This is a genomic window from Paenibacillus sp. J31P190 (genome assembly GCF_059692075.1).
The window spans coordinates 1-57,671 of record NZ_JCAUAS010000013.1 but is presented as its reverse complement, the minus strand read 5'-3'; the positions used below and the strand labels follow the sequence as shown (position 1 = coordinate 57,671).

Below are 57,671 nucleotides of genomic sequence, written 5' to 3'. Positions count from 1 at the left end.
CAATCGGAGCTCCCCATCGAAAGCCTGCGAACGGCTGAGAATGGCGTTGTCGCGCTGCAGCGGATTCAAGAGGAACGACCTGACTTCCTGTTCACCGATATTCGGATGCCTAAGATGGATGGACTGGAGCTATGCGCTCGTGTTGCAGAAATGGATGCAGACATCCAAGTTGTGGTCATTTCCGGCTATGGGGATTTCGAATATGCGCAGAAATGTGTGTCTTACGGGGTGAAAGAGTACTTACTGAAACCCGTCAACATTAAGGGATTTCAGCATGTGTTAGAGAAGCTAATTCGTAACCAAAGTAAAGTAAGCTCCGAATCCTTCGTTGCTGTAACGAAGCTGGAACAGTGGGCAGGGCGAATGGAGCAAGCCGTGTGGATGCTGCAGCAGGCGGAATTAAATTGCGTCATAGAGGAAATTCAGGCGGAGTTGAAGGCCAATAAGCTGAAGCTCAACCGGGTTAGTGATATTTTGCAAGAGATCCACACCCTCCTGCACCAAAGGTTAAATGTGAGGGATGTATATTTCATGCAGGGTGAGCTTGATTTGACCGGTGCTGTGAGCGAGGAGGAAGCGTGGCTTCGTTTCACGACTGCGATCAGCGGGTATCTGGATGAGCTTCGAATCAAACGCAAAGGCAAGCTTAAGGACCCTGTTGAGGAAGCCAAGCACTATATAGAGACGCATCTCGCTGAAGAAGTATCTTTAGAAGAGGTGGCTGACTTTATCGGGCTTAATCCTTCTTATTTCAGCCAATTGTTTAAGCAAAGTACGGCGGAAACGTTCGTGCAGTACCGCACGCGCAGACGCATGGAGAAGGCGAAGAAGCTGCTTCAACAGCCGCAGTGGCGAATTACCGATATCTCGGGTGAGGTCGGTTACGCCGATCATCCCCATTTTACAAAAACATTTAAGAAATACGAGGGCTGCCTTCCTTCTGAATATCGACAACAAATGGGTATCCGTTCATGAAAAGAAAGACGTTATCAGGTCAAATTTATACGTACTTTCTCATTGTGATCGTGCTGTCCCTTTTGTCCGTAGGCGCTGTATCCTATTGGCAATCATCGCGGGCGTTAGACGACCAAGTAAAGCAGTATATGGAGCAAATGGTTGATAGTGCGAACTATCAGACGGATAGTTATTTGCAGGCTTACGAGCTGCTTAGCAATGCTTTTTCATCCAACTCTGATGTCAGGAATTTTATGGAAATAAAGCCTGACGACGCATATGAATATTATGTGTATTCGGATAAAATCAAGAAATTTTCGGAATCGTCCGTTCAATCCGTTGTCACCTTGTACAAACAGTTGAACATGATTTATGTCGTCGGTAAGCATGGGCGTTCCTTCATTTATGAGAATCAGAATCTACTGAACCTCGATCCCGTACTCGTACAAGAACAATTCGATAACCTGATGAAGATTGCGGGTGACGGCAAAATTGCGCTGCTGAATATGAGCATTCGTCCTGTTGATCAAGGATCAGTCGTAACGATGGCCCGTAAAGTAAGAGGACCTTCTTACGGCGACGAGAATCGTGGGGTAGTTGCCATTGAGATCAAGCTAGATGAACTGGCAAAGACCTGGGATCGTGTAAGTTTGGGGAAAAAGGGCTTTTTCTTCATCGTGGATGATGCCGGTAACTACATCTATCCTCGTTCGATGAGCGAGCGGAAGCCTCAAGACGAACTGTCGTCGCTCGTTTTGGCGAGTGGCAATCAAACATTCCTTCATAAATACAACGGGGAGGAACGTATGTTTGTATCGAGGAAATCCGGTTATTCCGATTGGAACCTTGTCGCATCGATGCCAGTTGAGGAGCTGCGCCGACCAGCTAATACCATTCGAACGACAACAATCATTGTTGGTCTGGTTACACTGGCTATCGCATTATGGCTAGCATACCGTTTCGGTCGGTCTATAATTGCCCCCATACGAGGGTTGAAAGATGGCATGCGGGAAACGGAAAAAGGAAACTGGCAGTACATCGACGAGATTGGCCGAACGGACGAGATCGGCGGACTTATTCACAGCTACAATCTAATGGTGACGCGTCTTTCCGATATGATCAAACGGGTGTATGAGGCCGAGCTGGAGCAGCAGAAGAACCAGCTTGAGCTAGGTGAGACGAAGCTTGAACGGCAGCGGGCAGAATTTCAGTCCTTGCAGCTGCAAATCAATCCGCATTTTTTATATAACACGTTGGAAACGATCAATTGTTATGCAATAGTTCAGGATTCCAGTGAAATTACAGAGATGGTAGAAGCAATGGCTTTCATGCTCCGCTACTCGGTGCAGACGAATTTAGAAGAAATTACGGTAGCGAATGAACTGAATCATGTACGCAATTATATGATTGTTTTGCAGCACCGGACGGGAAAAGAGTTTGAAATTGATGTCGCGATCCCGCCAAGTTTGCTATTGGAAAAGATGGTTCGGCTGACCTTGCAGCCGCTCATCGAAAATATTTTCCAACATGCATTCCCAGATGGTGTGGAACCGCATCATTTCATACGCATCGATGCTCGCAAAGAAGGCGGATTGTTCCAGGTGTTCATCCAGGACAATGGCACAGGCATCAAGCCGGAGCGGCTCGCCGAGCTGCGCACGAAGCTGGAGGAAAACCGCTTGGCGGAGCCGGAAGAGACAGGCGAATCGCAAGGTGGCGGCATTGGACTAATGAACGTCCACCGACGGATTCAGATGGTGTTCGGCGAGGCCTACGGGCTGTCTATAGACAGTGAGTGGGGACGAGGGACCTGTTTAACGATGACCATGCCGGAGACGGTGAGGCCTCGGTTGCGTGGGTGAGCTTGAGCGGAACTCAGGGACAGCCATTGGACTCCAGTGCCAAGTGGGGAATAGCAGTCTCTAAAGGCTCTTATCTGAGCAATATTAGCTGAGGAGTGGAAAATAGAAGCTGCTAGAGACTCTTATCTCTCTGTAATTTCTTGGAATTACTTGTTAACGAACGAATAGCAGTCTCTAAAGACTCTTATCTAAGCAATATTGGCCGATGAGTGGAGAATAGAAGTCGCTAGAGACTCTTATTCCTCTATAGATTCGCTAAATTGCCTAATTCACAGTGAGTTTTTGCAAAGATAGCTAGTTTTAATTAGGAACATGGAGAAACGGTAAACCACACATACAAATGGGAGGAATTCAAATGAACATCGATTTGACGGGGAAAATTGCACTGGTGACAGGATCTAATGCGGGGATTGGACGTGCAATTGCATTAGCTCTGGCTAGCAATGGGGCGAAGGTTGGCGTGAACTGCTTGAATAATGTTGCACAAGGGCAGGAAGTTGTAGCAGCCATTCAAGCGGCAGGCGGCGAGGCTGTATTGGTACAGGCGGATGTGACGAATTTGGAGCAGATCGACAGACTCGTGAGTGTTGTTGAGCAAGCATTGGGGGGAACGATTGATATTCTCGTGAACAATGCAGGCCATCTCGTTCAGCGTGTTGCGAATTCTGAAATGCTCGAAGAGATGTACAACCGAATCATGGATGTAAATTTAAAGAGTGCCGTGTTCATGTCCCAAAGAGTGCTTGCCGGCATGAAAGCGAAGGGCTACGGCCGTATCGTCAATATGACATCGGTTGCTGCGCATAACGGCGGCGGACCAGGTTCCAGCATATATGCAGCTAGTAAAGCAGCTGTACAAACATTCTCCAAGGGATTAGCCAAGGAAGTGGCGGCAAGTGGAATTACCGTCAACAACGTCTCCCCTGGCTTTATCGGCAATACCATGTTCCACGCGACATTCACGACAGACACAGCACGCCAAGCAACTGTGAGTGGCATTCCGCTGCAGCGTGAGGGAACACCAGATGATGTAGCAGGTGCTGTGCTTTACCTTGTTTCCGATCTAGCTGCCTATGTAACGGGTGAAACGATAGAAATCAACGGCGGGATGATGATGCGATGAGTACCGCGCTGAGACTCGGCGAAAAGCTGGAAAAACTGACTTGGGCAGGCCGTACAGCACACATATTGAAAGAGGAAATTGATGGGCTGCAGCAAGTAGGCAGCCTTTCCATTCCTATGGAACCTGGGGGTTGGTGGCACCAGTATGTCTGTCCACACCATCATACCGAACTGATGTTCGATCCGATGCAAGTGGATGCGTCCGAATTTCTATGTCCGCACGGCTGCAAAATCGAGGGAGAAGCTTACCGAGGCGCTTGGCTCGTGTTCAAGCACCAATCACTTGCGCGGGTGGCTTTGCAGTCAGCGGCCGTTTATGCATTGTTGGGCGAAAAGTCGTACGCGCAGATTAGTAAAAGGCTGCTCGTAGAGTACGCAGAGCAGTTTCCGCTCTATCCCGTGCATCCGGAAGCTCAGAGCTGGATGCTGAAGGGGCGTGCTTTTCACCAGGCGCTGACGGAGGCGATCTGGTCCACGACCTTGATTCGCGCTTACTTATTACTGCGCGATGAGGGTGTTGTTTTCGAGGCGAAGGAGCAGGCGGCGATTGACGCCTTCCTGGGTTTGCTCGCTGGTAGTATGGAAGAATACCGGCACATCCTGATACATGAGCGGAACAATGCGGAGAACAACTACACCGCTTGGTTGAACGCGTCATTATCTTGTGTCTATGCCGCTCGCGGAGAGCACGCGGCTTTGGAAGCACTTATTGAAGGCCAAGGCGGCTTCAAGCATCACTTATCGATCGGCGTGAAGGCCGATCAGCTGGAGTTCGAGGGAAGCACGTACTACCACGTATTCGTGCTTCGGGCGTACTTAATCTCTGCAGAGATGGCGCAGCGATTCGGTATCGATCTCTACGCCACGACAGGCGCAGGCGGCCAATCCATGCGCGGCATGCTCGAGGCGCTGGCCGATCTGGCCGACGACCAGGGCGCGCTGCCCGCCCTGCATGACGGGCCGCTGGCGCGGGAGCCTTACGCCCGCGAGATCGCCGAGATCGCTGAGCAGGGGCTCGCGATCTACGGCATCGCCGGGCTAGCGCCGGTCCTGCGCGAAGCGTACCGGCAGCTAGGCGCTGCCGGCGGCGAGCAGCTCGAGGCGCTGCTCTACGGCGCTGGCGAGGCCGCTGACCGCGCGCCTGCCCTAGAGCCGCGCGGGTCGCGGCTCTGGCCGGACGCCGGCTTAGTCATCGGCCGCGCAGTCGGGAACCCGCTGTCGTTCCTCGCCGATTTCGGCGAGCATGGCGGGTCCCACGGCCATTACGACAAGCTGCATCTGACGTTGATGCACACGGAGCAAACCCTGACGCCCGATTTCGGGATGGTGCCTTACGGCTCGCCCATGCGGAAATCGTGGTTTGCCGAAACCGCCAGCCATAACACCGTGTCGCTGGATGGCCGATCTCAAGCGCCGCATGAAGGGCGCTGCGTCCGCTATGAGGCTAACGATTCGACCGTGTACGTTTGGCTTCAGTCAACAGAAGCCTACGAAGGGTGCACGTTGAATCGCCATTTGCTGCTCACCGGCGAGTGGCTGCTCGATTGGTTCCAAGTCGAGCTTGCGGGCGAAGAGCCGAAGAGCATCGAGTGGTGGATGCATCCTGCTGTTCAAACGCATTCGGGGCAGCTGCATAGCCGAGATGAAGTTTACAAGCTTCTCATTGAACAGAAGGATGCTGCTTCCGGTACCGTCGCCGACTCCGTGCAAGATCTGCCGATCATCGGCCACTTCGTGCCTAGCGATTTCGTCGACGCAAGCGGTTCGGCTCAATTGCACGTATCCTATGCCCTTGGCTCTGATCTTAACGGCTCCACCGCGATCGTGTTCCACACAGCGCTTGTTCAACCTGGCGATGAGATCCTCGCTGTACGGACACCGGGCGACTCCGTTGATCCGAGTCAGTCGCTTACAGCGATGCTTCACCGTCGCAATGATCGTAAAGCTGACTTTATTCATGTGTATCGTGCAGGCAGCCGTGCTGAACTAACTCGCTTTTCCGCACAGGAAATTGCCATTTCAGTTCCGGGACAAACGAATAGCTCCAGACGCATTCAATTAACAGCAGATAAAGGCTTGCTTTTTATATAATATAATTTCCAATAGAGAACCCACCCGGGAGGAGAATGGATATGACTTCATTGTCACCATTATACGAACCGCAGAGCGGCGTTTTAACTGTACAATACGAACCGAATGAGCAGACCGTACTGCTGGAAAACCCACCTCGTTTCACGTGGATTCCTGCACAATTGGAGCATGATCGCTATGTATTGCAAATCTCGCATTCTGAGGCCTTCTCTCAGGCTGACACACAAACGATAAAGCCGGTTCCATATAACTTATATACACCGGATGATGCCCTAACCCCAGGCACATATTTCTGGCGGTACGCCCTTCTCCAGGAAGATGGCTCCCAAACCGTCTGGAGCCTCGTTCGACGCTTCGAGGTGACAGCCGATTTACCGGAAACTCCGCTACCTAGCAGAGAACGCCGATATGCGGAAGCATCTTCCCAGCATCCCAGATTATGGCTTCAGTCTGTTGAGCTCGATGCCTTCCGCAGTGGGCTAGCTGCAGATCAGGCCTATTGCGGATTTGATGTCTTCTACGAGAAATCTGTTAAGCCTTGGATCGAGCGTGAGCTGATTGCAGAGCCGCTGCCGTACCCTGGAAATAAGCGCGTAGCTAAGCTATGGCGCCAAATGTACATGGATACCCAAGAAGCTCTCTATGCGGTTCGCCATCTCGTGGTGGCCGGTACGATTTTGAATGACGAAACGCTGTTAGATCGCGCGAAAACGTGGCTGCTCCATCTGTGCAGCTGGGACGTGAACGGTACAACAAGCCGCGATTATAACGACGAATCCTCCTTCCGTATGGCTGGAGCTATTGCATGGGGTTATGACTGGCTTTATGCTCGGTTAACAGAGGATGAACGTAAGCAGGTGCGGCAAGTTCTGCTCGCCCGTACACGTCAAATCGCCCAGCATGTTATTGAGCATTCCAAGATCCATCATGTGCCGTTCGACAGTCATGCAGTGCGTTCGCTATCCAGTGTATTGGTGCCGTGCTGCATCGCGCTCTTGAATGAGGAGCCGGAAGTTCGCGAATGGCTCGATTATACCCTCGAATACTATGCGTGCTTATATTCGCCTTGGGGCGGGCCGGACGGAGGTTGGGCGGAAGGTCCGATGTATTGGACGACCGGGATGGCTTTTGTTACGGAAGCGATGAATTTGCTGAAGAAATATACAGGCATTAACTTCTATAAAAGACCGTTTTTCACGAAAACTGGCGATTTTCCTCTTTACGCATTTAGCCCGGATACCCTTCGCGCAAGCTTCGGTGATCAATCGACCCTTGGCGACCCGGTCAGCTTGAAAACTGGCTTTAACATCCGTCAGTTTGCCGGTGTGACTGGTAACGGTCTGTACCAGTGGTATTTTGAGCGGGTACGTGAAACGGATACCGATTCGGAAATGAAATTTTACAACTATGGTTGGTGGGATTTCCGTTTCGACGAAATGGTCTACCGTCATGATTATCCGCAAGTGGAAGCTATCGCTCCAACCGACGCGAGTATCGAGCCGGTCAAATGGTTCCGCGACATCGGCTGGGTAGCGTTTCACTCGCAAATGGCCGATCCGGAGCGCCATATCATGCTGCTGACGAAGAGCAGCAAATACGGCTCCGTCAGCCATAGTCACGGCGACCAGAATGGCTTCCTGCTGCATGCTTATGGGGAACCGCTTGCCATCGAAAGCGGTTATTACGTGGCATTCAGCAGCACGATGCACATGAACTGGCGCAGACAGACGCGCTCGACGAACAATATTTTGATTGACGGTTTGGGTCAATATGCCGAGAAGAATAAAGTGCTGAACATGGCGGCTAATGGGTTCGTTGAAGTTGCCGAGCAGCGCAAAGGCTACGGTTATTCCCGTAGTAACGCAACCGCAGCATACAAGGAGTACGTTCCTTATTTGGAGCGTTATGTACGCGAGCTTTACTTCTTCGGAACGTACGTTGTTGTCGTCGACCATATCGACCTGTCGCAGGCAGGCTCTATTGACTGGCTGTTCCAGACACTATATGAAATGAAGCTGAACGGGCAGACTTTCAAAGTCCAGGGCCGCAAGGCGGATATGGACGGGCGTTTCGTCTATTGCTCCTCCGGTGAGCTGGAGCTGACGCAGCATCAAGGCTTTACGGATGTGGATCCGTCTGAAATTGAGGGATTGCCGCTGCATTGGCATCTGAAGGCAACAACCAAGTCGGCGCGCAGCCACCGCATTGCAACACTCCTTGTGCCGATCAAGCACGGCGAGCCGAAATACGTGTCCTATTTCATGGATGATCAAGGTTTCGACACGCATATTTATTTCACCGAAGACGGTGTCACGCATAGAGTCGAGGTTCCGAAGGCTTACTAGTCTTTACAAGCTGCACTCATCATTTATCTTTAAAGATCGACCTCTTATTCGCTGAACTAGCGAGAGGGGTTGATCTTTTTTGCTGTACTAGGCAGCTATTTATTTAAATAGAAAACTGATTGTTATTGTATGGGTAGCTAAAGGTTCTAGGAGTGTGATCCCGAATGAATTAATCGAGGGTTCGAAATAGCAACTGAATGCTTTGGTATTAGAAGAATTAGATCATTTTTTATCGAAATAAAGGAGCTAATAGTAGAAGCTGATCTCTGAAAGTTGTACAGCGTACAACATTTTCCTGGGTATTATCTCTTTTTACTAGAAATGTTGTACTTTGTACAACAACTTTGCCGTATTTCACCCAAAATGGGGTCTTTAAAGTATTTTCTGCAACATTCGCCTCTGACACGCGATTTATCCTGATTATTGTTGTATAAAATACAACTTGGGTCACTCCCGCTTGCAGACTCCACTCCATCAGTCCAACCTGACGCCTCCATTCCAGCACTCCACCAGCAATCTCATTAGTCTTTCTCTCCTGTCGCCACCACACAAGCAATCTCATTTTAGTCACTCCTACTTGCCACCACCGCACCAGCAATCCCATTAGTCACTCCCTCCAGCGATCCCCCCAGCCACCAACCTGCCGTCACCACACCGGCAATCCCACTAGTCACTCCACCAGTACTCCCACCCTCAATCCCCCACTTCCAACATAAACCTATAAAAATCAAACATCATACCTATAGTTCCCACATTGTAAGGGTTACCATATTCGAGCGATAATAAGAACATCAAGAACAACCAACAAACGAGGGGGATTCACATTGGTAACTAAATATAAAGCACTAAGCGTCGTTGCAGCTAGCTTGCTAACTATCAGCTTAACAGCTTGCGGTGCAGGTGGAAGCACTACCGGCAGCACAACTGATACGAAAACAAGTGAGGCGCCGACTGCGACAGCACAAGCTAAAAAGCAGGAGAACATCACGATCACGTTCCAAAATATATATCCGGATCCAACCGATCCCAAGAACGGCATGTTGAAGAAAATCGTCAACGATTACCAAACGAAAAATCCGAACATCAAAGTCGAGCTTGACTCCCTGAACACAGATCAACAAAAGCTGAAGCTCAAAACACAAGCCGCTTCCAAAGAGGTTCCCGACATCACGATCGTGAATCCGGCAGCGCAAATGAAGCCTTTCGTCGATGCTGGCCTGTTCGCGCCACTGAACGACATGGTGGATCAAAACGGATTAAAAGGGACGTTCCAAGAAGGTATTCTGAACTGGTACACGTTCAACAACAACATCTATGCACTGCCTGACGGTAATAACATTGCTGTCGTTTATTACAATAAAGATCTATTCAAACAAGCTGGCGTTGAAGTGCCGAAGACGTTCGAAGAAATGGTTGCAACGGTAAAAACACTCAAAGGCAAAGGCATTCAGCCAATGGCGATCGGTGAAAAAGATTCCTGGACAGGTTCCTTCTTGTTCATGAACGTACTGCTTCGCACAAATGGCGGTCCTGGCTTCCTACAATCTGTCGTTGATGGCAAAAAGACGTTTGCTGATCCGGCATTCACAGAGGCTGTAAGCAGCTTCCAAGACCTGGTTCAAGCTGGCGCATTCCAAGAGGGCGCAACATCTTTTGACTACAACGCAGGCGAAAACTTGTTCAAAACCGGCAAAGCCGCTATGTACTTCATGGGCAGCTGGGCAACGGGCGGAATCGAAACATCTTCCGTTAATGGTAAAGTTGGCGTGTTCAAATTCCCTACGGTTAAAGGTAAAGGGAACCCAGACGAGTTCATGCTTGCGCCAGGAAGCGCGTTCGCTATTTCTGCAAACAGCAAACATTTGAAAGAAACCAAAGATTTCTTGAACTACTTCATGCTGAACTTCCCTAAAGAAGCTTTCGCTGTTAAAGGTGCTGTAGGTATCGCACAAAAAGTAGATGGCGACTTCAAAGCCGCTGGTTACTCCGATATGGCGATGGAAGTGCTTGGCTTGTTCAAACAAGTGAAAGGCGGCGATCTTGCGTTCGACAATACGATGAACCCAGGAACAGCGCAAGGACACTTAACAAGCATCCAAAACCTTTTCGTACAGAAGAAAGATCCTGCTGAAGTGGGCAAAGAACACCAAACCGCTTACGAAACGAATAAAAAATAAGATGAATTAGCAGCCGAATCGGAATTTATCTTGAGCGCCGCAATGGGCTGAAGGTAAATTCCGATTGGTATATGCCAGGAAGGAGGCGAGCCAAGTGAATGTGTTAAGAGTCTCCAAGTGGACAATTGCCATGTTTGTATTACCGTGTTTGCTGATCTATGTTAGTCTCGTTTTCGTTCCGATTCTCGTGTCTCTTTACAGTGGACTGCTGGATTGGAATGGAATTGGCGAGTCGACATTCGTTGGTCTCAAAAATTTTCAAACACTGCTTTTCTCAGACCCTGTGTTCTGGCCGTCTGTTCGCCGTACATTGATGTTTGCTGTATTTTCCATGGCCGAAATTCCGGTCGCTTTGGGTGTAGCTATTCTCCTGAACCGATTTATCAAAAAACCGAATTTTCTCGTTTCGAGTTACTTTTTACCCGTTATTCTATCCGTTGTTATCATCGGTCAATTGTGGAAAACCATTTATAACCCCGCCGCAATGGGGGGCATGCTCAATCAAGTGCTCGATATGTTGAATTTGCATGGTTGGACGAGATCGTGGCTGACAGATCCTAAGATCGCGATGTATTCTCTCTATTTTGTAGCCCTATGGCAGTACTTGGGTTACCATACGCTGATCCAGTTTACCGGTATTCAGAACATCCCTGCTGATATTTATGAGGCAGCCCGGATTGACGGAGCCGAGGGGCTTAAAGCCGACTGGCATATTACTTTCCCTATGAATATTCCGATTTTTAAAATATCGATCGTCCTCGCCTTTATCGGCTCGCTGCAAGCGTTCGACATGGTCATGGTCATGACCGCAGGGGGACCGGCACACGCGACAGACGTCATTTCCACGCATATGTACAACATGTCCTTCCTCTCCATGAAATATGGGTACGGAAGCGCGATTGCGGCTTTCTTGGTCGGCATGTGCTTAATTGCAACGGTTATTATTAATGCGGTATTCAACCGACTAGAGAGAAGATTTTCATGAAGGAGGGGAGTGTTACCATGCAGACCGCACGGGAAATAGCTTCGGCTAAGCCTGCAACCATTCGGAGACGCAAACGCCTCTCTATCGTCAAAATCATCGTGATCGCCTTTCTATCCCTACTCGTGGTTACGCAAGTATATCCGCTGCTCTGGCTGGCTATTTACTCATTAAAAAGCAATGAAGAAATCCTGTCAGGCCAATTTTTCGCTCTTCCTCATTCGCTTCAATGGAAGAATTTCACGGATGCGATCAAGGCCGGACACTATTTTCAATATTTGAAAAATAGCCTATTCGTCACTTCGGTTACGATGGTGAGCGTCCTGCTGCTCAGTTCTCTTACCTCGTTTGCCATCGCCCGATTCCGTTGGAAATACGGTCAGGTCGTGATGGTCATCTTCCTCATCGGAATGATGGTACCGCTGCAGGCAACGCTGTTGCCGCTCATGATTATTTTCAAAAATCTACACGCACTGAACACGCATATTTCGATCATTCTTCCTTATATAGCGTTCCAGACGCCGATTGCGGTCTTTATCCTCAGTGGATTTATGAAATCCATTCCGAGTGAGATTGAGGAATCCGCTGTTATGGATGGCGCGGGGGTTTTCCGGATCTTCCGCAGTATCATCTTACCGATTTCCATCCCTCCAATGATGACCGTCTGTATTTTAACTTTCATTAGTATTTGGAACGAATACATTCTCGCGGCGACTTTCATTTCGTCCGAGCGGCTGAAAACGCTGCCTTTCGGGGTGAACAGCTTCGTCAGTCAATATTCGGTCAATTACGGAGCAATCGGTGCCTTCCTTGTACTGGGTGCGCTGCCGGTCATTCTCATCTATTTCTTGTTAGCAGATAAAATTACAAAAGGTATGGTAGCGGGAGCGGTGAAGGGTTAATTTCACCCCTCTCTTTTTGCTGTTTCTTGGGATGCCTATGATAAAATAGGAAGTAGCGTATAACGAAAGGGGAACGACAACCAAGTGACACGAGGCTTACACTCCATTCATAACCGGCTATTTCTTCTCTTTATCTCCTGTATGTTAGTCCTCGTTCTTTTGGGAAGCGTCCTCTATTATAAGAAGACGACGGATATCATCCATAGTAAAATTAGTGATTTGGCGGAGAAAAATATTTCTCAAACGGTAGGTTTATTTGATTTGCTGCTGCAAGGCTATGACAGTATTACGAAGTCTCTGAACAGCAATTTTGAGCTGCTCAGATTAATCCAAGATCGCGACACCAATAAGGATGAAGCTATTAGCATTATTAATGAGCGCACGATTACCAATATCTTAGGGGCTATCTATTACTCGCGCGATGATATTGTTGGCATTCATGTGATTACGAATGCCGGCAAAAACTATAATTACGAACGAGGATTCCATAGTGTTATGGACACGAATTATCCATCCTCGGAGTGGTACCGGAAGCTGCAGGACTCCTCTGGAGAAATGGTATGGCTTGGCCTTTTCCAAGGCTCTGTCATCAATCAGTTTCAGAAGGATCCGTTATTCATATTCGGGCGCAAACTGTACGATTTAACAGACCACCGGGTGATTGGCGTTATGCTCATTGAAACGAATCCGCAGCCGATTCTTGCCGCTCTTTCGAACGTCACCATCAGTCCAAACAGTCAGGTGTACATTGTTGACCGGGAAGACCGGATGATCGCTTCTACTGCGGCAGAGAAGGTCATTCCGCCTTCTTTCAGCGGGCTTCCGCGTCCTCAAACGAATGAGATCATCGTTGATGATCGAACGGATCATCTCCTCGTTGCCGCGAAAGCGAAGATGTCAGATTGGACCGTGCTTGGTTTGACTCCAAAAGGTGATATCAACGCCGAGGTCGTGAAGACAAGAGAATATTTGTACGTGGTTATTGTTGTACTCGTTATTTTGTCAACCGCTTTGGCAAGTCTCATATCCCGCAACATCGCATCACCGCTCAAGCTCCTCATCCGCGAGATGAAGCAAGTCGAGATGGGGAATTTTAAAGGATCGGTGACGGTGAAGTCGTTTGAGGAAATTAATTCGTTGGTTTCATCGTTTAACCGAATGGTGAATCGGATGGATGAGCTTATCGAGCGCATTACACTCTCTTCCATGAGTGAGAAGAATGCGGAGCTGCAGGCGCTTCAATCGCAGGTTAACCCTCATTTCCTCTATAACACCTTGGATATGATTTACTGGATGCTGGATGAGCGTGAGAACGATCGATTGGGCAAGGTGATCCTAGCCCTGTCTCATATGTTTCGATACAGCAGCGACTGGCAGGAAGCGTCTAAGACGACACTGCGGCAGGAGCTGGACCAAATGCGGCATTACATCACGATTATCGAAAGCCGTTTAGAGGGCAGGGTTAGTACAAACATACAAATAGACCCAGATGTTCTTGATGTCAATCTCCCGAAAATGACCCTGCAGCCAATCATCGAGAACGCCGTTAAATATGGGCTGGAGCCTTCCCGTGAGCCGGGCAATCTCCGTGTATTTACGGAGGTCCAAGAGCAAGAGCTTCATATCATTATTAAGGATAATGGGGTCGGCATCCCGGAGAGCACCTTAGAGGAAATGCAGGAAATGCTGCGCGCGGATACAACGGAGGGAAGTGGCATGGTGGCTTCGATGAAAATGGAGCAGCCTATAGTGCAAAGCTACGTCCAAGCGGCAAGTCCTTCTGTGAGAACTAGGCGGGGTATTGGACTCACCAATGTTCACCGCCGCATAAAGTTAATGTTCGGAGATGCCTACGGGCTCCGTATTCATAGTAAACAAGGAGAAGGAACAACGGTCATCATCGCGATGCCGCTTCCTCGGAAAGGAATGTAAACCATGGACATTCTCATCGTAGATGATGAAACAGTCATACGAGAGGGCATTCAGCGTACGCTGCAGAACCGCTTCCCCGAGCATCGGGTTCATCTGGCTGCGAATGCGGAGCAAGCCATCACGCTGCTGCGGAGCCATCCGATTCACATCGTTCTGACAGACATTCTGATGCCGGGTATGACCGGTCTAGAGCTTATGAATATGTCTCGAAGCCGGCACCCCCATGTGAAATGGGTTGTCATTTCGGCCTATTCGGAGTTTGCCTACGCCCAGGAGGCAGTGAGGCTAGGGGCGAAGGACTATTTGCTTAAGCCGATCGGCAAAGAGGTTTTGATTGAAATGATCGGCAAGCTTAGCGAAGAAGTTACGCGTGACACGGAGCTGATCGAAGAGGCTGAGCTGCTGAAGGCTAACCGCAAATACTTGCAGGAAGCCGTCTTCCAGCGCTTTGCGCAGGGTTTGGACACAGGTCGCATCGATATGGGACCCTTCATGGAGCAGCATCCTTATTTTCATCTCATCATGGTTAAAATGGAGACCGATAAGCCCGTCTTCCTCGAAAATTTCATTATCGAGAACGTCCTGCTCGAGCTTATCGAGCGCTATGGTAAGGGCTTCGTGACGGTGCACGACAGCAAAAGCCTACTAGGGCTAGTCACGCTGCCGGAAGGCGGCAGCCTGACCCTGCTGGTGGATGAGCTGCGCAGCCATCTCGTGAAATATTTGAAGGTGCCCTTCCAGATGATGAGCTCCGAGCTGATCGACTGCTTCCAGGCGGTGCCGGCAGAAGTACAGCGCATGAGGCAAGCGTCTACGACGCAGGTCTACGAGCACCATGCCAGCGGCAGCGATCGCTCCATAGAAGTTGCCCTGCAATATATCCGCACGCACTACCATGCCGATCTATCGCTAGAGAAGGTCGCTTCGATCGTCTACCTGAATTCTGTCTACTTTAGCCAGCTTTTTAAGCAAAAGACGGGTCAAGGCTTCAAGGAGTACGTTATTCACCTGCGTTTGGAGCAGGCGAAGCAGCTGCTGATGAATCCCAAGCTCAAGCTTGCAGACGTGGCTGAACGTATCGGGTACCATGATTTTCGCCACTTTTCGCAAGTTTTCCGCAAAAAGTACGGCGTAACCCCTTCGGAATATCGCCAGGAGAGCACGGGTGATAAACCGGATAAATAGGTGTCAAGGGAATGATTTTCATCAAATTCTCATGGAATTCTAAGAATGGCGGTTTTTGCTAGGCGTGGCGCGTATTTCTCCCTCTTCAGGTAAATGTTGGATGATCGTAGTGTGGTAAGGTGGAATCAGGGTCAAACAAGCCCGTCACAACACGATCCATGAAGGAGGAAGTCCAATCATGCTATTAGTGAAAAACAACCGCCTTAGCAAATCGTTAGTGGGGATAAGCTTAAGCCTTTCCTTGTTAACTTCAGGAACGATGTTCCTTAGTCCGGAGTCCGCTCATGCAGCAACAGACGCCGCGTCAACAGCAACATACAGCGCAAGCGCAACGAGTACCAGCAAAGATGACAGTATCATACGTACGGCGAAATCCTATATAGGTAAAGTTCGCTACGGATTTGGCGTAAGAGATACGAATCGTTTAATCTTAGACTGCTCTGCTTTTACGCAAATGGTATTTAAGAAGAACGGCATCACGATCCCTTGGGGCTCTAGCGCGCAAGCGAAAGTAGGGACTCCTGTGAGGAGTAAATCGAAACTACAAAAAGGTGATCTAGTCCTGTTTAGTGTTAGCAAACCGGGACGCATTAATCATGTTGGCATCTATATAGGAAATGGTAAGTTTATTAGCAACACGACCAGCTCCGGTGTAGTAATTCGTGATATGAATACGGGTTACTGGAAAGATAGATTCATTTCAGGCCGTCATTTGTAAAATTGGACAGGCTGCGCGCGCGAAATCCGCGCTTAGCGGAGCGCTTCCGCAGGAATAAGCGCTTTATCCGCGCTTAAGCCTAATCTACCTCCTTAAGCCCTCACTCGATCTCCCATCATGGTGAAGCTCTTACCGCCATGAATAGAAGTATCGAGGTTAGGGCTTTTTGTTGACCGAGGGCACTTTTAAATGGTATATAAAAGAAAACCGTTTGTAAGGGAGCAGAAGAAACGAAATGACCTTAAAAAAAGCATTTGATGATGTTAAAAAGTTTCATGAGACGTTTGAGCATCCCGTAGGCACATCCCCACAGCGCCTTTCCGAAAGCCGCAAAGCGGCTCGTTTAGCTTGGATGGAAGAGGAACTTCAGGAGTTCAAAGAAGCAGCTACACTGGAAGATGAAGTTGATGCGATGATCGATGAGTTATATTTTGTCCTTGGTACTTTAGTTGAAATGGGTGTGGAGCCTGGACCGATTTTTGATATTGTTCAGCATGCAAATATGTCCAAGGTATGGCCTGATGGACAAGTTCATAAAAATGAGACCGGCAAGACCCTTAAGCCCCCCCATTGGCAGGACCCATTCGACAAAATTAAGGCTGAAATTCGCAGACAGCAAGGCAACCAAAATGGCTGAGGAGGGCGCAACAGTGGCGTTTCACACGAAATTAAAAGAGCTCAGACAGCAGCAAAATCTAACTCTCCGAAAGCTCGGGGAGAAGGCTGGAATCAGCTATTCCATCCTTAATTCTATCGAAAATGGTCGAATCGAGCCGTCGAAAGATGTCGCATTAGCACTAGCAATTGCCTTGAAAATAGAGGACAGGGAAGAGTTCTTATCTTTAGCAAGAAATCCCTCCTAGGGATAATTGCATTACATGATATTGTGTGGTAAAGTAATGTTAAGTCTTAAAGATTCACCCTGAATTGCGTATTGCAAAGGGTTATCATTAAGTAAATGAAACCTTTTCCAATGTGTAATTTTTTTGTTCGAAACAAGAAAAAAGACATGTTAATAAAACTTTGGAGGTATTACCCATGGCAGTAGGAACAGTAAAATGGTTTAACGCAGAAAAAGGATTTGGCTTTATCGAAGTTGAAGGCGGCAACGATGTATTCGTACATTTCTCCGCAATCACTGGCGAAGGTTTCAAATCTTTGGACGAAGGCCAACGCGTTGAGTTCAACGTAGTTCAAGGCAACCGCGGACCACAAGCTGAGAACGTTGTAAAACTGTAAGCTTAGCTTGCACAAATAGCATTCTCGAAGAACGGCCTCTTAACATTACGTTGAGGGTCGTTCTTTTTTGCGTTCTGCTCCAAAGGCAGCAAAACCAAAAATAAAGAACCTCTTTAGAGGCTCTCCATTCACGTTATTATTGATAATCTTTTGCTTTTTTCACAAGCTCTTCATAAGCAGCTTCTGGCGTTATTTTGCCGAACATTACTTTTTCGCCGATGCTCTTATAATCTTTAGCTGTATAGTTACTCCAGCCTTTAGCCCCGGCATTGAAAGGTTGAGCGTCAGGAGCAACCGTTTTAATGAGTTCAATTTGCAATTTGTCTGCGGGAGTTAACTTAGGTGTCAGGAAATCAAGCATTTTCTTGGAAACCGGCACGCCTCTTGTCGTCGTTAAAATGTCTGCGGCTTCGCTATCATTCACGAACCAGTCGATGAATTTCTTGGATTCTTCCGCATACTTGGAATCAGCACTTACCGACCAGAACATAGAAGGTTTCAGCCAACCACTGGACTTTGTTCCTTTAGGCTGAGAAACAAGTGAGTAAGCACCTGGTTTTACACCCTCGTAACCAGGGAATAGCGCGGCGAAAGTACGTTTCATCAATACGCTGTCATTGTTCATTAAATCGAGTTTCGCGTCAGATTCTTTGTCTGTGCTAGCGATTTCTGCGGGGGGAATAACTCCGGCTGTTCGCAGCTCCGCATATTTCTTAACAAAGGTCAGCCACGTATCTTTATCGAAGTTGAATTTGCCGTCCTCGGTGATTGGGTAGCCTTTACCCTGACTAATTTGATAGGCGGAATACGTGGTATAATCGGATGTCGCATCCATTAACACATATTTGTCTTTATCAAGCTTGGCTTTAGCATCTTTACCGAATTGGAAGTATTCATCCCATGTCCAACCGTTTTTGGGAGGAGTAACCCCTAGTTTATCAACGGCATTCTTATTGTAGATCATGCCAGTAGCATTATTGCCTAGCGCGATGGCATAAAGCTTATCTTTAAATTTCCCTGAATCCACGAGCGATTTGTCGATATCTTCGGTACGAATGCCTTTGGATAAGTCAGCCAGCTGGTTTCTGCCTGCATACTCGGCGAGCCATGCCGGATCCATTTGGATAATATCTGGAGCATTTTTGGCAGCAGCTTGGGTAGCCAGCTTATCCGCGTAGCCATCAAACCCAGAAAATTCTGGCTCAAAGGTCACATTTGGGTGTTTCTTTGTATACGCATCTAGTGCTTTTAATGTGGCATCGTGCCTTGCCTGTGAACCCCACCATACAATGCGAAGCTTAACGGGCTGGGAGGTTGTAGCCGCGGGTGCTGCCGTTGCAGCAGGACTGCTTCCTGTAGCACTTGGTGTATTTCCGGAACCACATGCACTTAGGGACAGCGCTATCATGGCAGTCATCGAGAGCATGCTCCATTTTCTCATCTGCACTTTCATTGAAAATCCCCTTTCACTACCTCATTATCTTTACAAGTTAATTATAGGACAACTGAAAAGAAGAAAAAGGAGAGTAATGAACACACTTCTTTCACTATTGATCACAATATTGCGCTGAATACGTACATTCTCGGTTATAACCCGCTCTTACTTACTTCACTTGGGCTAATGCCATTATATTTTTTGAAAATAGAGCTAAAATAAGGGACGTTTTTATAGCCAACTTTTTCGGATATCTCATAAATCAAATATTTGCCTTCGGCTAAAAGGGCCTGTGCCTTCTTCATCCGCACTTGGATGACGTAGTTCGTGAAGGTTTCACCGGTCGCTTTCTTGAATATTTGATTCAAATAATTGCGAGACAAGTAAAGCTGCTTCGACATATCTTCCAAGCTGATCTCTTCGGCATAGTGATCATGTGCATATTGAATCATGAAATCAACCGCTTCTTTATGTTTGGAATTCTCGTTCCAATGGCGGCTGGTTGCAATGATATGAATTTTACCCTGCAGCCATTGCTGCAATTGTTCAGGTGTTTGAATTTGAGTTATTTCCGACTGCAGCTTCATTCCTGGAAACAGTTCATCAAGCACAATACCTACGCTGTATAAGGAGTAAGCAAATATGGTCCAAAGCTCTGCACATAAGTACTGCAAGTAAGCCGGGGTAATGGTTGACATAGTTTGCAGACGGTGGATATAAGCTTCCACAATCTGTGCAGCCGTTTCTTCTTTGGAATAAACAATCGCTTCCGCAAGCTCCTGATAAAACTTAATTGGACGAATAGCAAGTTCCTTCTCTGATGGAACAGTCGACGGATGCTCTCGTGCAAGCGGCGGGATGATGGTTATCTGTAATAAATCTAGAAAGGCTTCTTCGGTGGAATCCGATATTTCCTGCCATGATTCCTTCATCTGGCCTAACCCTAGACGGATCGTTAAACGCAGATAAGTAAGGACACAATCCGTGATACGCTCGCCAATCAATTGAATTCTATGCATAACGTCATCGTTTACACTCGAACGCTCAATATGAAACATTATCGCGGCATGATGGCTGTGAAGCTCAATGAAGTCGGACTCAGGCCAATCTTCGGCCAAGATTTCTCTAATAATATTGGCTAATGCAAAACGAAACAAATTCCAATCGATTAGCGATAGGTTAGCTGTGCGAACAGTGCTCATCAGCTCTATACCCATCACGAGGTGATTCCTTTGCAGCCAATAGGCTTGTTCAGATAGCAGAATGCTTTCCGCGGCAATCGTTTCATTAAAGGTGCCGGTAATGACAGACTTCAACCATTCTTGCTGCACAAAAGGCTCATACATCATCAGCCTTCTTTTGACTTCTTCTTGCTCTATTTTTTTCAGTTCTTTTGTTTCGAGTTCTTTAATGACTTTGGCTAGCACAGCCCCCAGTTCTTCAATGGTTACGGGCTTGGACAAATAGTCACTCACCTGCAGCCGCAGAGCCTGCCGTGCATACTGGAAATCGGCGTAACCGCTTAGGATGATCAATTCACCGGGAAAGTTAGTCTCTCGGAGCTTCTCGATCATTTCCAGGCCGTTCATTACAGGCATGTAAATATCCGTAATCACGATATCCGGCTGAGTTTGTCGGACCATTGCAAGACCTTCGGCGCCATCACTGGCTTCACCTACTAATTCGGCGTCAATAGACTCCCAAGGAATCGCCTTCTTCATACCTTCCAACACTTGAAAGTCGTCATCAATAATGAGTATTTTCCACATGATACTTCTCCTCGACTTCTTCTTTATTTTGGATTTGCGGCAATAGAATGGTGACTTCGGTGCCCCTGCCTTCCGTACTTGTAATATGGACCCCATAAGGAGGCCCGAAATAAGCCTCAATTCGTTCTTTCACATTTCGCAATCCGTAACCGCCTGTTTTCCTTGCCTTGGGTTGATCCCAATCGGGTCGCAGCCCAACACCATCATCCCAAATTTGAAATTGGATATCTTGCCCTAGCAGCTGCACATTCACTCGGATTTCGCCTTTCTTTCGCCCGTGAAAACCATGGATGATCGCATTTTCAATAAAAGGCTGCAGGGTAAGTCTCGGTACATAGAGTTCTTTGGCTGATTCGTCGACAGAGATGGTGAATGTCAAGCGATCGCCCCATCGAATTTGCTGAATTTGCAAATAACATTCGACATGCGTCATCTCGTCCGCAATGGGGATCAAAGTTTCACCATTAGAGAGGCCGATGCGAAACATTTTACCCATTAAGGAAAGGATCTTGCTGATTTTCGTTTGACCGGAATCAATAGCTAACCAGTTTAATTGATCCAATGTGTTGTATAGAAAATGGGGATTGATCATAGCCTGCAGTGCCTTAATTTCGGCTTCGCGTTGGCGCTTGTGCTGAGCTTTCAATGAGGTTAAAAGTTCCTCAATTCGTTCCATTTGTTTACGATAGCCGTTAAATAAATTTCCGAATTCATTGGTGTAATCCGTAGGCAAGTCCGAAACAAGACCCCGATCGGGAAGCTTGCTCATAAAAGCAACCAAAAGTCTAATTGGATTGGTAAATTGTCTGGATATAAAGAAAGTGAAAAAGGATGCAATAAAAATGGCGGATAAGCCGACAGTTAAGAGAATTAGTGCTAATCGAATACTGCCATGGATAATGCTCTTCCATGGTGTCACCTCAACGAGTGTCCAGTTCGAGGGGGATTTACTCCAAACGAGTAAGGCTTCACTTTGCTCTTTGGCTTTTAAATGAACACTTCCGGACTTCTCCTGAATCAACCTAATCTTCTCCAGCTCACTCTCTTGTAAGTTGGGATCGCCTATGGCAGCAATTGTTCTGCCGCCAGCGTCAACTAACAATCTGCTTCTTCCCTCTGTTTCACCTCGAATCAAATTCTGGATTTCGGATGATTTCACATTAAGCAAGAGCAAGCCGTAATAGATACCTGAGTTATTGTAAAGCTTTCTTGCAAAGCTAGTAACCGATAGCGAGCCTTTATTGGTTGGAATAGTACGTTCTTTTATCCAAGCAAAATCATTATTTTGGATGTCCGAAAACCATTCCTCGTCCTTCACCCTCTTTAAGTCATAAACGCGAATTGGCCCCTGAGCATCTGTCACGAACGGGCGTTCGATATATAAATAAATGGATTGCACCATTGTCGTGCTGTAGGTAATGCTGGCTAGTAGGGCCTCCAAATCTGCCTTGCGTTTTTTTAGCTCAAATAAGTCACTCTCCAGAGGATCATACCCAATAATATCGATATTTCTGGAGGCTGCGTTAGACATCTGCTCAATAGAGTTCAACTGAGTGACCAAGCGCTTATTCAACTCATTTAACAGATCCTGCTGATAATTAGCGGTATTGTCAGCTAACTCGCGTGAAGTTAGACTGTAGCTGATCCAGGAGGAAATGAGCAGCAGCACGGCAATGAATACGGCGAAGCTTCCAAAGAACAGGCGACCGATTCGAACGCGCTTGAATACGTTAAACACAGCAGCTCCTCCTCATTAACTTCCATAAAAGTGGAAAAAAGGCTGCGGTAGCGCAACCTTTTTCTTATTCTATTATTTTATCCTTTCACTGCACCTGAAGCAATGCCATCGACAAAATGGCGCTGCGCCATAAAAAAGAGAATCAGTGACGGAATAATAGAAACGAGCGACATGGCAAGTAATTGTCCCCACGGAAGAGCTGATTGGCTGTCGACGAACAGCTTCAAAGCAAGACCGACGGTGTATTTGCTCACAGAATTGATATACAGCAAGTGTCCGAAGAAATCGTCCCAATTCCAAAGGAAACAATAAATGGCGACCGTTACGAGTGCGGGCTTCGTTAAGGGCAGCACAATGCGTAAGTAAATGCCGAACCAGCTGCAGCCGTCCATTTTGGCCGATTCGTCCAGCTCGCGCGGAATTCCGCGAATAAACTGCACCAACAGGAAGATAAAGAAGGGTCCTCCGATCCCGCCTGCTAGGGCATGTGGAACATAGAAAGGCAGATACGTATTGACCCAACCCCAAGTATTAAACATGATGTACTGGGGAACCAGTGTCACTTGACTTGGCAGCATCAGGGTAACCATTAGAATGGAAAACCAGAAATTTTTCAGCGGAAAATCCAATCGAGCGAAACCAAAAGCAACCAAGCTGCAGGAAATGATAGACGTTACAAGAACTCCAGCAATCAGTTCAAAAGTATTCAGATAAAAATGAGTAAAGGTGAACTTAGGAATGGCGACCCACCCTTGGCTGAAGTTACTCCATAACCACTCCGTAGGAAAGAAGCTGGGCGAGCTCATCTCCGCGTTCGATTTAAAAGCAGCTCCCACCCACCACAACATGGGATATATCATGATGAGACTAAACAGTGCCAATAAGAAATGTGTTCGAAAAGTGCGTGTTCCAATCAGCTGGTTTCTCATTTTCTTCTCCCTCCTTCTGTTTCATAGAATACCCAGTAACGGGATGAGGCGAAAATTAATGCCGTTACGATCGCAATCACCACAAGGAGTATCCATGCCAGAGCGGAAGCATAACCCATCTCATATCTAGAAAAAGCACGATCATATAGGTATAAAGCATACATATACGTGGAGTTAATGGGTCCGCCTTTCGTTATGATGAAGGCTTGCGTAAACATTTGAAAGGAACCGATTGTCTGCAGTACGAGATTAAACAACAGTACAGGCGACAGCATAGGTAAGGTAATACTGAAAAACTGTCTGACTTTAGATGCCCCATCCACGGAAGAGGCTTCGTATAACTCGGCTGGTATTTGTTTTAATCCGGCTAGGAAAATAACCATCGAAGAACCAAACTGCCAAGCAACCAGAATAATTAAGGTGCCTAGTGCCGTATTGGGATTGCTAATCCAACTGATTCCCTCGATACCGAAATAACTTAAAAATCGATTGATAAAACCGTTAATGCCGAAAATATTTTGCCAAAGAATAGCTACAGCAATGCTGCTCCCTATTAATGAAGGTAAATAGATGAACGTTCGATACACAGAAATCCCTTTTATTTTCTTATTGAGCACCATTGCAACCATTAAGGCGCTGAAGAGTTTGATGGGCACGGATAATACGACAAAAAGAATCGTTATTTTCAAAGATTGACGAAACATCTCATCGTCTGCAAAAATGCGCTCATAGTTTCTTAAGCCGATCCACTCTGGCGCATCTAACAACGTATATTTTGTGAAAGAGTAATACATCGATTGAACCATCGGCCATAAGGTTAACAGCAGAAATCCAAGTAACCACGGGGAAATGAATAGATACCCAGCTATGGGCGATTCCCAGCGTCCTTTCAGGGTGAATGCCGTTGATATTTTGCGTGAAGAAAGCTTTTGGGGAGCCAATCTAGTTTCAGGCTTCATCGGGATTAACCGCCTTTCATTTCAATAACACCTTTATGTTTAGTATAAAAGGTATTGCCCACCCGAAAAATGAGAGTAATGAACACAATTCATTCACAATCGAACAAATTGTTCTGCGAAAATAAAGTTGTTAAACAAAAACCCAGTCAAAACACCAAAATTAAGTGTTAGACTGGGTTTTTATTTACTACTGCTCTGCCAAGCAAGGTTCACGTCTCGTTTGCGGACAGGCCGGGCCTGGTTCCTATTACGACTGTAGCGTCCAGTTCGTCTAATCTAGCTACCTGCGGGATCAGCCCATTGCTAGCGAAAATTTTGATTGTCTGCGGCGCCTGCCGCTGGCTAGTCTCAATCAGAAGATGGCCACCCGGTGCCAGCCAGATTGGCGCCGCAGCCGCCACACGGCGCTGGACGTCATGCCCATCTGCGCCCCCGTCGAGCGCCACAAGAGATTCGTGAATCCGGGCCTCTGGAGGCAGCAGCCTGATCGCCTCGGTGGGGACGTAAGGTGCGTTGGCGACCAAGATGTCGACGCGACCTTGCAATTTGGCGGGAAGCGGCTCGTAGAGGTCGCCTTCATATACGTGACCACTGACGTTGCGGCGGGCACAGCGAACTGCGGCTGGGTCGATGTCGGTGGCGTACAACTCGATCCGTTCTAAGACGGCAGCCAGTGCTGTGCCCACTGCGCCCGAGCCGCAGCATAGGTCGACCACTATGGCTCCTGACTGTGCGAGTGCTGCGGCCTGGCGAACGAGAAATTCTGTGCGGTGGCGAGGTACGAAGACTCCTTGATCCAAGGCTATCTTTAGACCGCAAAATTCCGCCCATCCGATTACATGTTCGAGAGGCAAACCGGCGACTCGACGATCCACCATGGTGATGAGATCGTCCGACGTCCGAGCTGCTGAGATGAGTAACCGGGCCTCATCTTCGGCGAAAACACAACCAGCGGCTCGAAGCCTGCTGACAAAGATTGTTTCATTTATAATTTATCTTCACTCTCTTTCGAATAAATCGATCATGTCTCATAATGAACATGATAACAAAACATTTAAGGACATTGTGGAGAAAGAATCGCTATAGTCATTCTGTCCGTAAGTTCGTCTTGCTGTTGGCAATTCTATGCATCCCCTACTGGAATTAGGTTGACGTAGCCCCCCAAACCGCCTATACTGACCATGATTCTCATTCTCACATAAAACTAGTTTGAGGTACCCTTAACTAAAAGAAGGTCACAACAAATATGCCAACAAAGAAACAAATTGTTCGTTTCCTGGCAATCCTTTTGATCGTTTGTTCTATTTTTCTGACATGGCAATGGTTCGATTCGAAGGAATGGCTCCGGGACGTAGAGCTTCTTTTCCATCAACCTGAGTGGTTGGTCTTCATGTTCGTCATCTACCTGCTCTCCTTCCTCTTAAAGGCCGCAGCTTGGCGAATTTATACAGGGTCTGAGGTGCGATTCAGCATTTATTTACATGCTATTAGCTATAGCTTGCTCGTCAATCATGTACTTCCGGTGAAAGCGGGAGATGGCGTTCGTGCTGGCTTATATATGAAGCATGGCGGGAAATCGTGGGAGGAAGCGTTCCATTCCGTTGCGGTCATGCGATTGCTTGATATGCTCGTGCTTGCTGGAATTGGGGGAATTGGCATCATTCGGTTAGGTCTGCCCTCTTCATGGATCTGGGTGACGGTGTTGGCTGGGGGAACCGTGATTCTCGCAACAGCGCATTACCTGCCCGTGATTCGCAAAATTCCGTTCATAGCGAAGCATTCGGCTTATTTTCATCTTAAAATGCTCTCTGGCAAAGGGCTCGTTATTGTAGGCTTGATTGCTTTAAGCTGGATCCTAGAAGCTGGTGTTATCTTTGCTGTTGCTCGCATGATCGGCTTGCAGCTTGGGACAATCTCGCTCGTTTGGGCGAATAGCATGACGATTTCTGGACAAATATTCCATATAACTCCAGGTGGGATAGGTACCTATGAAAGTACAATGAGCGGGTCCCTTGTCTTGCTCGGTGTTGATGGTAAGGATGCTTATAGGGCGGCACTTGTGTCGCATACTTTTAAATTTCTTTTTGCCTACACGTTAGGGGCGTATTCACTTGTGCGAATGCCTTTAGGTTGGCACGAGATGAAAACCTGGATTGCACGGCTTAAAGGTCACAAAAAACCATCATTGAATGGTAACGCACGGAAGGATGATTAATATGAAAAAAGCTTCATCGTTTGAAATCGTCGCAGCTCGCTGCTGGAACTTGCTAAATGAGGGAAAACCGTTTACCCCGATTTTCGTTGTGGGCGTCTTTCTGCTCTATCATATCGGCGTATGGTCCGATCCTAGTTTTTGGAGTGCCGCTGGTTTGGGGCTGCTCGTGACCCTCCCTCTTTTTGTGCTGTATTATTGCTTTGATTTTCCGCTTTTTTTGCGAAATTATTTATGGATGCCATTCATTGCTGCGCTGCTGATTTGGGAGCGGTCTGAGTTCTCGCTGTATTTGCTAGCGCTAGGGTTGTTCTACTTCTTTACGGTTTATTTCTGGGGCACTTTTTACTATCATCTACGAATTGGGACGACTTGGTGGAATTTCACACGGTTCTGGAAGCTAGTTCTGAAAAATAGCGACTCGACAAGCGGCAATGCGCAGGAGCAGATGCCTAAGTTTTTACTGCTGCTTTTCGTATGGAGTCATTATTACCGTCAGTTCGAGGGTGGTGTTTCCGCTGATGTAGGTACGGGGCTTCTATTTGCGGGCGGTTTGCTGATATACAGCTTCATTCTCCATCGTTATTTGTTTGACTGGAAACCAGCAGAAATCCCAACGTACACACGCGATTCAAGCGATGTACAAGCAGGCGGACAAGCACTGAATAAGAAGGTCATTGTGATTGTCGTGGACGGGATGCGCAAAGAGCGCTTTGAAGAAGCCGACGCGCCATTTATGAAGAAACTGCGAGCAGAAGGCACGGAGTATGCCCGGATGGAAACCGTGTATCCTGCGCGTACCGTGGTATGTTTCTCATCGATGTTCACGGGTACTTATCCGCGCGAGCACGGTATTCGCTCCAATATGGTTTGGAGGCTGGGGATTCGGGTTGAAAGTATTTTTGATTCGCTGCGTAAAGTTGGCAAAAAAGGACGTCTGCTCGGCATAGCGCACTTAATCGACTCCATGGGGGACGATGTTGAGAGTGTGACCGCTGTGATGCATAACGATGTCGCAGATCGTAATATTATCGAACGGGCGAAGAAGATCATGGCCGAACAGAACCCTGATTTACTCGTTGCCCAATTGATTGGTGTTGACCAAACGGGTCACAGCCGAGGCGTTTTATATGACGATTACACACAAAAAATTGCCGAAGCCGATCAATTAATTGAAGAATTCGTTGGCTGGCTTGAAGATCGCGGCATGATGGAGAATACGACGCTCATCATTTGTGCCGATCACGGACAGGCTGATGGTATTGGCGGACATGGCCATTTGGATGAGGGTGAGCGCTATGTGCCTTTCTTCCTGCATGGTCCAGCGATTGAGGCCGGCCATCGTATTGATGAAAAGCATTCCCTCGTATCCATGGCTCCGACCCTAGCTTATCTACTAGGAGCTCCATTCCCTAGCCATAGTCGCGGACCTGTCTTAACGGAGGCTATTAAGCATCATGACTAAGAAGAAAATCATCGTTTTCATGCCTGCGCATAACGAAGAAGAGAATATCAGCGGGGTTATTGCCCGCGTGCCGAGAGATTTCCACCCTCAGTATGAGGTGGAGGTGCTCGTCATCGACGACGGGTCCAAGGACCGCACGGTCGCCGTAGCTCAGGAAGCGGGAGCCGACCACATCGTGTCGTTCCCGCACAATAAAGGGCTCGGCGCTGCCGTTCGTGAAGGGCTGAAGCAATGCTGCCTGCTCGGCGCCGACATTGGCATTATGATTGACGCGGATAATGAGTATCCGCCGGAGCAAATTCCCGATGTCCTTGCGCCCATCATCGCCGGGCGGGCGGACTACACCTTTGGCTCACGCTTCAAAGGGCAAATTCAAGGCATGAAGCTGCATCGCCGCTTAGGCAACTATACGTTCACACTGCTGCAGGCGATCCTGCTGCGTAGATGGATTTATGACGGCCAATCTGGGATGCGCGGGTTTTCCCGCGATGCCATGGAGAATGCCGTTATTGTCCACGACTATAACTATGCTCAGGTGCTCACGTTGAATCTGGTTCGCCAAGGGTATCGCTTGGAGGAGATTCCGATCACCTATCGAGTACGTACGAAGGGGCAATCCTTCATTAAATTCAGACAGTATGTGACCTCCGTACTCCCGGCAATCTATAAAGAAATGAGACGCCCTGTCTCTAAACGCAATGTGAATCCACAGACGAATCGAGATGATGCGGGCATATGAAACTTTATGCAATATGGTTGGCGCTGTTCGCAGCTGCTGTTATTGCCGGAGTGACGTGCCTAAGTATTGTCTACGCCAGCCCCTTTGCGCGAACGTGGGACGAGGTCGATTTCACATTGGCTCTACATAGGTATGATCTACTCGCTATGCAGCCTCATTTTCCGGGTTATCCGTATTTTATTCTAGGCGGTTGGTTTATTGACCAGTGGATGAATGATCCCGTTAAAGCTTTATCTGTCTTCAATACCCTAGCAGCCTTAAGCTCCGCGCTTCCTATGTTTTTACTGGCAAAGCGTCTGACGGGCAGCGGTATGAAGAGTCTTTTACTGCCTGCGCTCGTATTAAGCAGCCCCTACATCTGGCTCATGTCCTCACGTCCCATGTCGGAGTGTGCGGGTATGGCCTTATTGTGGTGGTTTCTTTGGAGTATCCGCTTTGCGATGGATCGTCCCGTTTCCATGCTACGTCATGGTCTGGCACTGTTAATGTTCGGCTTCCTTATGGGTACACGCCTATCCTTTTTTCCGTACGGTCTTGCGTTAGTACCGCTCTGGTACGGAATTTGGCAGTACGGTGCGAGCGGTTGGCGGAGGTGGCTGAGACTGGGGGGCTCGGTCTTGGCTGCGCTGCTGTTTCAGCTGCTTTGGGTAGCTGGTTTGGTGCTTTCCGAAGGAACTCTCGCTGGTTTCTGGAAGCTCTCTCTGGCTTTCGTTGAAGGACATTTCTCCGAATGGGGCGGCGGTGTTATCTCTACCCCGATGCCGCTTGGTGAACGAATCTATCAGCTCATTGGACACAATTTACTGGGATCAGCCCTGCTAGGCGGTTCCATTCTCATTGGCTTATGGCTCGTCGTTATTGTCGCTGCAGCGTTTATCGGTCGGAGATTCGTTCCTCCAAGTGTGCAGGGCAATGAGAATCGGCGTTATATCTTCTGGCTCGTTGGCTGTGCCGTTTTGTACACCCTTTGGGCTCTTTTTGGTCAAAATATTGAGAAACCGCGTCATATTGTTCCTGTCGTTGCCCCGATATTGCTTCTTATGTTTACTTTTATCATTCAAACGGCAGAGGGATTAAGGATATCCATGCATAGGACGCGTCTATTGAGAATAGCGCCAACGATCCTGTACGCGCTCCTCATTAGCCTCATATCCATTCAAGTTGTCTACGGGGCTCAGCTACAGAAGCGGCAGGCCGTGGAAGAACCGGCTGTTTATCAGCTTCATGACTATGTAAGCAGCTTGCAAGAGCCTCTCCTACTGTTTACATGGGAAGAAACGAGGGTACTGCAGTACTTGCAGGCCGACTACGATCATCAGCGCATCTATACATACGGGTACTTTCAAGCGTTGGCTGGAGCGAATCCCGAGCGGCGTGTGCTGCTCACCGATCATGTCGTTCAAGGCTTTGAGCAGCAAGGCAAATCGGTAAAGGAGCATTTGAAGCAGCTTGCTGAGTTTAAATCCGACGCTCTATTTGACCCGGCGTATGGGCGCGTTATTTTATATGAGTGGGTGCCTTAAGATGGGGTTCATCTTCTAGGCAAAGTAAAATAATGGTTGACACAAATATGGACAATGATTATCATTATCAATGACAACGAGGTTCCAAACAATCATATCAGGGGTGAAGACATGAAACGATGGCTACTAGCCGGTTTGACTTTTGTTCTAGCGGCATTGATCATTTTGCCGTCCTCCGCGCTGGCCTATTCGTATGGTGACGCCAATACAGAAGCAGTCGCTGAAACCTTTAAGCTGGTTCAAGCCAGTGTAGGCGATGGAGCGAACAATTGGGGCGCTGCGGAAAGTGCTTACAAGGAGATAAGAGCAGAACTCGTATCGCACTTCGGCGATGGAATAGCTGCCACACTGGACGCTAATTTCCAGGCCAAAGATAGTAAAGCAGTCATTGCTAATTTCAAAGCTGTCCTCGTCATGAACTTGGATCGACGGTTTACCTATGCTACCAAAGGGCTTGATGATTATGCAGAGTCTAAACTCTTGCTAGCCAAAGCTAAGGCGACCTTTGACACACTGGAGCCTTATGTGGGAGCGGGTTCGAGTGAAATTAATAAAGCTTTCGAAGCTGCGCTTGAAGCGCTAGGGAATCCTGGGTTGTTCGGCGTAGGGAAGAAGGATGTGCAGCCAGATGTATTCAAGGAAAAGGTCAATTTTATCTATGGTAAAGTGAAGCCGCTGTTCCCTTATACGGCTTACGTCAAGCCAGCTGCTCCAAGTGAACCCACTCCTGTTCCCAAGCCGCAGACAACAACTGCGCCTGTTAAGAACGAGACGGGGGTCAAGACAGAACAACCGGTATCGCCGGCTAAAGATGCTAAACCGACAGAATCAAAGGCACCGGATGCCGCTGCTGCAGTGGAGACGAAGTCGCCTGAGCCTTCTGCAACGGCTAGTGCTAGTCCTACACCAACAACGGAAGCGGCTCAGCCTACAGCGACAGTAGAAGCGCCGGCTAAAGCGTCGGAAGCAACGGGTTCAGATGCTAAACAAGCTGATTCGGCGAAAGCAGCATCCGCACATGCACCTATGGAGCGTTCCGATAAAACGAATCCGCTTATCAGCGCAGCTGTTATCGGAGGGGTTATCGTTCTTTTGGGCGGAGGGGTATGGTTCGCTCGCAAAAGAAAATGGATTTAATTTATATTTCTTAAACAAAACTTGAGATGAGTAGAGGAGAAACTTATTATGCGTAAATTTCTAGCAGTAGCTTTAAGTGTTTCACTAGCTTTATCTAGCGTTGTTACGGTTACATCGGTTGCTTTTGCAGAAAGTAAATTCCAAATCACGGAAGATCAAACGATCGCTGCCTCCATCAAGTCTTTCACGGATATCAAAGCTCTTTTCACAGATAAAACCGTACTTGCAGATGTTCAGAAATTATACGTAGATAAATTCCAAACCGAAGTTAAACGCATCGATACAACAATTAAAGCAGATGATCCTAAGATCGATGCGAACATCACACTTGTCCTAAACAGTGCTATCAAAGGCGATTTGAAAGTCGACCAAGCGAAACAAGCGATTGATAAAGGCCTACAATGGTACTACTTCTTGGCTGTACGTGATTTGGTGAACAACCAAGTGCGTCCTGCTTTGACCAAAGGCGATGTTGCCGGAGCGAAAGCAGCTTTTGATAAAGTTGTACAAATTTATGAAGCTGTTCTAGAACCAAACGTTGTGAAACGCGACGCGAAATATAGCTTAAACATGGTTGCACTTTTGAAAACAACGATTGAGCTTATGCAAAAAGATATTAAAGAGAATAACTTGAATGACTTCAATGTTCACCGTCAATTCCTTGACAAAACGTTGATCAAAAACTACACACTCGCTACTTTTACATACGCAGAAAGCATTGCTACTAAAGCCCCTGCTGATCAAGCGGCAGCGATTACTGAAGGTTACTTCCTCTATATGCCGGTATACACCTACCTCAGAGGCGGCAGTGTCGCAGACGCTAACTTCGTGAGAGATGCCTTCGCATCCGGCGATGCAAGCAAAATCAAAAAAGATGAAATCCAAAATGCTTTACACCGCACAATGATCGGTAAAGTATCCGAATATGTGAAGCAAGCATTCACGAAGCTTGAAGCTGGGGACTTGCAAGGTGCACGCGGATATGCAGCTGAAGGCAACATGTTCCTTGCTAGCCAAGAAGTTTTCTTAGGTAAAGAGAAGTATGCGGCTGCTGTTGAAGTGGCAACGAAATTCTCAAACGCTGTAGACGCATCCGATCTAGCTGCTGCACAAGAGTATGGCTTCCAAGTTCTTAAATTCCAAGTTGGTAAAGATGGTTCAAGTTTGAAAATTGGCAGCAAGGATTATCAAGTAGATGGCGCTGCTTTCACTGCTGAAAATGCGCCTTTCATTAACGCAGAAAGCGGACGTACGTTGGTGCCGGTACGTGTTATTGCCCAGGCAATTCAAGCTGGGGTTGAATGGGTAGACGCAACGAAAACAGTTGTCATCACCAAAGATGGTAAGAAAACAGAAATTACATTAGGATCCGATCAAGTCGTAGAGAATGGTAAAGTGAATGAGAAAGTCAAACTGGATCAACCGGTTATTATCGAAAACGGAAGCTCATTCATTCCCTTGCGTGCTGTAGCTGAGTTGTTCAGCAAACGTGTATTCTACCAAAATGGTGAAATTATCATTCTTCGTTAATCATTTCGTTCATAGCGAAGACACTTGTGCCTAGTAGGCGCAAGTGTCTTTCAGCATGCTGAAACAAGGAAGAGAACAGGGGGCAGATTATGGATTTACAGGCATTTCTCATTACGTTTCGTGAGGCGCTTGAGGCCATTCTCATTGTTGGTGTAATCATTACGTATTTAACGCGTATTGATGCCGTGCACTGGCATAAATGGGTATGGGTTGGTGTGTTTTTGGCTTTGATCGTGAGTTACGGATTGGCCTTGGCTTTCCAGGTTTTATTGACCGGATTCGCCAGTATGGGCAGCCAAAATTACTTGAAAATCGGTATCATGCTCGTCTCTTCCGGGCTGCTGACACATATGATCATGTTTATGGGCAAACAAAATAGCGAACTGCAGGGGAAGGTTCAAAGCAAGGTTGCACATATTCTAACCATTGGCGGGGCCATTAATATGGTCGTTCATTCGTTCTTAGTCGTTGTGCGCGAAGGCGTGGAGACGGTTTTCTTCTTTGCCGCAATAACAGGAGGAAACATACAGAAAGCACTTGAAAGCTGGGGAGCACTGGGCGGACTTATTCTGGCTGTCGTCATTGGCCTGCTTTTTTTCAAAGGGACGAAGAAAATTCGGCTGGGCACGTTCTTTCGCATCACCAGTGTGTTTCTGATGATGATTTCTGCGGGTTTGTTCGTGCAAGCCATCGGAATTATGCAGGATTTGGGCATTATTGGAAGTTTGTACCGAACAGCGGGACACCAAATCGGTGAAATATATAATATAACGGGATTTATGCCGGAGCATCCAATTGATGGTGTGCAATATCTCCGTGATTTTGGGAAAGAGCCGCTTATTAACGGCCAAGTCGGCATTTTCTTTAAAGCTTTCCTAGGCTATACGCAGAACCCTTCACTGGAGGAATTCGTCGGTTACTGGGGATACTACTTCTTGGTATTCATCTTGCTTGCCGTTCAGAAGAAACGTCATGAACAGGAGCAGGTAGAGGAAGAGAAAGTGGCTGCGTGATTGCTGCAGTAGAAATTCCGAATGGCAAAGCATAAGGAGCGAGGACTGATGACGATTAAAATAGGAATTGTTGGATACGGTCATGTTGGGAAGGCGATACATGCTTTATTTCCAAACGCTGCGGTTTATGATGCACCTATGCAGGTGGGCAGCCAAGCAGAGGTAAACAAAAGCGATGTGGTCTTCGTCTGTGTTCCGACACCCTCGCTCCCGAGCGGCAAATGTGATACGTCCATCGTGGAAGAAGTGATTATGTGGCTGACAGCCAAAGTCATTGTGATTCGCTCGACAGTTCCCGTAGGGTTCACTGACGCTATGAAGGAACGAACGGGGAAAAGAATCGTGTTCCAGCCGGAATACTATGGAGAAACCGTTGATCACCCCTTTTCGGATTTGCGTCACCGGACGTGGCTTACATTTGGAGGCGAATCTGAGGACGTTAGCCTTGTGATCCGTGCCTATCAGCAGGTATACAACGCAGAAGTGAGAATCCGTCGGACGGATGCCCGCACAGCCGAAATGGCGAAGTATATGGAGAATTGCTTCCTTGCGCTTAAAGTGTCGTTTTGCAATGAGTTTTATGATATTGCCGGAGCCCACGGGATTGATTACAATGAGCTGCGGGAAGTTTGGCTCGAGGACCCGAGAATTGGACGCAGCCATACGTTCGTGTATGAGGATAGTCGCGGATATGGCGGGAAATGCTTGCCGAAGGATGTTCATGCGTTGATTAGCATGGCGGATGAGAAAGAAGTTAATGCGGATTTGATGAAGTCTGTTCAACGGAAAAATAACGACCTTCGTGCTTCATTCGAGTGATCATATAGTGAAGCCTCCATGTCCACGGATTGTTCGTGGGTTTGGAGGCTTTCTTTTATATGCCGTCTTGAACAATTGTAATGGTGCCCATATTTCCGACATAGACTCGGTTTGTCCTTGTGCTCAGAGCCATTTGAGGTGGGCTCTACACACAGCTAGATGCAAAAAGTGCATCAAAATATCAGGGATTCCGACGATACTTCTACCGAATCCACACTTCATTTGAACGTTAAGAGTCCTTAGGGACTTCTATTTTTACATATTACGGTGAAAATGAAGAGATAGCAGTCTCTAAAGGCTCTTATTCGATTGTTTTTCTTCGAATTCACACTTTACTTGACGGATAACAGCCTCTAGGGACTCTTATTTTTACAAAATACGCTGGAAATGAAGAAATAGCAGTCTCTAAAGGCTCTTATTCAACTGCATTTCTCCCGAATCCATTATCAGCCATCAGCCATCAGCCATCAGCCACCAGCCACCCGAATCCCGAGATCAATCACATAAAATTAGCTACTCCAAGTAATCTAAACACAGTACACGGAGCTAATTACTCCAATCAATCTCCTCACACAAGTTGGTATTATCCAATTTGCGGCTATAGGGAGTTGCAAAACAGCCTGCAATCCAACTAATGCTACGCTAGTTGGATTGCAGGCCTATATGCGTTAGCCGCCGCTTAGCGCAGGTTGGCGCGCTTGAGCAACCGCTGAATGGAGCGGTTCGCTTCGGGCAGGACGATGTCCTTGTCAATCGTCCGCATGATGCGGTTTTCCATGACGATACGACCGTTAATGATCGTCGTTTCTACGTCGGCTCGCGTCGCTGAATAAACGATGCGAGAGATCGGATCCACGTCGAAGGACGGATACGTGTGAAAGTTGTTGAGATCGAGAATGGCGAGGTCGGCCTTCTTGCCGACCTCGAGGCTGCCGATCTCCTTCTCCATGCCGACTGCGCGGGCGCCTCCGATGGTCGCCATGCGGAAGACCGTCTGCGCATTCATGGCCGTCGGCCCGTGTATCGGCTTCTGGATAAGCGCAGCCAAACGCATCTCGTTAAACATATCGAGATTATTATTGCACGGCGCGCCATCAGCTCCTAGGCTGACGGAGATATCGAGCTTCAGCATGTCGGGCGTCTCGGCAATACCTGAAGCAAGCTTCAGGTTAGAGCCGGGACAATGGCTCACATGCACGCCTCGATCATGGATGATGCGCTTCTCTTCCTCATCAAGCCAAATGCAGTGCGCCAGAATAAGGCGCTCATTCGCCAAACCGAGATGGTCGAGATAGACGACATTGCGCATGCCAGTCTCGGCCTGCACAATCTCGATCTCGCCGAGATTCTCAGATGCGTGCGTGTGCACTTTCACTTGGTACTGCTCCGATAGGCTGCGGACCTCACGCAGCAGCTCTTCTGTACACGATATGACGAATCGTGGAGAGAACGCGTACTGGATGCGGCCGCCGTCGTGTCCGTTCCATTTCTCCAACAAATCGACACTTTGCTGAAGCGATTCGGAGGTTTTCTCCTGCAAAGCATAAGGAACCTCGTCCCCTTTGTCCATCATTACCTTGCCGGATAAAGCACGCATGCCGCTCTCCGCAATAGCTTGAAAAGCAAAGTCAGTGTGGTGCACCGTCTCCATATCGACGATCGTCGTCGTGCCGCTTTGAATCAGCTCACCGATGCCAAGCATGGCGGAATAATAGATCGATTCCTCGTCATGCGAGGCTTCAAGCGGCCATATCCGCTTTTTCAACCAATCCATTAATTCCAAATCGTCCCCCTTGCCGCGGAAAATGGTTTGGCATAAATGAATATGGGTTTGAATGAAGCCTGGAATGATCGTACGGTGTTTGGCGTCAATCACCTTATCCACCTGTGCGGGATTCAAATCCGGGCCAATCGCGGAGATTCGGTCATTTTCGATGAAAATATCCCCTGTAATCATATCTCCATTGCGGTTCATGGTCACAATTTGCGCATCTTTAATTAGAATGGTTGTCATCATATAAACCTCCTACTCCTAGTAGTGTATGAAACAACGGACACAAAAAAACTAGCCACGAAAAATATGCTTGTCATGCGCACATTTTTCGTAGCTAGAAATTTACGGTTTCTAAGTAGAGACCCTTAATCCAATTATTAAGGTTATACGAAATGGGTAGTATTCAGTTCCTGCTTGCTTTCCTCTAGCCTAAACCGATACAGGTCATTTTGTCAACAGTCTGTGTTACCTATTCTGACATCCCCTCCCTCTTTTATGAAAACGGAGTCAATCATTCTGGATGGTTAATCGTACCGCTTCCTACTGAGAATGGTGTCGTAACGTCTTCATACATAAGATGCATCGTCATTCCTGCTGCGGCATGTACGAGGTTATGGCAATGGTCCATCCATAATCCAGGATTATTTGCGACGAAAGCCACTTCATAAGTTTCCCCCGGCAGTACAGCCAGCGTATCGGACCACCAAGGACTGCCCGTAGAAGGCTTACCATTGCGAGATAGTACCAGCACATGATGACCGTGTAAGTGCATGGGATGTTCGACATTACCGCGGTTCACGATGGTCGTTTTGACGAGATCGCCTTTTTTCACCATTAGCATTGGTGTATTCGGGAATACTTCGCCATTCAACGTATAAAGGAAATCCAGTTTGCGATTATAGAACCCAAGTTTATTATCCAAGATCAAGGTGAAATCTCTGTCAAAACGGCTATTTGCATCAAAGGGTGTTGAGGTCGGGTCCCCATATTGAAGAGGATCGAAAGCGACCGTTTGAGGAAGCTCTGGAATTTCTCCCTTCCCATCCGGTGACATCAAGATGCCGCTGCTGCGAACGCCGCCTACATTCAGGTACACAGGACGCTCTGGCATGATGAACGTGATGTCATAACGACCGCCTGTAGGCACAACCACATTCGTATTGGTCAACACACCCGGCTTATTCAGTTCCGTTCCATCAATTGCCGCCACCTCAAAATGAGTGCCGACAAGGGTGTATTTTTGCTGCACCCAATCGTCAGTATTAATAAGTCTCATGCGGACGGGCGTCCCTGGCGCGATTGTCATGCGTTCTAATTGATCTGATGCGCCTATGGCGAAAGTATTGCCTTTCCAGCGATGGGTCATAACAGTGATGTCCTTCACTTGCTGCATGGTTTCCACCTTCGGTTCAACGATCAATGCTCCAAAAAGCCCCATGCTAACGGCTTCTTGTGAATCTTGGTGAGAGTGATACCAGAAAGTGCCCACTTGCTCTGCGCGGAAGCGATATGTGTAAGTTTCGCCAGGCATAACGGCATTTTGAGTGGCTCCAGCAACGCCATCCTCGGCATTTGGCACATCCAAACCATGCCAATGCGCGGTAACACCATGCTCGATATCTTCGTTGATCAAAGTGACCTCAACCAGCTCCCCCTCTTTCATACGCAGTTCCGGTCCTGGAATTTGCCCATTGTATGTCCAAGCATCCACGGTTTTGCCAGAGCTAAGTGTGACCGTCTTTTTCTGAGCGGTAAGTGTAAAATGACGATCGGGCGTCCCTTCGCTCGGACCTTTTAGGTCAGCGACAGACACCATATTGGCAGAGGAGCTGTTCATTCCCTCTATCCCGTGATTATGCGGACTCATATTCGCCGTTACTGTCTGACCGCCATAATCGTGTGTCCCGCTCGCCATATCGATTTCCGCTGGTAATTGACTGTTGTTCATCGCCAAAATAAACAAATAATAGAGAGATCCAGCCACAACAGCCATAAGACCTACCATCGTTAAGGCGCGTTTCCAAAAGGTGGGGATGACGTAAACTTCCATTTTACTTACCTGCTTGAAACGAATTTGATGTCTCCACCAAAGTCCAGCTGTTAATAGTACAAAGGCAGCCAAAGGTATGGAAATGTCCAACCACCGAAATGGAACCGGAGGCACGAGTGAGAAATATAAAGCGGTTAACGCGCCTAGAGCCGTCATTTGAAAAGGAATAATGAGACCGGGGCTAGCAGCTCTATGGTAAATAGTTGGCTCTATTGCGGCACCAGGCTCGGCAGAGCTTTGCTTCGTTAAGGACCGCAGTTTGATCAGTTTGGGAACCGATAGGACCCAGATGGTCAAAATAGGCAGAACCACAAGCGGCGCTTGAATAAACACGCGGTCTTGCCAGAAGACCGGATCCATGGTTTGCTGCATCCAAACAATAGCTCCAATGATAGCGGCAGCTGGAATAACTGGAAACCATGACCAGAACAGCAGCTTGCTTGCTTTGCGGTGCATCCGTTCCAGACTCTGGCTATATAGTAATCGGGATGCTTTGACACTCCCTATCCAGGTGAAAATGACGAATAACAAAGAGACGAACAGTATGGTTTGAATACTTATGCTGTACACAATGAAAACCCTCCTAAGAATCGATAATTTCAGTATAGTTCCTCTGTTTAAAATGGCACACGGTCCAGAGGCTAAGTGAATACCTAGACTTAAGTAGGGGGTAAAAATACTTCCGCTGACACTCGCCCATTTCTTGAGGTAAGCGGTTACTTTGTTTGTAATCAACTGGAAATAGTTTGCGTTTTCAAGCGGTGTGTGGTATGATAAATCCAATCGACAAAAAGAACCTGAATTCACATATTGTAAAGGGTTTTCATTTTTGTTAGTGAACCTTATACAATGTGTGAATTTTTTCTCTTTGAAGAATAAAAAACATGTTAATAATTTTTGGAGGTATTTCTCATGGCTACTGGTACAGTAAAATGGTTTAACGCAGAAAAAGGTTTCGGTTTCATCGAAGTTGAAGGCGGCAACGATGTATTCGTTCACTTCTCCGCAATCCAAGGCGACGGTTTCAAAACTTTGGACGAAGGCCAACACGTTGAGTTCAGCGTTGTTCAAGGCAACCGCGGACCACAAGCAGAAAACGTTGTAAAACTGTAATATAATTAAAAAGACTGCCTTTACTTGTGTAATGGCAGTCTTTTTCAATTTAGCTTATGAGGGCGAAGAATGTTTTGCAAATAGCAAAACGCTGCGTCAATGCTTACCAAGCTAGTTTTACTAACGTAAAACTCTAAGGAGGTTTATCCATGTATTCCAGAAAAAAGTCGCTTGAAGAGATGCCTCTAGAAAATGTGACGGTATGGTCTTGTGAAAAAGAAGGCTGTAAAGGCTGGATGCGAGATAATTTTGCATTCGATCACGTGCCGACTTGTCATTTATGTCAGTCCACTATGGTTCGAAGTGTCAAGTTACTTCCTTTAGTTAATAACACGAATACGGATCAGAAAGCGCTCAAAAAGGGCGTGCAAATTTAATATAACGAAACCCGGAGGCATGGATGTCTTCGGGTTTTTTGTGTTCCACATAAGCAGTAATAAGATTTCGGCATTCCGATAGCAGCTCTCTATAACTCACTTGTAAGCGGGGGAGGAAAAATGTCAGTGAAATCAAGAAAACGTCGTCAATGGCCGTTATTGGCCGGCGCCTGCTTACTTGCCGCGTGTGTGGTGATTTTGGTTGGTAAAACGCCATTCAGCGCACCATTCTCTTGGAAAGACAATACGCCTGCTGTTGCAGTAGCAACACCGCTGCCAACACCACCGCCGCGAGAGGCTGTGGAATTCCACATGCTCGACTTCGATCACGGCTGGTTGAAATATGCAGATGGAATCGCGAGAACAGAGGATGGTGGGGCGCAGTGGCAAGAAGCGCTCGGAACAGACATCACCGCCGAGGAAGCAGGAGGCACCATGCCAACAGGCGGGCCGATCATGGAGCTTCTTAGCCTAGAGGCAAGTTCAGGATCGGCAAGTCAGGACAGCCCCAAACCGCTTACGGTCACAGTGGGCAATGCCTCTTTACAAGTGAAGCAATCGCAGTTCCTGACGCCTCGTATCGGATGGGTGCTTCTCGCCAGTACGAAGGATAGTAAAAACCCACTGCTCATCACGACAGATGGTGGACAGACCTGGGTGGACGGTATGACGGCTGAGGTTAAAGAGGCCATTTTGAAAGAGAAAAATCATCTGCAGCAGCTGAAGATGGAATCGGCGCTCTACGGAACCAAAGAGGATGCCAAAGCGGTCATCGGTTCGAAATGGAAGCTCGTTCCGGATAGCGCAGCTCCAGGGGATGTGGTGCTAGTGCGTCATAATGAACCTGGTAGTGTTACTTGGTTGAATAAAACATATACTCTTCAGCCTTATGGAACGGGATACTTTACGTATTTGCCGATTACGATGAGTGCAAAGCCGGGGAAATATCCGATCGGTGATCAGACGCTAACCATTCAACCGAAGAAGTTCGAAACGCAGTATCTGAAGGTAACCGCTGAGATGGAAAGCATGAAGCAGGACACGGGTCGCATAGCAGCCGACCAGAAGAAGATTGATCTGGCGCGAAGTAAGTCCGAGCCGGAGTTTCTGTTCAGCGGGCCGTTCGTGCAGCCCGTCGAGGGGATTTTGACGACACCGTATGGGTACACCCGTTATGTGAACGGGAAATACGACAGCTCTCATCTGGCCATTGATCTGGCCGCGAAGGAAGGCACCCCGATCAAAGCTACGAACGACGGGGTAGTCGCGCTGGCGGAAACCCTGTATTTGACCGGCAATGCCATCTATATTGACCATGGGATGGGGCTTTTCTCGCAGTACGCCCATCTCTCGGAGCTGCGCGTGAAAGCGGGGGATCGGGTCAAGCAGGGCGATATCATTGGGCTCGTCGGCACGACCGGGTTCTCTACCGGGCCGCATTTGCACTTTACCTTTTGGGCGCACAATGTGCAGGTCAATCCGAACTTGTTTTTTAATACGACACCGTTTCGCTGGGTTCAGCCGAAGGGATAAATTTGAAAGGACACCGACTCTCATCATTATAGAGAGTGGTGTCCTTTTTTGTGCTATTTGCCTGCAGAGATGCGTTCGTATGTATCGATATCGCAGATGACGAACAGCCGCGCATCTTCAGGGATGAGCTGATCCAGCTTGCGGTTGATATTCAATTGATCGCCGTCGGAGATCAATGTCGCGCCCTCTTGGAGCAGCTGCTCGAATGCGTCACGGTAGGTGCTCCACGATTTTCTTTTGCCAAGAACATGAAGATTATCGCCCGATTGTCTGGTTAAAAGCTGTGAAACAATACGGGAAGAGCCTGGTGAAAAGGCAGAGCGAACGGCAAGCTGTGAGATCGTCTCGGATCCAAGAATGAACTCGTTCACGTTGACGTGCAGGAAGTTTTGCATGTTTTCGCTGTTTTTGATTTCTACAATGGAGTGCACGTTGCGGTAATTCCGCTCAATGGTCGTGGCAACGAGCAGTGTTTTGCCGTCGACAAAGGAGGGATCGCGAAGCATCGCTTGATCTTCCGTTGTTTCATTGGCAAAGATGAACACAGAACGCGCTTTGTTCATATTAGCTTTTTCCAACGTTTCAACAAGGGTCGGACTTCCTTGGATATAATGGACGCGCTCATGAACGATAGGTGTTTTCTCCAACGTATCAATGAGGACGATCTCCGTTTCTGAGTCCGTGTTTAGAATTTCTTGTATCGCCAACTCGGCGTTTTTGCTCCAGTCTACGATCACAAAATGTTGTTCGCCTTGATATCTCAATTTGCCTTCTTCCTTTCGCTGTCTGTATACGAATAATGAGTCGATAACTTTACCGATGGTGACGGAGATTAGACCTATTCCGAAGATGTAGAGAAACATACCGAGGAATTTGCCTGCCACGGTTTTCGGAAAATAATCCCCATAGCCGGTTGTCGTAACGGTCGTCATGACCCACCATAAGCCATTGAAGAGACTGCCAAAGGTTTCTTTTTCCAATAGGTAAGCGCTCACGGAAGATAGGACGATAAACGCGACGGCAACGACGAAAATGAACTTGTTATTCATCCGCAGAAGTTTGAGAAAGTACTTGCTGAAATAGTACATGCAGGTGGCCCTTTCATAAGTCTAAATGGTATAAAATGAAGTCGACATGTATGTAACTTACTTCCATTTATAGTGAGAGAAGTAGCTATTTAGTACTGGTGCATGCTACAATAAAGAACAAATGTTCTAGGACGGAGAAAAAATAGAGATGACCCCTAACGTCAACATTTCCGTGCGCTCCCTGGTGGAATATGTGTATCGAAGCGGCAGTATTGAGTCAGGTTTTCGGACGAGCCGTGCGCTGACGGAAGGGACCAAAGCGCATCAAAAAGTGCAAAAGCAATACGGTGAGTCGGACCAGCATGAGGTTTATGTTTCAGCAGAGATCGCTTATGAGGAGCTAGTATTTGTCATTGATGGGCGCTGTGACGGGCTTCTGATGGATGCCGACACGGTTACCGTGGACGAAATCAAATCAACCTCATCCGATATTGGGCAGATCGAGGAAGATTCCTATCCGGTTCATTGGGCACAAGCGAAATGCTATGCCTATATGGTGTCCAAAGATCGAGGGCTAAGCCGTATACGAATTCAACTCACGTATATGCAGGTTGATACGGAAGAGACTCGGCGATTTGTTGTGGACGTGTCATCGGACGAGCTTGAGCAGTTCATGTTTGACGTGGTGGAGCGGTATTATCCATATGCACAGGCGAGAAACGAGCATGAACAGCGCAGGAATCAGAGCATCAAGGAGCTGTCTTTCCCGTTCTCAAGTTATCGTGAAGGGCAGCGTAAGCTGGCCGGTGCGGTATACAAAACGATAAACGAAGGGCGCAAGCTGTTCGCCAAGGCGCCAACGGGCATCGGTAAGACGATGTCGACCCTATTTCCATCGGTCAAAGCGATCGGTGAGGGACTGCTGCAGCGAATCTTTTATTTGACGGCGAGAACAACTACCCGTACCGCTGCGGAAGAAGCTTATTCGCTTCTGCAGGCTGGGGGACTTAGGCTGCAAGTCGTCACAATCACGGCGAAGGAGAAAGTGTGCTTTAAGGAGGAAGTGCGGTGCTCGAAAGAGCATTGTGAGTTCGCAGACGGCTATTATGACCGGATTAATGAAGCAGTACTCGATCTCTTGAAAAATGAGACTATTATGACGCGTACTGTCATTGAGACATATGCGCGAAAGCATCGGGTGTGTCCTTTTGAGTTTTCACTCGATGTCGCCTATGCAGCGGATGCTGTCATTTGCGATTATAATTATATTTTCGACCCTCGTGTGAATTTGAAAAGGCTGTTCGAGGAACAGAAGCGGCAAACCTCGTTGCTTGTAGATGAGGCTCATAATTTAGTGGACCGTGCGCGTGAGATGTATTCCAGCGTTTTAAATAAATCGGATTTCCTTGCGCTGCAGCGGGAGTTTAAGGGTGTTCGAGCCGAGCTGCATGATGCGGCCAAGGCGATTAATCAGTACTTTATTGCGATGCGTAAGCAGATCGGGGATCGCCAGATGCAGGTGGAACCGGAGCTGCCGGAGCCGTTAATCGGGCTGCTGGACGTGTTTATTGCAGCAGCGGAAAAAGAGCTGGCCGGGGCAGGCGGCAGAGGTTTAGTGGACTCGGCAAGCCCGGGAAGTGCCGAAACTGGCCGAATGGCGGAGAACCCGGGGAACCCTCAGATCCCTGAGAACCCAGAGAACTCGGAAACCAACGAAAGTGCTAAAGCCATAGATACCATCGGAAGCTCCATAGTTCCCATAACGCCCAAAACCCCGCTGCTGCTGGAGGCTTACTTCGGCGCACAAAATTTTGTGCGCATAGCGAAGCTGTACGATGAACGGTATGTGACGTTCATGGTATGTGAAGGGAACGAGGTCAGCGTAAAGCTGTTCTGCCTTGATCCCTCCCACTTGCTTCGGCAGATGGGCAAGGGGTATCGGTCACATGTGTTTTTCTCCGCGACCCTCTCGCCGCTGTCCTACTTCATGGACACGCTAGGGGCGGGGGAGGACGACTATTCAGTGACGGTGCCGTCCCCTTTTTCCAAAGAGCAGCTGGACGTCTTCGTTCAGCCTGTGTCAACTCGCTACCAGGATCGCGAGCGCAGTCGCGAGCCGATTGCCCGCTCGCTGTATGAGTTGATGGCGAAGCGTTCAGGTAATTATTTGGTGTTTTTTCCTTCGTATGCTTATATGAGCAGCGTATATGAAGCTTTCACTGACCTCGTAGGTGAGCAGGATGAGGGCATGCTCCCAGAAGAGGAGCCGAGAAGTCAGCTCCAAGTTCTCGTGCAGCAGACGAAGATGTCGGAGGAGGAGAGGGAGCAGTTTCTTGCGGAGTTTCAAGCGGGAACGAAGAAGACGCTTGTGGGCTTTGCTGTGATGGGCGGTATCTTCTCGGAGGGCATTGATCTTGTGGGCGACCGGCTAACAGGTGTGGCGGTCGTCGGCGTCGGTTTGCCGCAGCTTGGGCCGGAACGCAATCTTATCAAGGCGTACATGGACAGTACCGGCAAAAACGGTTACGAGTATGCTTATGTGTTCCCAGGCATGAACAAAGTGCAGCAGGCTGGCGGGCGCTTGATCCGCTCCGAAACGGATCGCGGCGTTCTACTTTTGATCGACGACCGCTACCTGCAGCCGCTATATCAACGTCTACTGCCGGAAGAGTGGCGGGATTACACAGTGCTGCAGGGCCAGCGTTAAATAGTTTTATGCCATGCTTTGCGAATATAGCCATAACTTAGAGCGAGGCACTAAAAAAGGCGAAGAACCCATTTGTATAGAAGGATCTTCGCCTTTCGTTGAAAAAATTTATATGTTTTGGTTGGAGCGAAATTTAACGAGGAGAAGTGACTATGGTTGCTTTGTGATAAGCCTGCAATTATACATGCTTTTTTTCTTTGATGGATCCTATTCGTAAAAGCCTGCAATCGTGCAGGCTTTTACGGTCTTTTTTTAATTGCAGGATGGGAAAGCTAAAAATTCCTGCATAATAGCAGGCATTTCCTCTTTTCAAACGATTTTAGTAAAAATACCTGCACTTTCGCGTTATTGTTGAATTCCATTGGATTTTTCCAATGGCGTTCTGATTCAGGATTATAGATAACGAATGCTATTGGAATTTTTCCTATAACAGCATCTTGAAAGATATCGCTTTCGAGCTATAAACTCATCTCATTCATGCACAAATAAACAGTGGAATATATCTATATTTCATCAGATGAAATATCTCTTGGAGGGGTTATGTATGAACTTTTCATTTCATGGGATTGACCATATCCAATTAGCGGCTCCTGAAGGCTGTGAAGATGAGGCGAGAAATTTTTTTGCAACATTACTAGGCTGGACAGAAATCCCGAAACCTGAAAACTTAAGGAAACGCGGCGGTGTTTGGTTTCAATGCGGTATTCATCAGGTTCACATCGGGGTTCAAAAAGATTTTGTTCCTGCTACAAAAGCTCATCCAGCATTTCAGGTAAGTCAATTAGACGAGTTGCAGACATATTTGGCAAATCACAACATACAAACCATTCCAGATGATGCAAGAGACGACGAGGGAGTAAAGCGATTCTATTTGAATGACCCATTCGGCAATCGCCTGGAGTTTCTTGAATGGTTTTAACAAGATACGTGCCTTTATTGCAGTTCATATTCTTGTTTCCATTTTTGTATAGCTAAAATGAATTCATTCCGATGGTTGCCTGGAAAATGGTCTAATGCCTTATAATTAGGGGCCTCAGCTGCCATTATATGAGAAACAGGGACCACGCGCAGAATTTCTACAATATCGTTAGTTATCCTAAAAACAATTCGGATGCCAGCCTCCTGTAAGGCAATCTCTTTGCAACCTGCGAATTTAGGATTGGAATTATGGCTAAGCTCTTCGCCAACCTCATTCGCTCGATAACTCAATTCATCGATGGCTTGATTGACTTCATCTAATACGGAAAAATCCAACTGCCAATACTCCTGAGCTGCTCCTGTATCAAAACGAATAACCAATCGCTCCTTCGTGCGGTTCTTTGCGGATTTCTTTCCAAATCAAAATAGAGGCAGGGTCTTGCGTGATTCGATCTATTCGTTCATTCAGAATTCGCTCTTCCTCTTGTTGTTCTAGCTGAGTCAGTCTTTCAAACATTTGCTCGAAGTAAGGGTACCCGACTAATACCGTATCGACGACACCATTCTCTGTTATGAATTGGGGTAGCTGCTTCGCCTTCCTACGCAGCTCGCCAAATTTTTTGGAGGCTGTGGTGGAACTGACCAATTGATCGGCTGTAAAAGTTAGTTTTTTCATGGATATAGTATGATCCTCGTCGCTTTAAGTATTCAGTAGTTAGTACGTGTTATTTACAAACCATAAGCAGGTTGCCGTCCGGATCTCGAAAAGCGAACCATTGTTCATTTTGGATCTCTGTAACAAGCTCAACCTCGTTATTTTTCATAAATTCATAAGAAGCTTGAATATTCTCGGTTTGAAACATAAAAGCAGGTGTTTGATAAGTTGGAGGGCCACCTGGCTCGTTGCCGCCCCACATGGGCATTTGATCAAGCACAAGGGATGTTCCATCCATGGGAAGAGCGTAGAGGTGCCCGAATAAGATATCCCCGTCAGGAGCTACACCAAGTAACCTACAGTACCAATCCCGTGCATGCTCAATATTCCGAACGGGAATAAAGACATTGCTAATTCGATTCTTAATCGGACTTGACATACGAACCTCGCTCATATCAACCCAACCTCCATAAAAGGGATAATTTCCCTATAAGTATTTCATATGAAATCCTGTCTGTAAATGATTTTGCAGCATTTTCCACAGAAAGAAAAAGAGTGAGCCGACAATAATGTCAGCTCACTCCTATTTTCTCATAATGACATCCGATAAATGTTTACAACATCTTCGCGTGTCAGCTTCTTAAAGTTACCAAAATCCCCGTAAACCATGGCTTTATCGGCCATGAGCTCAATTGTCGAGTCGTCGATGTCGTAATCGGACAGTCGGCTTGGCGCACCAATGGAGGCTAAGAATTCACGAAGAGCGGCGATGCCTTCCTCCGCAACTTGGCGGTCCGATTTGTCTATCGCATCAATGTCAAAGACGTTCTGTGCGAACTGTTTGAACCGTGCCACGTTGGCATCGAGTGTGTAGGTCATCCAGTTCGGGAAGAGGATTGCTAGACCGCCTCCGTGCGGAATATCGTGAACGGCTGACACGGCATGCTCCAGATTATGTGTGGCCCAATCGCCGCGAACACCCATGCTCAGGACACCGTTAAGCGCCATTGTGCCGCTATATAGGATCGTTGCGCGTTCTTCCAGATCATCAAGATCTCGCAGCAAGCGCGGAGCCGTATCGATCACTGTGCGAAGGATTGTTTCACAGAAGCCATCCTGCAAGGGTGTATTAGACGTATGATGGAAGTACTGTTCAAACACGTGAGACATGATATCAACCATGCCGTATACGGTCTGATTTTCTGGCAAGGAAGTCGTGTGAGCTGGGTCTAGAATCGAGAATTTTGGGAATGAGAACGGACTGCCCCAACCGAGTTTCTCTTTCGTCTCCCAATTCGTAATAACAGAACCGGAGTTCATTTCTGAGCCTGTTGCTGCGATCGTGAGGACAGTTCCTAAGGGCAGCGCCCCCGTTGGAGAAGCCTTCCTTGTAACGATATCCCAGAAGTCACCCGCGTACTTCGCTCCTACTGCAATTGCTTTGGCGCAGTCGATGACGCTGCCTCCGCCGACGGCGAGAATGAGGTCAATGTTCTGCTTGCGGCACATGTCTACACCCCGATGAACAGTTGTTAGTCTCGGGTTAGGCTCTACACCGCTCAGTTCGAAGATATTTACATCCAAGCCTTTCAGAATATGAACGACGTTCGTATAAATGCCATTCTGCTTAATGCTCCCGCCGCCATAGACGAGCAGCACATTCTTGCCATATTTAGGTACCTCAGCTGTTAATTTCTCCAGTTGTCCCTGACCGAAATGCAGTGTGGTTGGATTGTAAAATGTAAAATTATTCATCGAATTCCCTCCTCAGTGACTCTGTAGGTAGTATGTACTTACCCTTTCATTGTATAGAAGAAACAGTGAAAAACAAAATCTGGCCTCTGTTAGGGTATAACGACAGCGCCTGCTTTGGATTCCTGACGCGTGAAAGGCCGATCTCCCAGCCAGTAGATAGTTCCATCCTGCGTAACAAAATGATGAGAAAAGTAAGCTCTTCCTTCAATCGGGAAATGATAATAAGATGAAGTAGTAACAAGTTTCGATGAATCTGGTAAAGAAACATGGTTATCGGCAAATAGGTTCGTATCATGAATAATGCCTTGCGAATCAATGTAGGCCCCGCCTGTTAATTGCTGCGCCTGATGATCCGTTTTCTTTATCTCAACCGTAAATATATTAGTCTCTGAACTTCCTTCTGTCTGTTTGAGGGTAAGCTCATGCACCTTGTTTTGTTCATCTAAGGCTAAGGCGACGAACCGGGAACCTTCGTTAAACACATAGTCCATAGGAGAAAACTGCCTGAAGGACGTTCCCGCCTGAGCTGAGACCATATCAGGGCTGAAGGCTCCTTTGACCATCTCAGTCGCGAAATAGAGTTCGCCTTGATCCGTCAAAGCAAACGCGGAAGGAGATCCGAACACGCGGGTTACGACGCCCTTCGGTCGTGGATTCAAGATGAAATCAGAAACCTTCAGCGGTCCTGAGTTCCCTTCTATGCCTTGGGCATAAAGGGTTCGCCCACCCCGCAAAACCATGAGGAAACCATTTCGGGTGTGGCTAACATCAACAATAGGTTCGGGAGTTTGCAGCATCCTGCATGTTTGGCTGCCGTCTGGATCAAGAAGAAGCAGGTGACCGTTTGATGTTAGCAGCATATGGCTGTTCAGAGCTTTGCTAACTTTTTGCCCTAGCAGTAGAGGCTTTGGCGTATCATCCGTCTTCCATAACCAGGCATCCCCGTCTTTAATAGCGATGTAGGATTCATAGGAAGGATAAAGCTCATCAAGTCCAGGCCACTGTCCTATCGCAATTGGGACTGCGGTATAAACAGATGAACGTCCTAATTGGCCATACATGTTGGAACCCAAGGATAACAGCTGACGGTCGGTGGTTAGAGCCAGGACATGATCGGAACCGACTGCAAGTTTAGCCACGCTAGACAGACCGTCTAGGCGAATCGCTTTCTCAGGCGTGACGGATTGATAATCGGGACCCAGCAGGCTTTGCAGATCACCCCATGCGAGCACACTTCCATCTTTCTGAAGTGCAACTGTGTAATGCTGCGTCGCTGTAGGCTGAATCGTACTGTCAGGTACCGTCGCTTCAACGAGTTGATTATCCTGATTGATCATGTACCATTTTTGTCGATCAGATTGGATATACGCTTTCGTCGAGTAAGACATGGTCGTCTCGATCTTTGTAGGCTTTTCTCCATTGGGAAGCACAATATTTTGGAGTGAACTAGTTGGGTTTTGGAACGAGTTATCTTGTAAATGGACAAGGATTCCATCTTTACGTAGACCTAAGGCTATATAGGGGCTGGCGTATATCTCAGTTAGTTCACCTTGCAGCTCCCACTTCTTTGTGGAAGGTTTTCCATCGCTTCCCCAAGTTTCGTACAGACGAATCACGCCGTTTGGATACCAGCCGAGCACCGATGAATCAAACGCTTGCGCGATGCCGATTGCACCTTTCAACTCTTGAACAGGCATTGGTGTTTCGCCCATTCCGAGATCCCACACCTCACCTTGATGCGTTAGAGCGAAGCGTCCATCCAGTTGTTTAATCGATGTCGGAGCTCCTGCCACCTTTTGTGGAAACCCAGAAGGGTGTATGCCTGCCTCGAAGCTCAGGTTCCCCCAGCGGTAAACACTGCCATCCTCCGCAAGCGCGTATGAGGTGCCAAATTCCATGCCATAACCTGCTTGATCAAGCAGATGACCTGTTGATACATGGCGGACGCTAGTAAGTGACTTGGTAATTGGCATTTTTGCAGCTGTAAATCCTGAATTCTGGGTCGTAGAAGGATAGATGTCAAAGTCTGCTGGGCACGCAAGAATCTCAAAATCAGCTGTTTTCACAGGCGGGATAGTAGGCGTAACCAATGGTTCTTGGGAAGCGGGGCCTGTAACTACGGGTTCGTTGGGTATTTTCCTAATGGGATAATGCCAGATAAATAAAGTTACCAGGAAGAGAAGGATGACTATGGCGGCGATTTTTTCCGTGTGTCGCTGAATAAAGGATTGAAGTCGTTTAAACATGAAACACAACCTTTCCAATAAATGGTTATTCATGTAAAGTAATAGACGACGCTCAGCAAGAAAAGTTGTATATAAATTGAGTGAGGCAGGACTTCCTGTTATTTCCATAGAATTTCAAAAGTGTACAATGCTATATCGAGGAAGTGATAGCACCGTGCCTGTGACTAGAAGATCTGACCACATTTTGGAAATTGCCTATTGTTGTGTACGGTGGTTTTTTGTACCGACGTCAACCATTCTATTTATGAAGTATTATCATCAAACGACATTCGATCTGATCATTTTTATGAGTCTATTTGTCTTTGCTGTTATTTATATGGGAATAACGGAATTTGCCATACATCGCAGTCCCATTGACTCTGCCTTCTATCGCTACACAACGAGGACGGGAGTGCTGTTAGATTACATAGCCTTTGTAGCGATTATTTCGCTAACCGGAGGTACCCAGAGTCCCATATATCCAATTGCTTATCTGGTTATTTTGCATGCGTCATTATATTGGAGTCTCGCTGGGGCCATGGTGGCAACTCTCATGGTGATTTTTGGTTATATCGGTGTTGTAATCACGGTCGATGGTGGTTTTATGATAGAAGATCTGCCGCGGCATTTTTTCAACTTTGCTTTTTTGATTATGGTCGGTGTAATTGGCGGCATCATCGTGGCGCGGGAGCGAAAGCATTTTGTGGAGAGGGGCATTTTCGAGAGTTTAGCTAAAAAAGACTACCTAACGGGGCTCTATAATCACCGCAGCTTTCAAGAGGAAATGAAGGAAACGATTGCGCGGAGGCAGCATTTTACCCTTGTGATGGGAGATATTGATTATTTCAAACGCATTAATGATCAGTACGGTCACCAGGCAGGGGATGCGGTTCTGCGGTCGATCGGAACATTGTTTGACTCGAGCATTCCTAGTGAGCATGGCAGTGCCTTTCGTTATGGAGGCGAGGAGTTTGTTATCATTTTGTACACACAAGATCGGCATTTCGCTAGTGATCTGCTGAATCAATTCAGAGAAAAGCTCCGCGCGCTTGAGTTTGGTACTGACGAGGATAAGTTCCATATTACCATGAGCTTCGGAGCGGCCGTTCGTGACAAGGAGCAAAGTGCGACAGAGTTAGTCGCTGCGGCAGATGCGCTTTTGTATGAAGCGAAGGAGCAAGGAAGAGACCGCTTAGTATGGGGATCGTATTCACTTCCCTAGGCAAGTGGTGGTATGATCGGTCTGTATCCAACGATTACTAATTAGGAGGGAAGCAGCATGGCAACGTTAACTCCATACATTTACAGCAGTGATGCAAGAAAACAAGCTGACTTTTACGTGAAGGCACTAGGCGGGGAATTGGTTAGTCTGCGTACTTTCGCAGATATGCCGGATGCGGATGAATCGATCAAAAATCGCGTCATGCATCTAGAGCTGCAGGCCCTTGGCCTTCGCTTCTTCATGGCTGATTCAGGTACAGATACGGTCGAAAGAGGCCAAGGGTTGGATTTGACGCTTGCATTTAACAGCGAAGAAGAAGCGCGCCGTATATTTGATGGACTGTCCGAGGGTGGCGTTGTAAAAATGCCTTTCGAACGCATGTTCTGGGGGACGATGTTCGGTCGTCTGGAAGATCCTTTCGGTGTGATCTGGCAGATAGCAACTGAGTCGTAATCATCCTATGAAAACTATGCCAAGTACGCAGGGATACACCGTTGGGCAAACGGCGAAAATATGTCAGACCTCAATCCAGACCCTCCATTTCTATGACAAAATTGGGCTTGTAAAGCCTCACCGTGTGGATGGGCAGAATGGCTATCGGTACTACTCCAGTCAAGATATTCTTGCGATTAAAATCGTTCAGGACCTGCAGAGTATGCAGTTCACACTAGAGCAGGTCGGTCAGATTTTCAAAAGCAAAAGCGTGGACGGCATACCGGAGCTGATGCGTGGGAAAAAGGCGGAAGCGGAAGAAACGATCCGCACGCTGGAAACGGTTGTCGGAACGATTGACCAAAGGCTGCGGCATTTGGACGCCGGGCGGCAGCTGCGCAACGAATTCGAGCATTCGCAAGTTGTGGTAGAGCTGAAAACATATCCGGATCGCTTCGTCGCTTTCGAACGTAAAAGAGACGAATGCGGGATGGAGGCTTCAGTCATACGTTTTATGGCGCTGTTCGACCAGATCAAAGCGCACGGATTGACGATGGATGGACACATTTTGACTATCTACCATGAAAATATACTTACGTTTGACAGGAGCGACTCCGATATTGAGATCTGTGTGCCGCTGCTGCCAACTAAGCCTGAACCTGCCTTCACTAGGTGGCTGCCAGGCGGGGATTACATATCCGCGGTATACGCGGGTTTTCCTAATGAAGTTTCGTGCAAATCGCTGTTCCAACGTTTAAAGGATTGGATGAGCCTGAACGGCTATGAAGAAAACGGTCCTGTGCTGGAGCGGTATTTGATTGATTTTACCCATATGATGAATACAGATGACTTTATTGTTGATCTTCAAATTCCTGTGAAAAACGTATTGACCCTATAGCTGCTATAGGGTTTATTGTTATTTTCATAAGAAACAGCCAGCCGATCATTCTGGCGAAAACCATATGGGAGGAAGCAGCATGGAAGTCATATTGGGAGCGGGTCCGCTGGGCAGGGCCGTCATGAAGGAGCTTTTGAGGAGAGGGAAGAAAGTAAGAATGGTTAACTCCTCGGGCAGGGCGAGTGTGCCTGATGGTGTTGAAGTGATGCAAGCAGACCTGATGAGTGAAAGCGGTGCTCTAACTGCGTTAAAAGGGGCGAAGAACGTATTTCAATGCGCGTCGCCACCCTATCATAAGTGGGATGGTTTGTTTCAGCAAATGATGAGCCATATTACAAAAGCCGCTGCCCATCATAAGGTGAATCTAATTATGGGGGATAACCTCTATATGTACGGTGAAGTTACGGGGTTGATCCATGAAGATCTGGCTTATATGGCTTCCACGCGTAAAGGCAAAGTAAGGGCTGAAGTTGCTCGTGATCTGTTGAATTTACACCAAAAAGGGATCGTGAAAGTGACGATCGGCAGAGGGGCTGATTTCTTCGGACCTCAAGTAGAAAATTCGTCTTTAGGCTCGCGCTTTTTCGCGCCGGTAGCGGCTGGAAAGTCGGTTTCACTGCTTGGGAACCCTGATGCGCTGCATACCTTTACGTATGTAGACGACTTCGGCCGATCCCTCGTGACTCTGAGTGAGCATGAAGATGCTTTCGGTCAAGTGTGGCACGTCCCAAATGCAGAGACCGTAAGCGCTCGGCGATTCGCGGAACTAGCCTACGAGATTGCAGGACACGCTCCGCGCATTGGCACGATGGGCCGTGGGATGCTCCGTTTGGGTGGTCTATTCCTACCGGCGGCCAAGGAGGTTATCGAGATGCTATATCAGTACGAGCAGCCTTTCGTAGTGGATAGCAGGAAGTTTGTACAGCGTTTTGGCGGAGAAGCCGGACCTACGCCGCTACGGACAGCACTTACGGAGACAGTGGCGTACTATCGCGAGAGTTCAAAGAAATAGGAGGCTGCTTCTCCGCCTGCAGGCCGATGGGATCTTGTTTATATTCCGTTTAAAATAGAAGTGTATGATACCTAAGAAAGTGATCATACAAGAGAGAGACGGATGAACATCCAATCGGTAAAGGAGTAGAGATAGATGGCAGCTACAAGGAAAGAAGAGCCTAAGGTTAAGAGCAACTGGCGCGGGTTCGCTCGTTTGCTCGCACAAGCTAACCCGCCGAAGCTCGTATTAAGCATAGCTTTAGGGTTAAGTATTATTTCAACATTGGTGGGGTTGGTGATCCCGCTATTTACGAAGAATGTCGTTGACAGCTTCTCGATTAGTTCCTTGAATTGGGGACAGATTGTCGGTATGGCGATCGCTTTTGTTGCGTCGGCTGTTGCATCAGGGATTTCGGTGTACCTACTGAACTTTGCAGGACAGCGTGTTGTGGCCGGCATTCGGGATCGTTTGTGGAAGAAGCTGCTCGTGCTGCCGATTAAATACTATGATAACCACCAGACCGGGGATACGATTTCTCGAATGACGAATGATACAGCTGTAATAAAGGGACTCATTGCCGAGCATATGTCGGGTTTCGTCACGGGGATCATCTCGATCATTGGATCTATTGTGGTGCTTCTGTTTATGGATTGGAAAATGACACTCATCATGTTCAGCGTATTTCCGATAGCCTTCATCATTCTTTTTCCGCTGGGGCGGCAAATGTTTAAAATATCCAAGGGCATGCAAGCCGAGACAGCTGGCTTCACCTCCGTGCTGAATCGAGTGCTATCGGAAATGCGCTTAGTCAAGGCAGCAAATGCCGAGCCTGTTGAGTATAAAGAAGGCGCTGCAGGGATTGAAAGGCTTTTCAAATTCGGACTTAAAGAGGGCCGGATTCAAGCGTTAATGGCGCCGCTTGTCACCTTTGTCATGCTAATGCTGTTTGTTGTGCTTTTCGGGTATGGCGGCATGCAGGTTGCCTCTGGAGCTATTTCGGCTGGTCAGCTCGTTGCATTCATGCTGTATTTGTTCCAAATTGTTGCGCCGATCACACAAATTACGCAATTTTTCAATCAGGTACAAAAGGCGATGGGGGCGACCGATACGATCCTCAAGGTACTCGATTATGAAGAAGAGAATCCACACGCCGGAGTACCCGTCACGAATGCCTCGCAGTCGATTCATTTCGATCAGGTATCTTTCAGCTACAAAGAAGGAGACTCTGTTCTGAAAAATGTCAGCTTCACCATGGAAGCAGGCAAAGTAACGGCCATTGTAGGGCCGAGCGGCAGCGGGAAGACGACGATGTTCTCTCTTTTGGAAAGATTTTATATGCCGCAAAAGGGTTCAGTCACGTTGGGTGCCGACCGAATTGATCAATTCTCACTCATTTCTTGGAGAAGTCAGATTGGCTATGTCTCTCAGGAGAGCCCGCTGATTGCTGGCACGATTAGGGACAATATCTGTTACGGCCTGCAGCATGAAGTGACGCTGGAGGAACTGAAGCGGGCTTCACAGATGGCATATGCCGACGACTTTATCGAGGACCTTCCGCAGAAGTATGAGACCGAGGTCGGCGAACGCGGCATCAAGCTGTCGGGTGGACAACGGCAGCGGATCGCCATTGCGCGAGCCTTGCTGCGGGATCCGAAGATTCTGATGCTGGACGAAGCGACATCGAGTCTGGACAGTAAATCGGAGGTCGTTGTGCAGCAGGCGCTGCAAAATTTGATGCAAGGACGCACCACGTTGGTGATTGCCCATCGCTTATCTACGGTCGTAGATGCCGACCAAATTATCTTCCTGGACAAAGGCGTCGTGACGGGCAGTGGTACACATCAGCAGTTGCTGGAGTCCCATGAGATGTACCGCGAGTTTGCTACGCAGCAGCTGCAGCTGCATGAGCAGGCGACTGCAGATCACTCGCAGTTTGCATCAGCGGCATCTACCGAGGTTCATTCTTAAAATAGGATGACCCGTAGTATTCGGCAAAAGATAACTTAGCACTTGGATGAACAAAGAATTTCTCTGATCGAGCAAAAATTTAAGCAGCACATATTGTTTGCAGAATAGTTGAAAACATAGCAGAATTTCCATGAGGTTGCCTCGTTTCGGTTGTTTGTAGGGGTACAAACAGTTTGCCGAATGAGCGGCCTTTTTTTTGCTATTTTTTAGGTAACCAATAGACCTGCGTAAAATGCAACATTTCACTAAATTGCCTGATTGAATCCAACCAAGTGTTGTATTTTCTGCAACATTTCCCACCCTCAATAGCTATTTTGCAAGCTGATGTTGCAGTTTGTACAACAATTCAGACCCATTTGAGGCAAAAACGCCTGTTTGGGGTCGCAATTGTTGTAGATTTTACAACATTGAAGTGAGGGAGGGGGATATAGGCAGGAATTGTAGCACTTTCTACAACATCATACGTTGAGATTAAGGAGTTATTCATGCGGTGGCCTCAAATGAACATACATGATTGTGGAACAAGGAGGAGGCGGTCTCGTGTCGAATATGTAGGATAAAATCTTGTATCACTGAGTCAATTTCATAATGCAATTTGCCCCAGGTAATACCCGCCGAAAATTGCGGTATTATTTTTTAAAATTAGCTCGCTTGCTTAACAATCCCAATTTGTTGGTTCATCCGATCAAGTGCATACTTGCACAAATTGTAGGTTAGACAGCTTAAATCGAAATCGATACGTGCTCTTGACCTGCGCAGACGACTTGTCCCCATACCTAAATAAAGCTTGAGATATGCGAATACGCGTTCAACGGCCGTACGTTGTTTAAAAAGTGTCTTAAATGACTCGCTACCCCGTGCAGGGACGGTGTGATGACGATGGTTTGTTGCGATTCGAATTTTATGGATTTTTTGGCAACCTTCATTGTATAGCGGACATTCACTGCATTCTTTTGGCTTCGTGTACTTTAACGTCTCATATTTCTGATCAAAGCTGTCGTACCGGTAGGTATGGCCTTGTGAGCAAAGGGGGCTAAAATCTTCATTCCAACCTACAGGTAATTCCTTGGCATGATGAATGAGCGGAATGAGTGCAAAAGCTTTTAACTCTCGAGCGTGTTCGTAAATCGGCATGCCATCATACCCTTTGTCGGCTAAAATGTGCTTGGGCTGGAGCATTGGGAACTTGTGCTGTAACTGTTTCATGAGCACAATGGCTAGCCGCTGGTCATGAACATGGCCGGA

General features: G+C 47.6%; 48 protein-coding genes and 1 riboswitch (1 of these 49 running past the window's edge). Of the genes, 32 read left to right on the top strand and 16 right to left on the bottom strand.

Annotation, left to right across the window (positions count from 1 at the left end; all coding sequences use genetic code 11):
* The 5 genes from AC58U0_RS21695 to AC58U0_RS21675 form a co-directional block, all read left to right on the top strand.
* On the top strand, nt 1–975 hold the 3' portion of the coding sequence (locus AC58U0_RS21695; protein WP_497381065.1) for a response regulator transcription factor. The gene continues 66 nt to the left of window position 1, outside the view; only the last 975 of its 1,041 coding nucleotides appear in the window; the start codon falls outside the window, past its left edge; it ends in the stop codon at nt 973–975.
* Nucleotides 972–2,816: a cache domain-containing sensor histidine kinase gene (locus tag AC58U0_RS21690; RefSeq protein WP_497381064.1), complete on the top strand. Its 1,845-nt coding sequence runs from the start codon at nt 972–974 to the stop codon at nt 2,814–2,816. The genes AC58U0_RS21695 and AC58U0_RS21690 overlap by 4 nt, the downstream gene beginning before the upstream one ends.
* A gap of 355 nt (nt 2,817–3,171) precedes the next feature.
* Nucleotides 3,172–3,939 (top strand): SDR family NAD(P)-dependent oxidoreductase, encoded by a 768-nt coding sequence (locus AC58U0_RS21685; protein WP_497381063.1) that lies wholly within the window; start codon nt 3,172–3,174, stop codon nt 3,937–3,939.
* A complete protein-coding gene (locus AC58U0_RS21680) occupies nt 3,936–6,029 on the top strand; it encodes a heparinase II/III domain-containing protein (protein ID WP_497381062.1) in 2,094 nt (697 codons plus the stop codon). The genes AC58U0_RS21685 and AC58U0_RS21680 overlap by 4 nt, the downstream gene beginning before the upstream one ends.
* A gap of 41 nt (nt 6,030–6,070) precedes the next feature.
* Nucleotides 6,071–8,374, top strand: a complete 2,304-nt coding sequence (locus tag AC58U0_RS21675) for a DUF4962 domain-containing protein (protein ID WP_497381061.1) — start codon at nt 6,071–6,073, stop codon at nt 8,372–8,374.
* A 229-nt stretch (nt 8,375–8,603) separates the two neighbouring features.
* Here AC58U0_RS21675 and AC58U0_RS21670 read toward each other — a convergent pair whose 3' ends face one another.
* On the bottom strand, nt 8,604–8,936 hold the full coding sequence (locus tag AC58U0_RS21670; protein ID WP_497381060.1) for a hypothetical protein: 333 nt from the start codon (nt 8,934–8,936) through the stop codon (nt 8,604–8,606).
* 262 nt (nt 8,937–9,198) lie between these two features.
* Between AC58U0_RS21670 and AC58U0_RS21665 the strand changes: the two genes are divergently transcribed.
* From AC58U0_RS21665 to AC58U0_RS21625, 9 genes are all read left to right on the top strand, one after another.
* Nucleotides 9,199–10,551: an extracellular solute-binding protein gene (locus AC58U0_RS21665; RefSeq protein WP_057303895.1), complete on the top strand. Its 1,353-nt coding sequence runs from the start codon at nt 9,199–9,201 to the stop codon at nt 10,549–10,551.
* A 94-nt stretch (nt 10,552–10,645) separates the two neighbouring features.
* Entirely contained in the window at nt 10,646–11,536 is an 891-nt protein-coding gene (locus AC58U0_RS21660; RefSeq protein ID WP_497381059.1) for a carbohydrate ABC transporter permease, read from the top strand.
* 17 nt (nt 11,537–11,553) lie between these two features.
* Entirely contained in the window at nt 11,554–12,435 is an 882-nt protein-coding gene (locus AC58U0_RS21655; RefSeq protein WP_497381058.1) for a carbohydrate ABC transporter permease, read from the top strand.
* A gap of 84 nt (nt 12,436–12,519) precedes the next feature.
* Nucleotides 12,520–14,367, top strand: coding sequence for a sensor histidine kinase (locus AC58U0_RS21650; protein WP_497381057.1), 1,848 nt, complete (start codon nt 12,520–12,522; stop codon nt 14,365–14,367).
* A 3-nt stretch (nt 14,368–14,370) separates the two neighbouring features.
* Nucleotides 14,371–15,552: a response regulator gene (locus AC58U0_RS21645; protein WP_497381056.1), complete on the top strand. Its 1,182-nt coding sequence runs from the start codon at nt 14,371–14,373 to the stop codon at nt 15,550–15,552.
* Between the two features lie 178 nt (nt 15,553–15,730).
* Nucleotides 15,731–16,270 (top strand): C40 family peptidase, encoded by a 540-nt coding sequence (locus AC58U0_RS21640; RefSeq protein ID WP_497381055.1) that lies wholly within the window; start codon nt 15,731–15,733, stop codon nt 16,268–16,270.
* A gap of 235 nt (nt 16,271–16,505) precedes the next feature.
* Nucleotides 16,506–16,907, top strand: a complete 402-nt coding sequence (locus AC58U0_RS21635; protein ID WP_497381054.1) for a pyrophosphohydrolase domain-containing protein — start codon at nt 16,506–16,508, stop codon at nt 16,905–16,907.
* A gap of 13 nt (nt 16,908–16,920) precedes the next feature.
* Nucleotides 16,921–17,133, top strand: a complete 213-nt coding sequence (locus AC58U0_RS21630) for a helix-turn-helix domain-containing protein (protein ID WP_057303889.1) — start codon at nt 16,921–16,923, stop codon at nt 17,131–17,133.
* Between the two features lie 175 nt (nt 17,134–17,308).
* Nucleotides 17,309–17,509, top strand: coding sequence for a cold-shock protein (locus AC58U0_RS21625; RefSeq protein WP_028555213.1), 201 nt, complete (start codon nt 17,309–17,311; stop codon nt 17,507–17,509).
* 136 nt (nt 17,510–17,645) lie between these two features.
* Here AC58U0_RS21625 and AC58U0_RS21620 read toward each other — a convergent pair whose 3' ends face one another.
* The 6 genes from AC58U0_RS21620 to AC58U0_RS21595 all read right to left on the bottom strand — a co-directional run bounded on the left by AC58U0_RS21620 (nt 17,646) and on the right by AC58U0_RS21595 (nt 25,331).
* Nucleotides 17,646–18,962 carry an ABC transporter substrate-binding protein gene (locus tag AC58U0_RS21620; RefSeq protein WP_497381053.1) on the bottom strand — a complete coding sequence of 439 codons (1,317 nt, stop codon included), beginning with the start codon at nt 18,960–18,962 and terminating at the stop codon, nt 17,646–17,648.
* A gap of 134 nt (nt 18,963–19,096) precedes the next feature.
* Nucleotides 19,097–20,713, bottom strand: coding sequence for a response regulator (locus AC58U0_RS21615; protein ID WP_497381052.1), 1,617 nt, complete (start codon nt 20,711–20,713; stop codon nt 19,097–19,099).
* Complete coding sequence (locus tag AC58U0_RS21610) at nt 20,691–22,451, bottom strand: cache domain-containing sensor histidine kinase (protein WP_497381051.1); 1,761 nt, start codon at nt 22,449–22,451, stop codon at nt 20,691–20,693. The genes AC58U0_RS21615 and AC58U0_RS21610 overlap by 23 nt, the downstream gene beginning before the upstream one ends.
* 77 nt (nt 22,452–22,528) lie before the next feature.
* Nucleotides 22,529–23,380, bottom strand: a complete 852-nt coding sequence (locus AC58U0_RS21605) for a carbohydrate ABC transporter permease (protein ID WP_057303885.1) — start codon at nt 23,378–23,380, stop codon at nt 22,529–22,531.
* Nucleotides 23,377–24,339: a carbohydrate ABC transporter permease gene (locus AC58U0_RS21600; protein ID WP_497381050.1), complete on the bottom strand. Its 963-nt coding sequence runs from the start codon at nt 24,337–24,339 to the stop codon at nt 23,377–23,379. The genes AC58U0_RS21605 and AC58U0_RS21600 overlap by 4 nt, the downstream gene beginning before the upstream one ends.
* Nucleotides 24,340–24,548: 209 nt before the next feature.
* Nucleotides 24,549–25,331 (bottom strand): putative protein N(5)-glutamine methyltransferase, encoded by a 783-nt coding sequence (locus AC58U0_RS21595; RefSeq protein WP_497381149.1) that lies wholly within the window; start codon nt 25,329–25,331, stop codon nt 24,549–24,551.
* A gap of 254 nt (nt 25,332–25,585) precedes the next feature.
* Here AC58U0_RS21595 and AC58U0_RS21590 point away from each other — a divergent pair, with 254 nt between their 5' ends.
* The 8 genes from AC58U0_RS21590 (at nt 25,586) to AC58U0_RS21555 (ending at nt 34,777) form a co-directional block, all read left to right on the top strand.
* The gene (locus tag AC58U0_RS21590) at nt 25,586–26,554 is read left to right on the top strand and encodes a lysylphosphatidylglycerol synthase transmembrane domain-containing protein (protein ID WP_497381049.1); all 969 of its coding nucleotides are present in this window, start codon (nt 25,586–25,588) and stop codon (nt 26,552–26,554) included.
* A 1-nt stretch (nt 26,555) separates the two neighbouring features.
* Nucleotides 26,556–28,016: an alkaline phosphatase family protein gene (locus AC58U0_RS21585; protein ID WP_497381048.1), complete on the top strand. Its 1,461-nt coding sequence runs from the start codon at nt 26,556–26,558 to the stop codon at nt 28,014–28,016.
* On the top strand, nt 28,009–28,755 hold the full coding sequence (locus tag AC58U0_RS21580; protein WP_497381047.1) for a glycosyltransferase family 2 protein: 747 nt from the start codon (nt 28,009–28,011) through the stop codon (nt 28,753–28,755). Before AC58U0_RS21585 ends, AC58U0_RS21580 begins: the two co-directional genes overlap by 8 nt.
* Complete coding sequence (locus AC58U0_RS21575; protein WP_497381046.1) at nt 28,752–30,278, top strand: nucleoporin-interacting protein; 1,527 nt, start codon at nt 28,752–28,754, stop codon at nt 30,276–30,278. Before AC58U0_RS21580 ends, AC58U0_RS21575 begins: the two co-directional genes overlap by 4 nt.
* A 111-nt stretch (nt 30,279–30,389) precedes the next feature.
* Nucleotides 30,390–31,415 (top strand): hypothetical protein, encoded by a 1,026-nt coding sequence (locus AC58U0_RS21570; protein WP_497381045.1) that lies wholly within the window; start codon nt 30,390–30,392, stop codon nt 31,413–31,415.
* A 48-nt stretch (nt 31,416–31,463) separates the two neighbouring features.
* Nucleotides 31,464–32,945: a copper amine oxidase N-terminal domain-containing protein gene (locus tag AC58U0_RS21565; RefSeq protein WP_497381044.1), complete on the top strand. Its 1,482-nt coding sequence runs from the start codon at nt 31,464–31,466 to the stop codon at nt 32,943–32,945.
* Between the two features lie 89 nt (nt 32,946–33,034).
* Entirely contained in the window at nt 33,035–33,958 is a 924-nt protein-coding gene (locus AC58U0_RS21560) for an FTR1 family iron permease (protein WP_057303876.1), read from the top strand.
* Between the two features lie 48 nt (nt 33,959–34,006).
* The gene (locus AC58U0_RS21555; RefSeq protein ID WP_497381043.1) at nt 34,007–34,777 is read left to right on the top strand and encodes a Rossmann-fold NAD(P)-binding domain-containing protein; all 771 of its coding nucleotides are present in this window, start codon (nt 34,007–34,009) and stop codon (nt 34,775–34,777) included.
* Between the two features lie 679 nt (nt 34,778–35,456).
* On the opposite strand, the gene AC58U0_RS21550 is transcribed toward AC58U0_RS21555, so the two are convergent.
* Nucleotides 35,457–36,791 carry a 5'-deoxyadenosine deaminase gene (locus AC58U0_RS21550; RefSeq protein ID WP_497381148.1) on the bottom strand — a complete coding sequence of 445 codons (1,335 nt, stop codon included), beginning with the start codon at nt 36,789–36,791 and terminating at the stop codon, nt 35,457–35,459.
* A gap of 71 nt (nt 36,792–36,862) precedes the next feature.
* Nucleotides 36,863–36,962: riboswitch (purine riboswitch) on the bottom strand.
* Nucleotides 36,963–37,062: 100 nt separating this feature from the next.
* Entirely contained in the window at nt 37,063–39,171 is a 2,109-nt protein-coding gene (locus AC58U0_RS21545) for a multicopper oxidase family protein (protein ID WP_497381042.1), read from the bottom strand.
* A 342-nt stretch (nt 39,172–39,513) separates the two neighbouring features.
* On the opposite strand from AC58U0_RS21545, the gene AC58U0_RS21540 reads away from it, so the two are divergent.
* From AC58U0_RS21540 to AC58U0_RS21530, 3 genes are all read left to right on the top strand, one after another.
* A complete protein-coding gene (locus AC58U0_RS21540) occupies nt 39,514–39,714 on the top strand; it encodes a cold-shock protein (RefSeq protein ID WP_029199448.1) in 201 nt (66 codons plus the stop codon).
* A 149-nt stretch (nt 39,715–39,863) separates the two neighbouring features.
* Nucleotides 39,864–40,091 carry a cold-shock protein gene (locus AC58U0_RS21535; RefSeq protein WP_029199449.1) on the top strand — a complete coding sequence of 76 codons (228 nt, stop codon included), beginning with the start codon at nt 39,864–39,866 and terminating at the stop codon, nt 40,089–40,091.
* A 120-nt stretch (nt 40,092–40,211) separates the two neighbouring features.
* Complete coding sequence (locus AC58U0_RS21530) at nt 40,212–41,624, top strand: M23 family metallopeptidase (protein ID WP_497381041.1); 1,413 nt, start codon at nt 40,212–40,214, stop codon at nt 41,622–41,624.
* Nucleotides 41,625–41,677: 53 nt separating this feature from the next.
* On the opposite strand, the gene AC58U0_RS21525 is transcribed toward AC58U0_RS21530, so the two are convergent.
* The gene (locus AC58U0_RS21525; protein WP_497381040.1) at nt 41,678–42,712 is read right to left on the bottom strand and encodes an ion channel; all 1,035 of its coding nucleotides are present in this window, start codon (nt 42,710–42,712) and stop codon (nt 41,678–41,680) included.
* 148 nt (nt 42,713–42,860) lie between these two features.
* Here AC58U0_RS21525 and AC58U0_RS21520 point away from each other — a divergent pair, with 148 nt between their 5' ends.
* Both AC58U0_RS21520 and AC58U0_RS21515 read left to right on the top strand, forming a co-directional pair.
* Nucleotides 42,861–45,359, top strand: coding sequence for an ATP-dependent DNA helicase (locus AC58U0_RS21520; RefSeq protein WP_497381039.1), 2,499 nt, complete (start codon nt 42,861–42,863; stop codon nt 45,357–45,359).
* 544 nt (nt 45,360–45,903) lie between these two features.
* Complete coding sequence (locus AC58U0_RS21515) at nt 45,904–46,278, top strand: VOC family protein (RefSeq protein WP_497381038.1); 375 nt, start codon at nt 45,904–45,906, stop codon at nt 46,276–46,278.
* Nucleotides 46,279–46,292: 14 nt separating this feature from the next.
* Here the strand turns inward: AC58U0_RS21515 and AC58U0_RS21510 are convergent, their stop codons facing one another.
* The 5 genes from AC58U0_RS21510 to AC58U0_RS21490 form a co-directional block, all read right to left on the bottom strand.
* On the bottom strand, nt 46,293–46,658 hold the full coding sequence (locus AC58U0_RS21510) for a hypothetical protein (protein WP_497381037.1): 366 nt from the start codon (nt 46,656–46,658) through the stop codon (nt 46,293–46,295).
* The gene (locus AC58U0_RS21505) at nt 46,642–46,953 is read right to left on the bottom strand and encodes a hypothetical protein (protein WP_497381036.1); all 312 of its coding nucleotides are present in this window, start codon (nt 46,951–46,953) and stop codon (nt 46,642–46,644) included. Before AC58U0_RS21505 ends, AC58U0_RS21510 begins: the two co-directional genes overlap by 17 nt.
* Before the next feature lie 49 nt (nt 46,954–47,002).
* Nucleotides 47,003–47,386 carry a VOC family protein gene (locus AC58U0_RS21500; protein WP_497381035.1) on the bottom strand — a complete coding sequence of 128 codons (384 nt, stop codon included), beginning with the start codon at nt 47,384–47,386 and terminating at the stop codon, nt 47,003–47,005.
* A 137-nt stretch (nt 47,387–47,523) separates the two neighbouring features.
* Nucleotides 47,524–48,687, bottom strand: a complete 1,164-nt coding sequence (locus AC58U0_RS21495; protein WP_497381034.1) for an iron-containing alcohol dehydrogenase — start codon at nt 48,685–48,687, stop codon at nt 47,524–47,526.
* Between the two features lie 89 nt (nt 48,688–48,776).
* Nucleotides 48,777–50,933 carry an RCC1 domain-containing protein gene (locus AC58U0_RS21490; protein ID WP_497381033.1) on the bottom strand — a complete coding sequence of 719 codons (2,157 nt, stop codon included), beginning with the start codon at nt 50,931–50,933 and terminating at the stop codon, nt 48,777–48,779.
* A 154-nt stretch (nt 50,934–51,087) separates the two neighbouring features.
* Here AC58U0_RS21490 and AC58U0_RS21485 point away from each other — a divergent pair, with 154 nt between their 5' ends.
* The 5 genes from AC58U0_RS21485 (at nt 51,088) to AC58U0_RS21465 (ending at nt 56,426) form a co-directional block, all read left to right on the top strand.
* On the top strand, nt 51,088–52,134 hold the full coding sequence (locus tag AC58U0_RS21485) for a GGDEF domain-containing protein (protein ID WP_497381031.1): 1,047 nt from the start codon (nt 51,088–51,090) through the stop codon (nt 52,132–52,134).
* A gap of 57 nt (nt 52,135–52,191) precedes the next feature.
* Nucleotides 52,192–52,587: a VOC family protein gene (locus AC58U0_RS21480; protein WP_497381030.1), complete on the top strand. Its 396-nt coding sequence runs from the start codon at nt 52,192–52,194 to the stop codon at nt 52,585–52,587.
* A 7-nt stretch (nt 52,588–52,594) separates the two neighbouring features.
* On the top strand, nt 52,595–53,464 hold the full coding sequence (locus AC58U0_RS21475) for a MerR family transcriptional regulator (protein WP_497381029.1): 870 nt from the start codon (nt 52,595–52,597) through the stop codon (nt 53,462–53,464).
* A gap of 79 nt (nt 53,465–53,543) precedes the next feature.
* Nucleotides 53,544–54,476 (top strand): NAD-dependent epimerase/dehydratase family protein, encoded by a 933-nt coding sequence (locus AC58U0_RS21470; protein WP_497381028.1) that lies wholly within the window; start codon nt 53,544–53,546, stop codon nt 54,474–54,476.
* A gap of 135 nt (nt 54,477–54,611) precedes the next feature.
* Nucleotides 54,612–56,426 carry an ABC transporter ATP-binding protein gene (locus AC58U0_RS21465; protein WP_497381026.1) on the top strand — a complete coding sequence of 605 codons (1,815 nt, stop codon included), beginning with the start codon at nt 54,612–54,614 and terminating at the stop codon, nt 56,424–56,426.
* A gap of 642 nt (nt 56,427–57,068) precedes the next feature.
* On the opposite strand, the gene AC58U0_RS21460 is transcribed toward AC58U0_RS21465, so the two are convergent.
* Nucleotides 57,069–57,671, bottom strand: a 603-nt coding sequence (locus AC58U0_RS21460; RefSeq protein WP_497381025.1) for a transposase, incomplete at its 5' end; no start/stop codon positions are given.

Coding starts and splice junctions, on each gene's coding strand:
- AC58U0_RS21690 (WP_497381064.1), top strand. CDS start 972: ATGAAAAGAAAGACGTTATCAGGTCAAATTTATACGTACTTTCTCATT.
- AC58U0_RS21685 (WP_497381063.1), top strand. CDS start 3,172: ATGAACATCGATTTGACGGGGAAAATTGCACTGGTGACAGGATCTAAT.
- AC58U0_RS21680 (WP_497381062.1), top strand. CDS start 3,936: ATGAGTACCGCGCTGAGACTCGGCGAAAAGCTGGAAAAACTGACTTGG.
- AC58U0_RS21675 (WP_497381061.1), top strand. CDS start 6,071: ATGACTTCATTGTCACCATTATACGAACCGCAGAGCGGCGTTTTAACT.
- AC58U0_RS21670 (WP_497381060.1), bottom strand. CDS start 8,936: ATGAGATTGCTTGTGTGGTGGCGACAGGAGAGAAAGACTAATGAGATT.
- AC58U0_RS21655 (WP_497381058.1), top strand. CDS start 11,554: ATGCAGACCGCACGGGAAATAGCTTCGGCTAAGCCTGCAACCATTCGG.
- AC58U0_RS21645 (WP_497381056.1), top strand. CDS start 14,371: ATGGACATTCTCATCGTAGATGATGAAACAGTCATACGAGAGGGCATT.
- AC58U0_RS21640 (WP_497381055.1), top strand. CDS start 15,731: ATGCTATTAGTGAAAAACAACCGCCTTAGCAAATCGTTAGTGGGGATA.
- AC58U0_RS21635 (WP_497381054.1), top strand. CDS start 16,506: ATGACCTTAAAAAAAGCATTTGATGATGTTAAAAAGTTTCATGAGACG.
- AC58U0_RS21625 (WP_028555213.1), top strand. CDS start 17,309: ATGGCAGTAGGAACAGTAAAATGGTTTAACGCAGAAAAAGGATTTGGC.
- AC58U0_RS21620 (WP_497381053.1), bottom strand. CDS start 18,962: ATGAAAGTGCAGATGAGAAAATGGAGCATGCTCTCGATGACTGCCATG.
- AC58U0_RS21615 (WP_497381052.1), bottom strand. CDS start 20,713: ATGTGGAAAATACTCATTATTGATGACGACTTTCAAGTGTTGGAAGGT.
- AC58U0_RS21605 (WP_057303885.1), bottom strand. CDS start 23,380: ATGAGAAACCAGCTGATTGGAACACGCACTTTTCGAACACATTTCTTA.
- AC58U0_RS21600 (WP_497381050.1), bottom strand. CDS start 24,339: ATGAAGCCTGAAACTAGATTGGCTCCCCAAAAGCTTTCTTCACGCAAA.
- AC58U0_RS21590 (WP_497381049.1), top strand. CDS start 25,586: ATGCCAACAAAGAAACAAATTGTTCGTTTCCTGGCAATCCTTTTGATC.
- AC58U0_RS21585 (WP_497381048.1), top strand. CDS start 26,556: ATGAAAAAAGCTTCATCGTTTGAAATCGTCGCAGCTCGCTGCTGGAAC.
- AC58U0_RS21580 (WP_497381047.1), top strand. CDS start 28,009: ATGACTAAGAAGAAAATCATCGTTTTCATGCCTGCGCATAACGAAGAA.
- AC58U0_RS21575 (WP_497381046.1), top strand. CDS start 28,752: ATGAAACTTTATGCAATATGGTTGGCGCTGTTCGCAGCTGCTGTTATT.
- AC58U0_RS21570 (WP_497381045.1), top strand. CDS start 30,390: ATGAAACGATGGCTACTAGCCGGTTTGACTTTTGTTCTAGCGGCATTG.
- AC58U0_RS21565 (WP_497381044.1), top strand. CDS start 31,464: ATGCGTAAATTTCTAGCAGTAGCTTTAAGTGTTTCACTAGCTTTATCT.
- AC58U0_RS21560 (WP_057303876.1), top strand. CDS start 33,035: ATGGATTTACAGGCATTTCTCATTACGTTTCGTGAGGCGCTTGAGGCC.
- AC58U0_RS21555 (WP_497381043.1), top strand. CDS start 34,007: ATGACGATTAAAATAGGAATTGTTGGATACGGTCATGTTGGGAAGGCG.
- AC58U0_RS21550 (WP_497381148.1), bottom strand. CDS start 36,791: ATGACAACCATTCTAATTAAAGATGCGCAAATTGTGACCATGAACCGC.
- AC58U0_RS21540 (WP_029199448.1), top strand. CDS start 39,514: ATGGCTACTGGTACAGTAAAATGGTTTAACGCAGAAAAAGGTTTCGGT.
- AC58U0_RS21535 (WP_029199449.1), top strand. CDS start 39,864: ATGTATTCCAGAAAAAAGTCGCTTGAAGAGATGCCTCTAGAAAATGTG.
- AC58U0_RS21530 (WP_497381041.1), top strand. CDS start 40,212: ATGTCAGTGAAATCAAGAAAACGTCGTCAATGGCCGTTATTGGCCGGC.
- AC58U0_RS21525 (WP_497381040.1), bottom strand. CDS start 42,712: ATGTACTATTTCAGCAAGTACTTTCTCAAACTTCTGCGGATGAATAAC.
- AC58U0_RS21520 (WP_497381039.1), top strand. CDS start 42,861: ATGACCCCTAACGTCAACATTTCCGTGCGCTCCCTGGTGGAATATGTG.
- AC58U0_RS21515 (WP_497381038.1), top strand. CDS start 45,904: ATGAACTTTTCATTTCATGGGATTGACCATATCCAATTAGCGGCTCCT.
- AC58U0_RS21505 (WP_497381036.1), bottom strand. CDS start 46,953: ATGAAAAAACTAACTTTTACAGCCGATCAATTGGTCAGTTCCACCACA.
- AC58U0_RS21500 (WP_497381035.1), bottom strand. CDS start 47,386: ATGAGCGAGGTTCGTATGTCAAGTCCGATTAAGAATCGAATTAGCAAT.
- AC58U0_RS21495 (WP_497381034.1), bottom strand. CDS start 48,687: ATGAATAATTTTACATTTTACAATCCAACCACACTGCATTTCGGTCAG.
- AC58U0_RS21490 (WP_497381033.1), bottom strand. CDS start 50,933: ATGTTTAAACGACTTCAATCCTTTATTCAGCGACACACGGAAAAAATC.
- AC58U0_RS21480 (WP_497381030.1), top strand. CDS start 52,192: ATGGCAACGTTAACTCCATACATTTACAGCAGTGATGCAAGAAAACAA.
- AC58U0_RS21475 (WP_497381029.1), top strand. CDS start 52,595: ATGAAAACTATGCCAAGTACGCAGGGATACACCGTTGGGCAAACGGCG.
- AC58U0_RS21470 (WP_497381028.1), top strand. CDS start 53,544: ATGGAAGTCATATTGGGAGCGGGTCCGCTGGGCAGGGCCGTCATGAAG.
- AC58U0_RS21465 (WP_497381026.1), top strand. CDS start 54,612: ATGGCAGCTACAAGGAAAGAAGAGCCTAAGGTTAAGAGCAACTGGCGC.